The sequence below is a fragment of the Serratia sp. HRI genome, from assembly GCF_010119335.3.
In the GTDB taxonomy this organism is placed as follows: domain Bacteria; phylum Pseudomonadota; class Gammaproteobacteria; order Enterobacterales; family Enterobacteriaceae; genus Serratia; species Serratia nevei.
In genome coordinates, this window is the sequence record NZ_CP083690.1 from 3318616 (window position 1) to 3374051 (window position 55436).

Annotated in this window: 53 protein-coding genes, 1 tRNA gene, 1 other RNA gene and 2 pseudogenes (1 of these 57 running past the window's edge); 25 read left to right on the top strand and 32 right to left on the bottom strand. The window is 61.2% G+C overall.

What is annotated here, in order from left to right; all coding sequences use genetic code 11:
- Window positions 1–4: 4 nt before the first annotated feature.
- Both elbB and mtgA read left to right on the top strand, forming a co-directional pair.
- Entirely contained in the window at window positions 5–658 is a 654-nt protein-coding gene (elbB, locus tag GF111_RS15915) for an isoprenoid biosynthesis glyoxalase ElbB (RefSeq protein WP_080490552.1), read from the top strand.
- A complete protein-coding gene (mtgA, locus tag GF111_RS15920) occupies window positions 655–1386 on the top strand; it encodes a monofunctional biosynthetic peptidoglycan transglycosylase (protein WP_047729794.1) in 732 nt (243 codons plus the stop codon). The genes elbB and mtgA overlap by 4 nt, the downstream gene beginning before the upstream one ends.
- Window positions 1387–1426: 40 nt before the next feature.
- Here the strand turns inward: mtgA and dolP are convergent, their stop codons facing one another.
- The 4 genes from dolP to GF111_RS15940 are packed head-to-tail and all read right to left on the bottom strand — an operon-like array spanning window position 1427 to window position 5043.
- Window positions 1427–2002 (bottom strand): division/outer membrane stress-associated lipid-binding lipoprotein, encoded by a 576-nt coding sequence (gene dolP, locus GF111_RS15925; protein ID WP_004937101.1) that lies wholly within the window; start codon window positions 2000–2002, stop codon window positions 1427–1429.
- A 9-nt stretch (window positions 2003–2011) separates the two neighbouring features.
- Window positions 2012–2602 carry a DnaA initiator-associating protein DiaA gene (gene diaA, locus GF111_RS15930; protein WP_004937103.1) on the bottom strand — a complete coding sequence of 197 codons (591 nt, stop codon included), beginning with the start codon at window positions 2600–2602 and terminating at the stop codon, window positions 2012–2014.
- Window positions 2603–2653: 51 nt separating this feature from the next.
- On the bottom strand, window positions 2654–3007 hold the full coding sequence (locus GF111_RS15935) for a YraN family protein (RefSeq protein ID WP_094300729.1): 354 nt from the start codon (window positions 3005–3007) through the stop codon (window positions 2654–2656).
- Complete coding sequence (locus GF111_RS15940; protein WP_094460792.1) at window positions 3004–5043, bottom strand: penicillin-binding protein activator; 2040 nt, start codon at window positions 5041–5043, stop codon at window positions 3004–3006. Before GF111_RS15940 ends, GF111_RS15935 begins: the two co-directional genes overlap by 4 nt.
- 62 nt (window positions 5044–5105) lie before the next feature.
- Here GF111_RS15940 and rsmI point away from each other — a divergent pair, with 62 nt between their 5' ends.
- The 3 genes from rsmI to tnpA all read left to right on the top strand — a co-directional run bounded on the left by rsmI (window position 5106) and on the right by tnpA (window position 6991).
- Entirely contained in the window at window positions 5106–5969 is an 864-nt protein-coding gene (rsmI, locus tag GF111_RS15945) for a 16S rRNA (cytidine(1402)-2'-O)-methyltransferase (protein ID WP_004937108.1), read from the top strand.
- A gap of 41 nt (window positions 5970–6010) precedes the next feature.
- Window positions 6011–6388: RNase P RNA component class A (gene rnpB, locus GF111_RS15950), an RNA gene on the top strand.
- A gap of 165 nt (window positions 6389–6553) precedes the next feature.
- Window positions 6554–6991 carry an IS200/IS605 family transposase gene (gene tnpA, locus GF111_RS15955; protein WP_038874510.1) on the top strand — a complete coding sequence of 146 codons (438 nt, stop codon included), beginning with the start codon at window positions 6554–6556 and terminating at the stop codon, window positions 6989–6991.
- Between the two features lie 77 nt (window positions 6992–7068).
- On the opposite strand, the gene GF111_RS15960 is transcribed toward tnpA, so the two are convergent.
- Window positions 7069–7770: a pirin family protein gene (locus tag GF111_RS15960; RefSeq protein WP_038879596.1), complete on the bottom strand. Its 702-nt coding sequence runs from the start codon at window positions 7768–7770 to the stop codon at window positions 7069–7071.
- A gap of 107 nt (window positions 7771–7877) precedes the next feature.
- On the opposite strand from GF111_RS15960, the gene GF111_RS15965 reads away from it, so the two are divergent.
- Entirely contained in the window at window positions 7878–8774 is an 897-nt protein-coding gene (locus GF111_RS15965) for a LysR family transcriptional regulator (protein WP_004937113.1), read from the top strand.
- A 50-nt stretch (window positions 8775–8824) separates the two neighbouring features.
- On the opposite strand, the gene GF111_RS15970 is transcribed toward GF111_RS15965, so the two are convergent.
- From GF111_RS15970 to GF111_RS16020, 11 genes are all read right to left on the bottom strand, one after another.
- The gene (locus GF111_RS15970; protein WP_038879591.1) at window positions 8825–9811 is read right to left on the bottom strand and encodes a glutathione S-transferase family protein; all 987 of its coding nucleotides are present in this window, start codon (window positions 9809–9811) and stop codon (window positions 8825–8827) included.
- Window positions 9812–9881: 70 nt separating this feature from the next.
- Window positions 9882–10277: a DoxX family protein gene (locus GF111_RS15975; protein ID WP_004937119.1), complete on the bottom strand. Its 396-nt coding sequence runs from the start codon at window positions 10275–10277 to the stop codon at window positions 9882–9884.
- Window positions 10278–10571: 294 nt separating this feature from the next.
- Window positions 10572–10859 carry a YqjK-like family protein gene (locus GF111_RS15980; protein ID WP_004937121.1) on the bottom strand — a complete coding sequence of 96 codons (288 nt, stop codon included), beginning with the start codon at window positions 10857–10859 and terminating at the stop codon, window positions 10572–10574.
- On the bottom strand, window positions 10856–11257 hold the full coding sequence (locus tag GF111_RS15985) for a phage holin family protein (protein WP_038879587.1): 402 nt from the start codon (window positions 11255–11257) through the stop codon (window positions 10856–10858). The genes GF111_RS15980 and GF111_RS15985 overlap by 4 nt, the downstream gene beginning before the upstream one ends.
- Before the next feature lie 2 nt (window positions 11258–11259).
- Window positions 11260–11565 (bottom strand): YqjD family protein, encoded by a 306-nt coding sequence (locus GF111_RS15990; RefSeq protein WP_004937125.1) that lies wholly within the window; start codon window positions 11563–11565, stop codon window positions 11260–11262.
- Between the two features lie 165 nt (window positions 11566–11730).
- On the bottom strand, window positions 11731–12102 hold the full coding sequence (locus GF111_RS15995; protein ID WP_038879584.1) for a DUF1090 domain-containing protein: 372 nt from the start codon (window positions 12100–12102) through the stop codon (window positions 11731–11733).
- 242 nt (window positions 12103–12344) lie between these two features.
- Window positions 12345–12719, bottom strand: a complete 375-nt coding sequence (gene mzrA, locus GF111_RS16000; protein ID WP_004937130.1) for an EnvZ/OmpR regulon moderator MzrA — start codon at window positions 12717–12719, stop codon at window positions 12345–12347.
- The gene (locus GF111_RS16005; RefSeq protein WP_033644523.1) at window positions 12716–13396 is read right to left on the bottom strand and encodes a DedA family protein; all 681 of its coding nucleotides are present in this window, start codon (window positions 13394–13396) and stop codon (window positions 12716–12718) included. Before GF111_RS16005 ends, mzrA begins: the two co-directional genes overlap by 4 nt.
- A gap of 135 nt (window positions 13397–13531) precedes the next feature.
- Window positions 13532–13978, bottom strand: a complete 447-nt coding sequence (locus tag GF111_RS16010; RefSeq protein WP_048234919.1) for a hypothetical protein — start codon at window positions 13976–13978, stop codon at window positions 13532–13534.
- Window positions 13979–14164: 186 nt separating this feature from the next.
- The gene (gene exuR, locus GF111_RS16015) at window positions 14165–14941 is read right to left on the bottom strand and encodes a transcriptional regulator ExuR (protein WP_038879576.1); all 777 of its coding nucleotides are present in this window, start codon (window positions 14939–14941) and stop codon (window positions 14165–14167) included.
- 119 nt (window positions 14942–15060) lie between these two features.
- On the bottom strand, window positions 15061–16359 hold the full coding sequence (locus GF111_RS16020) for an MFS transporter (protein WP_038879573.1): 1299 nt from the start codon (window positions 16357–16359) through the stop codon (window positions 15061–15063).
- A gap of 77 nt (window positions 16360–16436) precedes the next feature.
- Between GF111_RS16020 and GF111_RS16025 the strand changes: the two genes are divergently transcribed.
- Genes GF111_RS16025 through GF111_RS16035 form a run of 3 tightly spaced genes read left to right on the top strand, consistent with a single transcriptional unit; the run spans window position 16437 to window position 19580 of the window.
- Window positions 16437–16604 carry a hypothetical protein gene (locus tag GF111_RS16025; RefSeq protein ID WP_162419975.1) on the top strand — a complete coding sequence of 56 codons (168 nt, stop codon included), beginning with the start codon at window positions 16437–16439 and terminating at the stop codon, window positions 16602–16604.
- Between the two features lie 55 nt (window positions 16605–16659).
- Entirely contained in the window at window positions 16660–18072 is a 1413-nt protein-coding gene (gene uxaC, locus GF111_RS16030; RefSeq protein WP_060433607.1) for a glucuronate isomerase, read from the top strand.
- 20 nt (window positions 18073–18092) lie between these two features.
- Window positions 18093–19580, top strand: coding sequence for a UxaA family hydrolase (locus GF111_RS16035; protein ID WP_147190167.1), 1488 nt, complete (start codon window positions 18093–18095; stop codon window positions 19578–19580).
- Between the two features lie 52 nt (window positions 19581–19632).
- On the opposite strand, the gene sstT is transcribed toward GF111_RS16035, so the two are convergent.
- The 5 genes from sstT to GF111_RS16060 all read right to left on the bottom strand — a co-directional run bounded on the left by sstT (window position 19633) and on the right by GF111_RS16060 (window position 24622).
- Complete coding sequence (sstT, locus tag GF111_RS16040; RefSeq protein ID WP_038879565.1) at window positions 19633–20868, bottom strand: serine/threonine transporter SstT; 1236 nt, start codon at window positions 20866–20868, stop codon at window positions 19633–19635.
- Between the two features lie 262 nt (window positions 20869–21130).
- Window positions 21131–22099 (bottom strand): TerC family protein, encoded by a 969-nt coding sequence (locus GF111_RS16045; protein ID WP_038879562.1) that lies wholly within the window; start codon window positions 22097–22099, stop codon window positions 21131–21133.
- Window positions 22100–22351: 252 nt separating this feature from the next.
- The gene (locus GF111_RS16050; protein ID WP_038879559.1) at window positions 22352–23083 is read right to left on the bottom strand and encodes a glutamine amidotransferase; all 732 of its coding nucleotides are present in this window, start codon (window positions 23081–23083) and stop codon (window positions 22352–22354) included.
- Between the two features lies 1 nt (window position 23084).
- The gene (locus GF111_RS16055) at window positions 23085–24065 is read right to left on the bottom strand and encodes a Gfo/Idh/MocA family protein (protein ID WP_047729802.1); all 981 of its coding nucleotides are present in this window, start codon (window positions 24063–24065) and stop codon (window positions 23085–23087) included.
- A 50-nt stretch (window positions 24066–24115) separates the two neighbouring features.
- Complete coding sequence (locus tag GF111_RS16060; protein WP_004937154.1) at window positions 24116–24622, bottom strand: M48 family metallopeptidase; 507 nt, start codon at window positions 24620–24622, stop codon at window positions 24116–24118.
- A gap of 149 nt (window positions 24623–24771) precedes the next feature.
- On the opposite strand from GF111_RS16060, the gene rlmG reads away from it, so the two are divergent.
- Complete coding sequence (gene rlmG, locus GF111_RS16065) at window positions 24772–25911, top strand: 23S rRNA (guanine(1835)-N(2))-methyltransferase RlmG (RefSeq protein WP_048234925.1); 1140 nt, start codon at window positions 24772–24774, stop codon at window positions 25909–25911.
- A gap of 34 nt (window positions 25912–25945) precedes the next feature.
- On the opposite strand, the gene GF111_RS16070 is transcribed toward rlmG, so the two are convergent.
- Window positions 25946–27967 (bottom strand): FAD-dependent oxidoreductase, encoded by a 2022-nt coding sequence (locus GF111_RS16070; RefSeq protein WP_147190165.1) that lies wholly within the window; start codon window positions 27965–27967, stop codon window positions 25946–25948.
- Window positions 27968–28391: 424 nt separating this feature from the next.
- On the opposite strand from GF111_RS16070, the gene GF111_RS16075 reads away from it, so the two are divergent.
- Entirely contained in the window at window positions 28392–30011 is a 1620-nt protein-coding gene (locus GF111_RS16075; protein WP_038879548.1) for an ABC-F family ATP-binding cassette domain-containing protein, read from the top strand.
- A gap of 32 nt (window positions 30012–30043) precedes the next feature.
- Here GF111_RS16075 and GF111_RS16080 read toward each other — a convergent pair whose 3' ends face one another.
- Window positions 30044–31516 carry a PLP-dependent aminotransferase family protein gene (locus GF111_RS16080; RefSeq protein ID WP_110611937.1) on the bottom strand — a complete coding sequence of 491 codons (1473 nt, stop codon included), beginning with the start codon at window positions 31514–31516 and terminating at the stop codon, window positions 30044–30046.
- Window positions 31517–31637: 121 nt separating this feature from the next.
- On the opposite strand from GF111_RS16080, the gene GF111_RS16085 reads away from it, so the two are divergent.
- The 3 genes from GF111_RS16085 to GF111_RS16095 are packed head-to-tail and all read left to right on the top strand — an operon-like array spanning window position 31638 to window position 35670.
- Entirely contained in the window at window positions 31638–32903 is a 1266-nt protein-coding gene (locus GF111_RS16085; RefSeq protein ID WP_048234933.1) for a 4-aminobutyrate--2-oxoglutarate transaminase, read from the top strand.
- 12 nt (window positions 32904–32915) lie between these two features.
- Complete coding sequence (locus GF111_RS16090) at window positions 32916–34370, top strand: NAD-dependent succinate-semialdehyde dehydrogenase (RefSeq protein ID WP_038879538.1); 1455 nt, start codon at window positions 32916–32918, stop codon at window positions 34368–34370.
- Window positions 34371–34428: 58 nt separating this feature from the next.
- The gene (locus GF111_RS16095) at window positions 34429–35670 is read left to right on the top strand and encodes an amino acid permease (protein WP_033639324.1); all 1242 of its coding nucleotides are present in this window, start codon (window positions 34429–34431) and stop codon (window positions 35668–35670) included.
- A gap of 73 nt (window positions 35671–35743) precedes the next feature.
- On the opposite strand, the gene yfcF is transcribed toward GF111_RS16095, so the two are convergent.
- Window positions 35744–36379 carry a glutathione transferase gene (yfcF, locus tag GF111_RS16100; RefSeq protein ID WP_004937171.1) on the bottom strand — a complete coding sequence of 212 codons (636 nt, stop codon included), beginning with the start codon at window positions 36377–36379 and terminating at the stop codon, window positions 35744–35746.
- Window positions 36380–36549: 170 nt separating this feature from the next.
- On the opposite strand from yfcF, the gene GF111_RS16105 reads away from it, so the two are divergent.
- Window positions 36550–37266 (top strand): HPP family protein, encoded by a 717-nt coding sequence (locus GF111_RS16105; RefSeq protein WP_038879532.1) that lies wholly within the window; start codon window positions 36550–36552, stop codon window positions 37264–37266.
- Here GF111_RS16105 and aac(6') read toward each other — a convergent pair whose 3' ends face one another.
- Window positions 37267–37707 carry an aminoglycoside 6'-N-acetyltransferase gene (gene aac(6') / locus GF111_RS16110; protein ID WP_047729810.1) on the bottom strand — a complete coding sequence of 147 codons (441 nt, stop codon included), beginning with the start codon at window positions 37705–37707 and terminating at the stop codon, window positions 37267–37269.
- A 377-nt stretch (window positions 37708–38084) separates the two neighbouring features.
- Here aac(6') and GF111_RS16115 point away from each other — a divergent pair, with 377 nt between their 5' ends.
- Together GF111_RS16115 and GF111_RS16120 are read left to right on the top strand one after the other, a co-directional pair.
- Entirely contained in the window at window positions 38085–38516 is a 432-nt protein-coding gene (locus tag GF111_RS16115) for a hypothetical protein (RefSeq protein WP_080491005.1), read from the top strand.
- Between the two features lie 265 nt (window positions 38517–38781).
- Complete coding sequence (locus tag GF111_RS16120) at window positions 38782–39003, top strand: hypothetical protein (RefSeq protein WP_033651283.1); 222 nt, start codon at window positions 38782–38784, stop codon at window positions 39001–39003.
- 107 nt (window positions 39004–39110) lie between these two features.
- Here the strand turns inward: GF111_RS16120 and GF111_RS16125 are convergent.
- Window positions 39111–39186: transfer RNA gene (locus GF111_RS16125), tRNA-Ile, on the bottom strand.
- A gap of 146 nt (window positions 39187–39332) precedes the next feature.
- On the opposite strand from GF111_RS16125, the pseudogene mug reads away from it, so the two are divergent.
- Both mug and GF111_RS16135 read left to right on the top strand, forming a co-directional pair.
- A pseudogene (mug, locus tag GF111_RS16130) lies at window positions 39333–39826 on the top strand (G/U mismatch-specific DNA glycosylase).
- Window positions 39777–40358, top strand: a pseudogene (locus GF111_RS16135) (transposase); the annotation flags it as partial. The pseudogenes mug and GF111_RS16135, both read left to right, overlap by 50 nt.
- A gap of 40 nt (window positions 40359–40398) precedes the next feature.
- Here GF111_RS16135 and rpoD read toward each other — a convergent pair.
- The 3 genes from rpoD to rpsU form a co-directional block, all read right to left on the bottom strand.
- On the bottom strand, window positions 40399–42240 hold the full coding sequence (gene rpoD, locus GF111_RS16140; protein WP_038879518.1) for an RNA polymerase sigma factor RpoD: 1842 nt from the start codon (window positions 42238–42240) through the stop codon (window positions 40399–40401).
- A 157-nt stretch (window positions 42241–42397) separates the two neighbouring features.
- On the bottom strand, window positions 42398–44146 hold the full coding sequence (dnaG, locus tag GF111_RS16145; RefSeq protein ID WP_025304325.1) for a DNA primase: 1749 nt from the start codon (window positions 44144–44146) through the stop codon (window positions 42398–42400).
- 136 nt (window positions 44147–44282) lie between these two features.
- Complete coding sequence (gene rpsU / locus GF111_RS16150; RefSeq protein WP_001144069.1) at window positions 44283–44498, bottom strand: 30S ribosomal protein S21; 216 nt, start codon at window positions 44496–44498, stop codon at window positions 44283–44285.
- A 325-nt stretch (window positions 44499–44823) separates the two neighbouring features.
- Here rpsU and tsaD point away from each other — a divergent pair, with 325 nt between their 5' ends.
- The gene (gene tsaD / locus GF111_RS16155) at window positions 44824–45837 is read left to right on the top strand and encodes a tRNA (adenosine(37)-N6)-threonylcarbamoyltransferase complex transferase subunit TsaD (RefSeq protein WP_038879514.1); all 1014 of its coding nucleotides are present in this window, start codon (window positions 44824–44826) and stop codon (window positions 45835–45837) included.
- Between the two features lie 30 nt (window positions 45838–45867).
- Here tsaD and plsY read toward each other — a convergent pair whose 3' ends face one another.
- Window positions 45868–46512: a glycerol-3-phosphate 1-O-acyltransferase PlsY gene (gene plsY, locus GF111_RS16160; protein ID WP_047729813.1), complete on the bottom strand. Its 645-nt coding sequence runs from the start codon at window positions 46510–46512 to the stop codon at window positions 45868–45870.
- 107 nt (window positions 46513–46619) lie between these two features.
- Here plsY and folB point away from each other — a divergent pair, with 107 nt between their 5' ends.
- Window positions 46620–46979, top strand: coding sequence for a bifunctional dihydroneopterin aldolase/7,8-dihydroneopterin epimerase (folB, locus tag GF111_RS16165; RefSeq protein ID WP_102779485.1), 360 nt, complete (start codon window positions 46620–46622; stop codon window positions 46977–46979).
- A 132-nt stretch (window positions 46980–47111) separates the two neighbouring features.
- Window positions 47112–47936 (top strand): undecaprenyl-diphosphate phosphatase, encoded by an 825-nt coding sequence (gene bacA / locus GF111_RS16170; protein ID WP_025160107.1) that lies wholly within the window; start codon window positions 47112–47114, stop codon window positions 47934–47936.
- A 39-nt stretch (window positions 47937–47975) separates the two neighbouring features.
- Here the strand turns inward: bacA and GF111_RS16175 are convergent, their stop codons facing one another.
- Complete coding sequence (locus GF111_RS16175) at window positions 47976–49220, bottom strand: multifunctional CCA addition/repair protein (RefSeq protein ID WP_038879508.1); 1245 nt, start codon at window positions 49218–49220, stop codon at window positions 47976–47978.
- 122 nt (window positions 49221–49342) lie between these two features.
- Entirely contained in the window at window positions 49343–49963 is a 621-nt protein-coding gene (locus GF111_RS16180; RefSeq protein ID WP_147190163.1) for a TIGR04211 family SH3 domain-containing protein, read from the bottom strand.
- A gap of 278 nt (window positions 49964–50241) precedes the next feature.
- Between GF111_RS16180 and GF111_RS16185 the strand changes: the two genes are divergently transcribed.
- The 3 genes from GF111_RS16185 to hldE form a co-directional block, all read left to right on the top strand.
- Complete coding sequence (locus tag GF111_RS16185) at window positions 50242–51549, top strand: inorganic triphosphatase (protein ID WP_048234941.1); 1308 nt, start codon at window positions 50242–50244, stop codon at window positions 51547–51549.
- A 45-nt stretch (window positions 51550–51594) separates the two neighbouring features.
- Window positions 51595–54432: a bifunctional [glutamate--ammonia ligase]-adenylyl-L-tyrosine phosphorylase/[glutamate--ammonia-ligase] adenylyltransferase gene (gene glnE, locus GF111_RS16190; protein ID WP_038879501.1), complete on the top strand. Its 2838-nt coding sequence runs from the start codon at window positions 51595–51597 to the stop codon at window positions 54430–54432.
- A 77-nt stretch (window positions 54433–54509) separates the two neighbouring features.
- Window positions 54510–55436, top strand: partial view of a bifunctional D-glycero-beta-D-manno-heptose-7-phosphate kinase/D-glycero-beta-D-manno-heptose 1-phosphate adenylyltransferase HldE gene (hldE, locus tag GF111_RS16195; protein ID WP_047729816.1) — the 5' portion only. It continues 504 nt past the right edge of the window; 927 of the gene's 1431 nt are visible here — the first part of the coding sequence; it begins with the start codon at window positions 54510–54512; its stop codon lies off the right edge, out of view.

Sequence of the window (55436 nt, forward strand, 5' to 3'; positions counted from 1 at the left end):
AGTGATGAAAAAGGTGGGTGTCGTCCTCAGCGGCAGCGGCGTTTATGACGGTACGGAGATCCATGAAGCGGTGCTGACGCTGCTGGCGTTGGACCGTGCCGGCGCGCAGGCGGTGTGCTTTGCGCCCGATAAACCACAATGCCATGTTATTAATCACTTATCAGGTGAGGAGATGGCGGAGTCGCGCAATGTTCTGATTGAGTCGGCGCGCATTGCCCGCGGCGCGGTGCAGCCGCTGGCGCTGGCGGACGCCGCGCAGCTGGATGCGCTGATCGTGCCCGGCGGCTTCGGCGCCGCCAAGAACCTCAGCAATTTCGCCGAAGCCGGCGCGGAATGTTGGGTCGATGAAGATTTGGCGCGTCTGACGCGCGAGATGCATAAGGCCGGCAAACCAATTGGCCTGATGTGCATCGCGCCGGCGCTGTTGCCGAAATTGCTGAATCAACAAGCGCGGCTGACCATTGGCAACGATCCGGACCTGGGAGAAGTGATTGACGCCATGGGCGGCGAGCCGGTGATTTGTCCGGTGGACGATATCGTGGTGGACAGCGAACACAAAGTCGTGACCACGCCGGCCTATATGCTGGCGCCGTCGATCGCGCAGGCGGCCCTCGGCATCGATAAGCTGGTGGCGCGGGTGCTGGAACTGGCTGAATGAGAAAATCGCTCGGCGGATGGCGGCGACTGCGCCCAGGGTATTGGCTGAAGCGCGGAGTCATCGCGATTCTCGGCCTGTGGGTGTTGGGCATTGCGGCCTTTGCCTTCCTGCCGGTGCCGTTTTCCGCCGTGATGGTGGAGCGGCAAGTCAGCGCCTGGCTGAGCGGCGACTTCGGCTACGTCGCCCATTCGGACTGGGTGTCGATGGACGACATCTCGCCGCAAATGGCGCTGGCGGTGATGGCGGCGGAGGATCAGAAGTTTCCAGACCATTGGGGCTTCGACGTGGCGGCCATTGAAAAGGCGCTCAGCCACAACGAGAAGCGCCCGACGCGCATCCGCGGCGCGTCCACGCTGTCGCAGCAAACCGCCAAGAACCTGTTTCTGTGGGATGGCCGCAGCTGGCTGCGCAAAGGGCTGGAGGCCGGATTGACGTCGGGCATCGAGCTGGTGTGGACCAAGCGGCGCATTCTGACGGTGTACCTGAACATCGTCGAGTTCGGCGACGGGGTGTTTGGCGTAGAGGAGGCATCACAACGCTTTTTCCATAAGCCGGCCAAACGGCTGACCGCGGCCGAAGCGGCGCTGCTGGCGGCGGTATTGCCGAATCCGCATCGCTTCAGGGCCGATGCGCCGTCCGGTTATGTGATACAGCGACAGCAGTGGATCATGCGCCAGATGCGGCAGCTGGGCGGGGAAGCGTTTTTAAGCGAGAACAAGCTGGATTAAACGGGCGGGAACGGCACGGCGCCGCTCCCGCCAGAACGGATTACTTCACATAGGTAAAGGCGGTGGTGACGTGCTTCACGCCGCTGACCTGGCTGGCGATCTGCGCCGCCGACTGTCCTTCCTGTTGGGTGACCAGGCCCAGCAAGAACACTTCGCCATTTTCGGTGGTGACCTTCACGTTGGACGATTTCACCGTATCGCTGGTGAGCAGCTGCGAACGCACCTTGGTGGTGATCCAGGTGTCGGAGGACGCGGTGCTCAGGCTGACCGGCGTGCCCTGACGGATTTCGTTATACACTTCGGTCGTGCCTTCCACGCCCATGGCGATCTGCTTGGCGCGCGCGGTGAGATCGGCGTTAGGCGACTGGCCGGTCAACAGCACTTTGCCCTGATAGGCGGTGGCGACCACCCGGGCGTCTTTCTTCAACTGCTGGTCTTTGCTCAGAGCGCTTTCGACCCTGGCTTCCAGCGTGCCGTCATCCACCTGGGTCCCGACGCTGCGCGGGTCGGTGGCGGTTTTGGTCGCGACGGCCGCACTGCCGACGACGACGCCGGCGATACAGCCTTGCAACAGCAGGGCGCTGGACAGCACTGCAAATGTGGCTTTTAGCTTCATCTCAGTTCCTTAATCGTCCTGGTGGGGGAATAACGTATTGTCTATCAGATCGCACAGGCAGTTTACGGTCAGCATATGCATTTCCTGAATGCGCGAGCTGCGGTGCGACGGGATGCGGATCTCGACATCCTGCTGGCCGAGCAGCCCGGCCAGCTCGCCGCCGTCGTAGCCGGTGAGCGCGACGATGGTCATATCGCGCGTGACGGCCGCCTCGACCGCTTTCACAATATCACGGCTGTTGCCGCGGGTGGAAATCGCCAGCAGCACGTCGCCGGTGTGCCCGAGCGCGCGCACCTGCTTGGCGTACACTTCGTCGTGCAGCCGATCGTTGCTGATCGCCGTCAGCACCACGTTGTCGGCGTTGAGGGCGATGGCCGGCAGGCTGGGGCGCTCGGTTTCAAAACGGTTGATCATGCTGGCGGCGAAGTGCTGCGCGTTGGCCGCCGAGGTGCCGTTGCCGCAGCACAGGATTTTGTTGCCGTTGAGTAAGGATTGAACCAGCGTCATCGCAGCGCGGGAAATGGCGTCCGGCAATGCTTCCGCCGCCGCGATCTGGGTTTGGATGCTTTCGGTAAAACAGACTTTAATTCTATCCAGCACGTTGTATTAATCCACTAAGTCAAAGGGCCGGTCTGCGCCGCAAAACCCCGATTAATCCGCATTGAAGGCGTTGGGTATCCATTCTAACTGGCTACCGGTAATGGCCAAAACATCAAAACGGCAAGATGATGTGTCAAAACTGGCTCCGCGCCCCGCCAGCCAGACGGCGGCGGCATGCAGCAACCGCTGTTGTTTGCGAAAGGTGACGCTGGCGGCCGCGCCGCCGAAGGCGTCGTTGCGGCGGTAGCGCACTTCGACGAACACCCAGGTGGCGCCGTCGCGCATGATGAGGTCGAGCTCACCGCCGCGTACCGCGACGTTGGCGGCGCAGAAGGTGAGCCCGGCGTGTTCCAGGTGACGGCGGGCCAGTAACTCATAGCCCGCCCCTGAGGCGCGTGGGTTCAAGAGACCGGAACGACCGTACCCTGACGGTATTGCAGCCAAGGCAGTTTGCGGTTGATCACGCAGTTCGGCGACGCGCTCAGCGTACCGGTGGTGCCGGAAACCTGGAAGCCCGGCAGCTGGCGCATTTCAGCAAAGTGGTTGGCCAATGTCCAGGCATCCATCCCCATCGCGTACAGGCGCACCAGCGAGTAGTCGTTACGGAAGCGCGCGCTGGCCTGCTGCAACAGCTGAGGATTTGAGCCGGCCAGCAGCGGGATGTCGCTGAACTGCAGGCCTTCCATTTCCAGGCGGAAGTCCGGGCCCGCACCGGCCTGATAGCTGCGCGAGCTGGCGTACATCGCCGGCTTGCCGCGCGAGCTGGTGGCCATGTCGATCATCGGTTTGATCAGCGTCAGCTGAGACTGGGTGGCGACGATATACACCGCGTCGACGCTGCCGTCGGTCGCAGCGGGCACGTCGCTCGGCGGTGCAGGAATGGTCAATCCGGCGATGGTCACGCTCTGCGGCGCCGGGGCGCTCGATATCGGCGTGCCGGTCATGCGGATGCCGCCGCTGTTGACCATCTGGCGCAGTTCGCCGGCGGAGCCGATGTCCTGACGCAGCACGGTTTGCCCGCCTTGCTTCTGCCATTCCTGGTTAAAGGCCTTGGCGACGCGATCGCCGAAGGCGCCGCGCGGCACCAGCAGCAGCGGTTGACGCTTCTGCTGTTCCCAGATGTGGCGTGCGGCGTCGCGCGCTTCATCTTCCGGCGATAGGGCAAAGTAACAGATGTTCAGGTTGTCCTTCGGCGTTTCCGGCTGGTTGAGCGCCAGCACGTTCAGCGTGGTGGTGCTGGCGGACAGCTGATCGACGTTCTCTTTCAGCAGCGGGCCGACCACCAGGGTGGCGCCATCCTGCTGCGCCTGGCTCAGCAAGGCGGCCAGCGGCTGGCTGGTGGTGTCGTACACTTTGACCTGTGCGTTAGCGGCCTGCAGCGGCGTTACCGGCGCACTGGACGGCGCCGCCGGTTGCGCGGCGGTCACCGCAGGCTGGCTCTCTTGCGCCGAAGGGCTGACCGCGCCGTTGGCGTTGATGTCACCCGCGGCGGCCTGGTCGGCCGGCGCCGTTGGGGCCGGCACGCTGGCTGGTTGCGCGGCTTGAGGCTGCGGCGCCGGCATGGAACCGCCGTTTTTCGCCGCTTCGAAGCCTTGTTGGATGGCGTCGGCGAACACTTTCGCCTGGCCGTTCAACGGCAGCAGCAGGGCGATTTTCGAGGTAGAGGCCTGGGTGAAGTTCAGCACCTGGTTCAGGCGAGCGGGCAGCGTTTTGGCCGCCGGGTTTTTCGGATAACGGTTCTGCCAGTCTTTGATGCCGGCCTTCAGCAGATCGGGATCCTGCTTGTTGTCCTGATAGACGCGCAGCAGATCCAGCCAGCCTTGCAGCACGTTCTCGTCGGCGTTGATCACCAGGCTGTTCATCTCCTGCGGCGTCAGCTGCAGCAGCGCCTGCCAGGTCTGATCCAGGTTTTCCTGGTGCGGTTTGCCGGTCAGCAACGGCTCTTGAGCGATATAGGCGCGGATCAAGGGCAGCGACGCTTTGCCCTGATTGGCGGCGATCTGCGCCTGGTAGTAGCGCACCTTCTGATTCGGCGACAGCGAAGCGCTGTCCAGATGGCCCAGCGTGCTGCGGGCGCTGACGTAGCTCTTGTTGGCGATCTGCAGTTCGGCGGTCAGCAACTGGCGTTCAGTCTGCTGCGCGCCGCTGAGATTTTTCGGCAGCTGATTCAACTGGTCGCCGGCCTGAGGCAGTTTTCCTTCACGCAGCAAGGCGCGAATAGCAAGTAATTGCCAGTCAGCCTTGTTATCATCGCTGCTTTGCTGCAACTGCTGCAGGTAGTAATCGGAGCTGGCGCTCGCTTCGTCCTGTATATTGGCGGGCGGCGTTTGCGGGGCCCGACTTGGACAGCCTGCCAGGAAAAGGGCGGCCGCGATGACTGCGGTAAGTCGGACAGGCTTGGAACGCCCTGCTTTGGTACGAACGAATGTTGAGGAAAGCATACTGTATCCAGTGATGTTTTTTTCAAGATGCTCAATATTAAATCGGCAACCCGGATGAAACAATGAATCAACACCAACAATCAGTCATTTCTGCATCAACGCTGTATGTGGTGCCCACCCCCATCGGCAATCTGGGCGATATCACTCACCGTGCGTTAGAGGTACTGAAAAGCGTTGATCTGATCGCGGCGGAAGACACGCGCCATACCGGATTGCTGCTGCAACACTTCGCGATCAACGCGCGTCTGTTCGCGCTGCATGACCACAACGAACAGCAAAAAGCCGATCAGCTGCTGGCGAAACTGCAGGAAGGCCAGAGCATCGCGCTGGTGTCCGACGCCGGCACGCCGCTGATCAACGATCCCGGTTATCACCTGGTGCGCCGCTGCCGCGAGGCCGGCATTCGCGTGGTGCCGCTGCCGGGCGCCTGCGCCGCCACCACCGCGCTGTGCGCTGCGGGCGTCGCTTCCGACCGCTTCTGCTACGAAGGCTTCCTGCCGGCGAAAACCAAGGGGCGCAAGGATACGCTGATGGCGCTGGCGGAGGAACCGCGCACGCTGATTTTCTACGAATCCACTCACCGTCTGCTGGAAAGCCTGCAGGACATGGTCACCGTCTGGGGCCCGCAGCGCTATGTGGTGCTGGCGCGCGAGCTGACCAAAACCTGGGAATCTATCCACGGCGCACCGGTGGGCGAACTGCTGGCGTGGGTGCAGGAAGATGAAGTGCGCCGCCGCGGCGAGATGGTGCTGATCGTCGAAGGCCACAAGGCGCAGGAGGATGCGCTGCCGCTCGAGGCGCTGCGCACGCTGGCGCTCCTGCAAAAAGAGCTGCCGCTGAAAAAGGCGGCGGCGCTGGCGGCCGAAATCCACGGCGTGAAGAAAAATGCGCTGTATAAGCACGCGCTGGAGCAACAACAGCCGTAAAGCGGTTGACCTGCCGCCGCCGCGACGCTACTATCCGCGCCGGAGTTGACCAGACAGTCGCCGCTTCATTGCCGTCCTCTTCGGGGAGACAGATGGAGGGGAGGAAAGTCCGGGCTCCATAGGGCAGGGTGCCAGGTAACGCCTGGGAGGCGCAAGCCTACGACTAGTGCAACAGAGAGCAAACCGCCGATGGCCCGCGCAAGCGGGATCAGGTAAGGGTGAAAGGGTGCGGTAAGAGCGCACCGCGCGGCTGGCAACAGTTCGTGGCACGGTAAACTCCACCCGGAGCAAGGCCAAATAGGGGTTCACATGGTACGGCCCGTACTGAACCCGGGTAGGCTGCTTGAGCCAGTGAGCGATTGCTGGCCTAGAGGAATGACTGTCCACGACAGAACCCGGCTTACCGGTCAACTCCCTCGACAAAAGAAAACCCCGCGCAACGTCAGTTGCGTGGGGTTTTTCGTTGTAAGCCTTAAACCACCTCCTAAGGAGGTGGTGATTGAACCTGTGAGGCTCTAGCCTGAAGGAAACCCATGCCGGAATATTCCAGCTTACTCACCACAAGTAAGAAGGAAATCACCAACATGGGTTTATACAGGAGTTCATCACATGTGTTCTGGCGTTGCAAATACCACCTGGTGTGGACGCCGAAGTATCGATTTAAAATCCTCCGCGACAAGGTGGGTAAAGAGCTCTACCGAACAATTTATATCCTCTGCAACATGAAGGACTGTGAAGTCCTTGAGCTAAATATTCAGCCAGATCATGTGCATCTGGTCGTGATAGTCCCCCCGAAGCTATCGATTTCGACGTTGATGGGCGTCCTGAAAGGACGCAGTGCAATCCGGCTTTACAATCGTTTTCCACATATACGAAAGAAGTTGTGGGGCAATCATTTTTGGGCAAGGGGATACTTTGTCGATACGGTAGGAGTAAACGAAGAAATTATCAGGCGATACGTGAGGCATCAGGATAAGAAGGACCAAGAGATCGAACAGCAGATGGAGTTGTTGCAGGATTAACTCGAAAATGGCCCCCTTTTAGGGGGCGTCGTGTAAAGCCACCTCCTCAGGAGGTGGTCTTTTACTTTCCGGCCGGTTTACACCGGCAGGTCAATCAGCAGCGCGCGCAGCGGCGTTTCGGCGCGGATCGTCAGGCGATTCTCCTCGCGCACGAAGGCGCCGTCGCCGCAGGTCAGGCGCTGCACTTCGTGGCGTTCGCCGGTGGCGGCGATGGTGCCGTGAATCGACTGCAAATAGGCGCGCGGCCCGTTAATCGTCAGCGTTTGCTCTTCGCCCGGCTGCAGATCGAGATGGTGGATCCAGACCTGCTGGCGCAGCTGCAGGCTGCCCTGCGCGCCGTCCGGTGAGGCCAGCAGCAGGTTGCCCGCCGCCGGCAGCGTCAGGCGCTGCACCCGCTCGTTGCTGCGTTCCGGGCAGGCGTCCAGCCACAGCTGCAGGCGGGTCAGCGGCGTATCGCTGCTGACGTTCTGTTCGCTGTAGCTCAGGCCCGGCTGGGTGGCCAGCAGCAGCGCTTCGCCAGCTTTGGCGCGCGCGGCGTTGCCGTCGCTGTCGCGGTATTCCGCCTCGCCCTGCAGGATCAGGTTCAGGATATCCACGCTGGGATAGGTGCGCGGCTGGAACGACGCGCCCGGCGCCAGCACTTCCTGATTCAGCACCCGCAGCGACGCATAGCCCATCAGTTTGGGATCGAAGTAGTGACCAAAGGAAAAGGTGTAGCGAGCCTGCAGCCAACCAAAGTCAGCTTGCCCGCATTGTTGTGCTGTTCTGCATGTAATCATGGCAATCGGCTCTCTAAATTCATTATCCAAATGGTAAGCATCTGGACGTCGGATTGTTAGCCAGTTAATCTGGTCGGCATATTCAAATTTCCTGACAGAGGGATGTGATGGCCAGAGATCGGGCACTCACGCTTGAGGCGCTGAGAGTGATGGACGCGATCGACCGGCGCGGCAGCTTCGCCGCGGCCGCCGACGAATTGGGCCGGGTGCCGTCGGCGCTCAGCTACACCATGCAAAAATTGGAAGAAGAATTGGACGTGGTGCTGTTCGACCGCTCGGGCCACCGCACCAAGTTCACCAACGTGGGGCGCATGTTGCTGGAGCGCGGGCGGGTGCTGCTGGAAGCGGCTGACAAGCTGACCACCGACGCCGAGGCGCTGGCGCGCGGTTGGGAAACCCACCTGACCATCGTCAGCGAAGCGCTGTCACCGCCGAGCCTGCTGTTTCCGCTGGTGGACAAGCTGGCGCTGAAGGCCAACACCCAGGTGTCGATTTTCACCGAAGTGCTGGCGGGCGCCTGGGAGCGGCTGGAACAGGGGCGCGCCGACATCGTGATCGCGCCGGACATGCATTTTCGCGCGTCGTCGGAGATCAACACCCGCAAACTGTACAAGGTGATGAGCGTCTACGTCGCCGCGCCGGATCATCCTATCCACCAGGAGCCGGAGCCGTTGTCCGAGGTGACCCGCGTGAAGTACCGCGGCATCGCGGTGGCGGATACCGCCCGCGAGCGCCCGGTGTTGACCGTGCAGCTGCTGGATAAGCAGCAGCGTCTGACGGTGAGCACCATCGAAGACAAGCGTCTGGCGCTGCTGGCCGGATTGGGGGTGGCGACCATGCCGTACCCGATGGTGGAAAAAGATATCGAGGCCGGACGGCTTCGCGTGGTAGGGCCGGAATACAGCCGAGAAGCCGACATCATCATGGCCTGGCGGCGCGACAGCATGGGGGAGGCGAAAGCCTGGTTCCTGCGCGAAATTCCGCGCCTGTTCGCGCAGCGCTAACGTCGGTGGCATGAGATCCCCTTGCCGGGCGGCAAGGGGATTTTTTTGCCTTAGCCGAAGAACCGATCGCGGTCGTGCGGCTCGTCCAGATCCTGCGCCGGCCCGATGGAAATGATGCCGTGCGGGTTGATGGTGGCGTGGCTGCGGTAGTAGTGGTTGCGAATGTGCGGCAGGCTGACCGTGTCGGCGATGCCCGGCATCTGGTAGATGTCGCGCAGGAAACCGTACAGGTTCAGGTAGTCGCTGATGCGGTGTTTATCGCACTTGAAGTGGGTGACGTACACCGGATCGAAGCGCACCAGCGTGGTCCACAGGCGCAGGTCGGCTTCGGTCAGCCGATCGCCGGTCAGGTAGCGGTGCTGCCCCAGGATTTGCTCCAGGCGCTCCAGCGCGTTGAAGACCCCGTTGACCGCTTCGTCATAGGCTTCCTGGCTGGTGGCGAAACCGGCCTTGTACACGCCGTTGTTCACTTGATCGTAAATCCAACCGTTCAGCTCATCGATTTTGCCGCGCAGCTCGGCCGGGTAGTAATCGCCCGCGCGGGCGCCCACGCCGTCAAACGCGCTGTTGAACATGCGGATGATGTCGGCGGATTCGTTGCTGACGATGGTTTGCCGCTGTTTATCCCACAGCACCGGCACGGTCACGCGCCCGCTGTAGTGCGGATCGGCCTGCAGGTAGATCTGATACAGGAAGTCGGCGTGATACAGCGGATCGCCGGTGGTTTCAGGAAAATCCTGGCCGAAGGTCCAGCCGTTTTCCAGCATCAGCGGGTGCACCACCGAGACCGGAATGATCTGCTCCAGCCCTTTCAGTTTGCGCATCAGCAGCGTGCGGTGCGCCCAGGGGCAGGCGAGAGAAACGTACAGGTGATAACGGCCGGCTTCGGCCTGGAAGCCGCCCACGCCGTGTTCGCCCGGCTGACCGTCGGCGGTCACCCAATTGCGAAACTGAGCGGTTGAACGTTTGAAACGGCCGCCGGTAGACTTCGTGTCATACCAGATGTCTTGCCAAACGCCATCGACGAGTTGTCCCATGGGAATCTCCTTGGTGTCCGAGTGAAAAGCGACAGGGCCCGGCATGCCGGGCCCTGAATGACAGTTTAGATTACCATTTCTTGTTCAGAAGACGGTCGATGCTGAAGCCGCCCGGGCCTGCAACCGCCAACACGATGAAGCCACCGGCGATGGTCAGGTTTTTCATGAACATCAGCTGGTTTACGCCTTCCGCAAAGTCAGTGTGGAACAGCAGCGCGGTCAGAATGGTGAAGCCGGCAGTGAACAGCGCTACGGTGCGGGTCAGGAAACCGAACAGGATCGCCAGACCGCCGCCAAATTCCAGCAGGATGGTCAGCGGCAGCAAGAAGCCAGGCACGCCCATCGATTGCATGTACTGTTGGGTACCGGCATAAGCGTCACCCATTTTGCCGTAGCCTGCCACGATAAACAGGATTGGCATCAGAATACGAGCAACCAGCAAACCTGTATCTTCTAATTTTTTCATCATCTACTCCAAAGTGTTTTTGTGCGCCTGTTCGGCGGTAGTCATATCAACGGGCGGTATATCGGGTCTCTCACCCTGTCCGGCCCATATCGTATTGATGGAGTGAATGTTAAGCGGGAAGTGCTCAGGTTGTTAGCAAGTAAAACTGTCGTAATTTTTCAAAAAATCTGAATCTTTAGCGTGCTAATAAACTGACGCTGGTCAGCAGGTTGCCCGGCCCTCGGGATAAGCAGCGCTGTTTTAGGGGGAAAACGAGGGCGGAGCAACAGGATGTTTGAAGGAAAAATGTGGGGCTTACTTGGCGGAGAAGGTCTTTTTAAACAGGCGGATAGCGCTCCAGGCACCGAACGCGCGGCGCGACCAGCGGATCATCTTGCTGGGGTGGCGGATACCGTACAGCGCCATGACGCTGGAACCGAGCACCAGATAGCGGCGCAGGCCAAACACCGTTTGCCAGCCGCGGTCGATGCGTTCGGTCTTCTCCAGCCACAGAGACTTGTGTTCGGCCAGATCCAGGCGTTGCTGCTGGATCTGGCGAATCAGCCTCTCTTTTTTCCATTCCAGGTAGCGGCGGCGGCTCATGGCTCGCGCTCCAGTTCGGCGCGGTCGAGTTCCAGCTGCTTGCGCGTGGCGCCGAGCAGCGTGGTGCGACGGGCCTTGACCAGCGTCCAGATGGTGCCGACCACGGCCAGGAACAGCAGCACGCCGGTCGTGGCGCCCAGCGCCACCAGCCGGTAGACCGGATCGATGGCCCAGAAGATCAGGATCAGCAGGCTCATCAAACCGAAGGCGGTGAACAGCAGCGTCATGCCGGCCATGATCAGCAGCTGAATGAGATTGACTTTCTCCTCTTCCAGCTCGACCACCGCCAGCCGGACACGGGTTTCCACCATGCCGACCAGGATCGTGATGATGCGCTGACCGATATCCAGGACCCCTTTAGCGGGGCCCTGCGCGCGCACTTGCGGTTGTTCAGCCATGATTAACGACGCGCGAGCAGCACGCCCAGCACGACGCCGACCGCCGCGCCGATACCGATGCCGGTCCACGGGTTGTCGCGCACGTAATCGTCGGCCTGACCGGCGATCTGTTTGGTTTGCGAAGCCAGCTTGTCACCGGCGTCGCTCAGGCGAGCGCGGGTCTCTTTCAGCGCGCCTTCCGCTTTCGAACGCAGCTTCTCCAGCTCGGCTTTCGGCTTGTCGGTGGAGGAGTTCAGCACTTCCTCGAGCGTATCGGCTAAGGACTTCAGTTCAGCGCGTAAGTTTTCTGCATTTGAATCATGTGCCATGTGATTATTCCTTAACGTTTATTTCGACAGACTTTTAACATAGCGGATTTTTTCGCCGGAGCAAAGGGGTGATGGCCAGCAGATAACACCAGACATCAATTCCATATGCTTAAGAAATCCCGTGTGATGGGGCTCTCATCGATAAATCCGCTGGTGTAAAAAAAATTATTCCGCCTGGGCGCGTTTCAACTCAGCCTGCGCTTCCGCCAGCTTTTGCTGCTTCTTGGCGACCTTGTCCAGCTTGCCGGTTTGCTGCGCTTCTTTCAGCTCCTGTCGGCGCTCGTCGACCTTACGCTGCTTTTCCGCGATATTTTTCTGGCGTTCGGCCTGCAGGCCGGCTTCGGTACAGTGAGTCTGCACTTCGCTCAGCGCTTTTTTCAGCCCGTCCACGCGGTGGGTGTTGCCGTGTTGGGTGGCGTAGTCGATTTGCTGCTGGATGTCTTGCGCTTTGGCGGCGCAGCCGCCCTCAGCGGCCGAAGCGAACGCCGGCAGCGTGCAGAGTGGCAACAGCAGTAACAGTGAGTGGCGTAATTTCATCTTTCAGTTCCTTTTCATGGGATGCCTGAACAGGCATCCGCTTTCCTGACTGCCGAAGGCAGCAGCGCGAGAGGAGGGCGTTCATCGCCGGCTGAAGTTACCCTTCAGCATAGTCATGAAACCGGCGTGCCCCCAAAGAATCAGCCGTGACTCGGTGCCGACTGATTAATTCTTGAGCTAATCGATGCGAATGAAAATGAAGATAATGGCAATGAAAGGAAACCCCTTCATATGAAGGGGGATTATCCCAGGTTGAGTGGGGAACGCGCAAATTCGCGTACCCAATGCGACGGCACGGGGGACTCGCTCAACGCGATGTGGTAACCGGGCGGTAGGATGGTTTGCAGCGCTTCGCGCGCCAGCAATTGCTGCTCCGGCGAATCCAGACGGATGACCAGGCCATCGCCTTCCGGCGTAATGCTTTTGATGCGGATGCCGCGCTCATCCAGGCGCTGGTAGACGTAAAAACCGTCGGGCAGCGACAGCCCTTGCTGGCTGGCGCGAATGCGCAGCTCGCTCTCGGTACGCACCATGCAGGGCACCAACAGCGTCGCCAACGCCAGCAGGGCGAGCGCGATCATCAAGACGTATTGCCAGCGCGGGCGCTTTGCTGTCACGCCCCTTTCCCCGGGTTCTGGCCGCTGGCGCGTTTCTTGCGCCACAGCACGATCAGCGAGCCGACCAGCCCGACCACCAGCAACACCAGCGGCAACATCATCAGGCAGAACATCAGCTGATCTTCATACTTGCGGAACACCGGGGTTTTTCCGAGGGCGAAGCCCAGCGTCGTCAGGATCAAGACCCACAGCAGGCCGCTCATCCAGTTGAAGAACTGGAAGCGTGCGTTGCTCAGGCCGGACAGGCCGGCGATGGTTGGCAGCAGGGTGCGCACGAAGGCCAGGAAGCGGCCGACCAACAGGGCGGAAAGCCCGTGGCGGTGGAACAGGTTGTGAGCGCGCTGATGGTAGTGGGCCGGCAGGTGCGAAAGCCAGCCTTGCACCGTTCGCGTATTGCCGAGCCATCGGCCCTGTATGTAACTGACCCAGCACCCCAGGCTGGCGGCGACGGTCAGGATAACGATGGTCAGCGGGAAGCCCATGGTGCCTTTGGCGATCAGTACGCCGACCAGGATCAGCAGGCTGTCGCCCGGCAGGAAAGCGGCCGGCAGCAGGCCGTTTTCCAAAAACAGGATCATGAACAGCAGGATGTAGAGGGTCCACACCAACGAAGGGTTCGCCAGCGTCTCAAAATCCTGCTGCCATAAGGCATGTATCAGTTCTTTAATGATGTCCATCCGGTGTTCCTAAAACGTCATTGTTTATTTTTATCTCAGCGGCGGAGCGGGCGTGGGCTGAAAGCGCGCGGCGATCCTAATGCTGATAACGATGAAACGGCGTTGCTTTAAGGTTTCTAAGCGGTGCGACACCGGTCATAGGTGGTAAGTCAGCGTGCCACGGTACTGCATATTGCTTTCTTTCCAGCCGGCCTGCCGGCTCTGTTGCCTGGAGGCGTCCAGCATCCAGTCGACCTGGGCAAGCCGGTTGGGGGCCGGGGTGTCCTGGCGGGGGAAACGAATTCGGTAGCCCGGCTCTGCGGCCAGGGTATAGACCGGTGCCGTCAGGGAGGACGCGAGCAGCGAACCGGGGAAAGAGTGCGCTCTGGGCAGCAGCAGCGGCAACTTGCCGGGGGCTTTGCGGCGCGCTTCGGCCGGTGCCCGATACACATGATCATAGGGGGAAAGCGCCGGCTCCGCCAGCAGCGGCAGGCTGCTCAGCGCGCTGGGAGTTGGCTTGGGTAACGCCACGCATAGCTGTTGGCCGGAGACCGAACCGGTCCAGCAGAAAACAGCAATCAGCATGGCAAACAACCAGCGCATTTATTCGCGTCCCGCCCCCGCAGCAATGGGTAAAAAAGTGGGCTAACTCTACCAAAATAGCACGATTGGCAACAGGGAAATCTACGTTGCCGACGGTGAAATAGTACACGGCAAACGGCGGTTCCGGCATCGATTCAGCGGATTTTACATTACCTGACATAAGCCGACGGTTTTTGACCGCTTGGGCTATTTCGGCTCGTGGCTCATGCCATCCAGATGCACCACCGGATTCTCGGCGAACAGGTAGCGGTCGGCGTTGTATTCGAAGTCGTCGCTGGTGGCGTTAAACAGCATCTGCTTGGTGTTTTCCAGGTGCTGCCACATCGCCAGTTTGGCGGCGTAAGGATCTTTGCGCATCAGCGCCTTGAGGATCTGATCGTGATCGTCGCACCAGCTGGCGATCGAACGTTCGTCGATATGCTCGTGCAGTTTTTTCCAGTAAGGGTTGTTGACCCGCTGCACCCACATTTTTTCTACGATGGTGGCCATGGCGGTGTTCTGGGTGGCCAGCGCCACCTGCACGTGGAACTTCAGATCCCACTGCGAGTCGCGGAAGCGATCCTCTTTGCGGGCGTGCTCCTGGATCTCCATCAGCTGCACGATATCTTGTTTGGTCACCTGGGTGGCAGCGAATTCGGCGATGTTGCTTTCGATCAGCTGGCGCGCCTGCAGCAGCTCAAACGGACCGGCGGTGGCGAACTCGATGCTGTCGCCCGGCACCACCAGGTGTTTTTGCTGGTTGGACACCACGTGGATCCCGGATCCCTTGCGCACGTCCACATAGCCTTCCACTTCCAGCATGATGATCGCTTCGCGCACCACGGTGCGGCTGACATTCATCTCTTCGGCGATGTATCGCTCGGCCGGCAGCTTGTCGCCTACCGGGTAGCGGCCGCTTTCGATACGTTGCTTAAGCTCGGCGGCCAGTTGCTGATACAGGCGTCTGGTTTCGGTGAATTCCATAGTGAATGCTCTATACGGTGCGGTGGGAGGGGGCGCGTGGCCATCGGATTTGTTATACCACTTATTCGGCACCGCTGCCAGAGGAGCAAAAGGCCCGGCGCGGCGGCCGGGCGGCGGGATCAGCTGCGCGCCGGGGCCGGCTGCAGCGTGGCAGGCAGCGCTTCGGCGGCCGGGCGGTTTTGCAGCACCGTCCAGATGACGATGGCGCCGAGAATGTCGAAGACCGACAGCGCGGCGAACAACGGGCTGAAGCCGAGGGTGTCCGCCAGGGCGCCGACCACCAGGGCGAACAGCGTGCTGGCGGTCCAGGCCGCCATGCCGGTCAGGCCGTTGGCGGTCGCCACCTCATTGCGGCCGAACACGTCGGAAGAGAGGGTGATCAGCGCGCCGGACAGCGCCTGATGGGCGAAGCCGCCGACGCACAGTAGCGCGATAGCCGCGTAAGGGCTGGTGAACAGGCCGATCATGCCGGGGCCGATCATCAGCACCGCCCCCATCGTCACCACCAGCTTGCGCGAGACGATCAGATTGACCTTGAAATATTTCTGGAACAGCGGCGGCAGGTAGCCGCCGACGATGCAGCCGAGATCGGCGAACAGCATCGGCATCCAGGCGAACATGGCGATCTCTTTCAGATTAAAGCCGTAGGCCTTGAACATGAACAGTGGGATCCAGGCGTTGAAGGTGCCCCAGGCCGGTTCCGCCAGAAAGCGCGGCAGCGCGATGCCCCAGAACTGGCGGTTGCGCACGATCTGCCAGGCGGACATCTTTTTGGCGTTTGAGGTCTGGTGCTGCGCTTCCTGGCCTTCGAGGATGTAACGGCGCTCTTCCTGGCTCAGTTTCTTCTGATCTTTCGGGTGCTTGTAGAACAGCAGCCAGCAGATGGCCCAGATCAGGCTCAGCACGCCGGTGATGATGAACGCCATCTCCCAGCTGTGCGCCACGATGGCCCATACCACCAGCGGCGGGGCGAGCATGCCGCCGATCGACGAACCGACGTTGAAATAGCCGACGGCGATCGAACGCTCTTTGGCCGGAAACCACTCGCTGCTGGCCTTCAGCCCGGCGGGGATCATCGCCGCCTCGGCCATGCCGACCGCGCCGCGCGCCAGCGCCAGCCCGCCCCAGCTGTTGGCCAGCGCGGTGCCCATACAGAACACCGCCCAAAGAATGGCGAACATGGCGTAACCGACCTTGGTGCCGAGCACGTCCAACACATAGCCCGCCACCGGCTGCATCACGGTGTAGCAGGCGGAATAGGCGGCGACGATATAGGAATACTGCTGGGTGGTGATGTGCAGCGTATCTTCCAGCGTCGGCGCCGCCACGGCGATGGCGTTGCGGGTCAGGTAACCCAGCACGGTGCCGATGGTCACCAGCCCGATCATGTACCAGCGTAACCCTTTAATTTTACGCATCCGAAATGTCTCCCCGTTTGAAGGTATGGCCGGCGATGCGGCTGGCGAGACAATAACCTGTCATACAGGTTTAAAAGTTGAGTGATATCACAAAAGGAATTATTCGCCTGAGCGATACTGTCGCCGGTGAAATAGGGCGTTTATGCCGCACATTTGCCGTAAAAACGAGCAAAAAAGGGATTGGAGGGCAGCAAAACGGCAGATGGCGGGAAAAATTTGCTGGACGATCGCTAAAATTGGTGTGATAACTTTTGTGATTCGATCCCTGTGCCCCACGGCAAGTAAGGTAAGGAGCCCGAGATGGCGACGTTTTTGAGCGAAGATTTCCTGCTGGACAGCGAATTTGCCCGGCGTTTGTACCATGACTACGCGGCACAGCAGCCGATTTTCGATTACCACTGCCATTTGCCGCCGCAGCAGATCGCGGAGAATACCCGCTTCAGCAACCTGTACGATATCTGGCTGCGGGGCGATCACTATAAATGGCGGGCGATGCGCACCAACGGCGTGGCGGAGCGGCTGTGCACCGGCGATGCGGGCGATCGCGAGAAATTCGACGCCTGGGCCGCCACGGTGCCGCACACCATTGGTAACCCGCTCTATCACTGGACGCATCTGGAGCTGCGCCGGCCGTTCGGCATCACCGGAACGCTGCTGTCGCCGAGCACGGCGGATGAGATCTGGCAGCGCGGCAATGCGCTGCTGGCGCAGGATGAGTTTCGCGCGCGCGGCATCATGCGGCAGATGAACGTGAAAATGGTCGGTACCACCGACGATCCGATTGACGACCTGCGCCACCATCGGGCGATCGCCGACGATCATAGCTTCGATATCAAGGTGTTGCCGAGCTGGCGGCCGGACAAGGCCTTCACCATCGATGCGCCCGGCTTCAATGACTATCTGCGGCAGCTGGAGGCGGCGGCGGACATCGCCATCGGTCGCTTCAGCACGCTGTGCGACGCCCTGTACAAGCGTATGGATCACTTCGCCGCCCACGGCTGCAAGGTGGCCGACCATGCGCTGGACGTGGTGGTGTTCGGCGAAGCCGATGAAGCGACGCTGGATGCGATCCTGCTGCGTCGCCTGAACGGCGAGCTACCGACGCCGGAACAGAGCGCGCAGTTCAAAAGCGCGGTGCTGCTGTTCCTGGCCGGCGAATACCGGCGCCGCGGCTGGGTGCAGCAATATCACATCGGCGCGCTGCGCAATAACAACAGCCGCATGTTGGCCGCCGTCGGGCCGGATATCGGCTTCGACTCGATCAACGATCGGCCGCTGGCGGAGCCGCTGTCGCGGCTGCTGGATGCCCAGGCGCGGCAGGGCGGCCTGCCGAAAACCATTCTCTATTGCCTCAACCCGCGCGATAACGAAGTGATCGGCACCATGATCGGCAATTTTCAGGGGGAAGGCACGCCGGGCAAGATGCAGTTCGGCTCCGGCTGGTGGTTCAACGATCAGAAGGACGGCATGCAGCGCCAAATGACGCAGCTGGCCCAGCTCGGGCTGCTGAGCCGCTTCGTCGGCATGCTGACCGACAGTCGCAGCTTCCTGTCGTATACGCGCCATGAGTACTTCCGTCGCATCCTTTGCCAGATGATCGGCCGCTGGGTGACGGACGGCGAAGCGCCGGCGGATATCGCGCTGCTGGGCGAGATGGTGAAAAACATCTGCTTCGACAACGCCAAAAACTATTTCGCCATAGAACTGGCGTAGCCGTTATCCGGGACCGGTTTATGCAAAGTACGATAAAGATTCACGAGCAGGATAACGTGGCGGTGGCGCTGCGCGATCTGGCTGCCGGAGAAACGGTTGAGCTGGCAGGCGTAGCCTTTCCGCTGGCGCAGCCGGTGGCGCGCGGGCACAAGTTTGCGCTCGGCCCGATCGCCGAGGGCGAGGACATCATCAAATATGGCCAGCCGATCGGCCACGCGCTCGTGGCTATCGGGCCCGGGGAGCATATTCATTCGCAAAACGCCAAAACCAACCTGAGCGATCTGGACAGCTACCGTTACCAGCCGCAGTTCCCGGCGTTGCCGCCGCAGGCGGCGGATCGCGAGGTGCAGCTGTACCGCCGGGCCGGCGGCGGCGTGGGGATCCGCAACGAACTGTGGATCGTGCCGACCGTCGGCTGCGTCAACGGCATCGCCCGCCAGATCCAGCAGCGCTTTTTGCAGCAAACGCAGGCGGAGGGGATCGACGGCGTGCATCTGTTCAGCCATCCGTTCGGCTGCTCGCAGCTGGGGCAGGATCATGCCAACACCCGCATCATGCTGCAGAACATGGCGCGCCATCCCAACGCCGGCGCGGTGCTGGTGATCGGGCTGGGGTGCGAGAACAATCAGGTGGATGCCTTTCGCGCCACGCTGGGGATGGCGGACGAGCGGCGGCTGCGCTTTATGGTGTGCCAACAGCAGGACGACGAGGTGGAGGCCGGGCTGGCGCTGTTGCACGAGCTGTACCGGGAGATGCGCCACGATCGCCGCGAACCGGGCCGCCTGAGCGAGCTGAAGTTCGGCCTGGAGTGCGGCGGTTCGGACGGATTGTCGGGTATCACCGCCAACCCGTTGCTGGGGCGCTTTTCCGATTATGTGATCGCCAACGGCGGCACCACGGTGCTGACCGAAGTGCCGGAGATGTTCGGCGCCGAGCGCATTCTGATGAGCCGCTGCCGCGATGGGGAGACCTTCGACAAAACCGTCGACATGATCAACGATTTCAAACGCTATTTTATCGCCCATCAACAGCCGATATACGAGAACCCGTCGCCGGGCAATAAGGCCGGCGGCATTACCACGCTGGAAGAGAAATCGCTCGGCTGCACCCAAAAAGCGGGCCTGAGCCTGGTGGTGGACGTGCTGAAGTACGGTGAGCGGCTGCGCGTGCCGGGGCTGAATCTGCTCAGCGCGCCGGGCAACGATGCGGTGGCGACCAGCGCGCTGGCCGGTGCCGGCTGCCATATGGTGCTGTTCAGCACCGGGCGCGGCACGCCGTACGGCGGCTTTGTGCCGACGGTGAAGCTGGCGACCAACAGCGAGCTGGCGGCGAAGAAACCGCACTGGATCGATTTCGACGCCGGCAGCCTGATCCACGGCGTAGCGATGGAGACGTTGCTCAGCCGCTTCATCGATCTGATTGTCGAGATTGCCAACGGGCGTCCGGCGCGTAATGAAACCAACGACTTTCGCGAGCTGGCGATCTTTAAAAGCGGGGTGACGCTGTAAAGCTGACAAAAAAGGCGCTCGAGGGAGCGCCTTTTTATGAAGCAACGCGCGATTAACGCACCTTCAGCGGGTCTTCGTTCGCCAGCCGCTGGTCTTCCGCCTGGCAGGCGGCGGCGGTGAACAGCACGTCGGTGGAGGAGTTGAGGGCGGTTTCCGCCGAATCCTGCAGCACGCCGATGATAAAGCCGACCGCCACCACCTGCATCGCCACGTCGTTCGGAATGCCGAACATGTTGCACGCCAACGGGATCAGCAGCAGCGAGCCGCCGGCCACGCCGGAGGCGCCGCAGGCGCACAGGGCGGCCACCACGCTCAGCAGCAGAGCGGTCGGGACGTCCACCGCGATGCCCAGCGTGTTCACCGCCGCCAGCGTCAGCACGGTGATGGTGATCGCCGCGCCGGCCATGTTGATGGTGGCGCCCAGCGGGATGGAAACCGAGTAGGTGTCCTCATTCAGGTTCAGCTTCTTGCACAGCTCCATGTTCACCGGGATGTTGGCGGCGGAGCTGCGGGTGAAGAAGGCGGTCACGCCGCTCTCGCGCAGGCAGGCGAACACCAGCGGATACGGGTTGCGGCGGATTTTCCAGTAAACGATCAGCGGGTTGAGCACCAGCGCCACCAACAGCATGCAGCCGAGCAGTACCATCAGCAGCTGGGCGTAGCCCCACAGCACGCCGAAGCCGGTTTCCGCCAGCGTGGAAGCCACCAGGCCGAAGATGCCAAGCGGCGCACAGCGGATCACCGCGCGCACCACCAGCGTAACCGCATGGGACATGTCGTTGATCAGCCCCTTGGTGGTTTCGGAAGCGTGGCGCAGCGCCAGCCCCAGCCCGACGGCCCACGCCAGAATACCAATGTAGTTGGCGTTAATCAGCGCATGGAACGGGTTGGCCACCACGCTCATCAACAGACCTTTCATCACCTCCACAATGCCGCCCGGCGGGGTAATGTCCGTCGCGCCGGTGGTCAGCGCCAGCGTAGAAGGGAAGATAAAGCTGACGACGACCGCCACCAGCGCGGCGGCAAAGGTGCCCAGCAGGTAGAGGAACAGGATCGGGCGAATGTTGGTCTTCTGCCCCTGTTTATGGTTGGCGATCGAGGCCATCACCAGAATCAGCACCAGCACCGGCGCTACCGCTTTCAGCGCGCCGACGAACAGGGTGCCGAGCAGGCCGACGGCGGCCGCGGCTGCCGGCGAAACCAGCGCCACCAGAATGCCGGCCACCAGGCCGACCATGATTTGTTTGACCAGGCTACCCTGCGTGATCCTTTGTAATAGTTTTTGCATAGTGCTTTCTTCCTGATGTTATCTGGCCGCCGCGGCGGGAACGACGCCGGGTAGCTTTATATGATTCTGTAACTAAGTGTGTTTGCCGAATCAGTATTCAGCAATCGAATGATGTTGGAAAGAGGCGGGGATGAAATTCTGAGCGCGGATCAACACTTGATAACATACTGGTTACATTTGTGTGATCGCAATAACGTTTGGCGTTTTGGGGGAATTGCCAAACAATCGCGGGGCGACTAGCGCCCCGGATAACAGATTGTGGTTATTTATTCGCCAGGCGATCGTTGCGGCGATTGACCCAGGCGTTGATCAGCAAGGTAAGCGTCAGGATGCTTGCCACCACGCCGAGCGACACGCCGATCGGGATGTGGAAGAAGTCGATAATCAGCATCTTGATGCCGATAAACACCAGGATCACCGACAGGCCATATTTCAGCATCGAGAAACGCTCCGCTACGTTGGCCAGCAGGAAGTACATGGCGCGCAGACCCATGATGGCGAACAGGTTGGAGGTCAGGACGATGAACGGATCGGTAGTCACGGCGAAGATCGCCGGAATGCTGTCCACTGCGAAGATCACGTCGCTCAGTTCGACCAGGATCAGCACCAGCACCAGCGGGGTGGCGAACAGGATGCCGTTGCGGCGCACGAAAAAGCGCTCGCCTTCCAGGCTGTCGGTCATGCGCAGGTGGCTGCGCAGCCATTTCACCAGCGGCTTGTCGCCGATCGCCGAGTCATCTTCCTTCGCCAGCGCCATCTTGATACCGGTGAACAGCAGGAAGGCGCCGAACAGATACAGCAGCCACTGGAACTGGCTGACCAGCCAGCTGCCGGCGAAGATCATGATGGTACGCAGCACGATCGCCCCTAGCACACCGTAGATCAGCACCCGCCGCTGCAGGTTGGCCGGCACGGCGAAGTAGCTGAACAGCATCAGCCAGACGAACACGTTATCCACCGCCAACGCTTTTTCGATCAGGTAGCCGGTCAGGAAGGCCAGCGCTTGGGTATCGGCGACGGCGCGCCCGGCGGTTTCATTCAGGTAGTACCAGAAACCGAAATTGAACAGCAGGGAGAGGCTGACCCACACCAGCGACCAGCTGGCGGCCTGCTTCAGGGTCATGGTGTGCGCGCCTTTACGGCCCTGCAACAGGAGGTCGATTGCGAGCATCACGACGATGACGGCGGCGAAGCTGCCCCATAACCACGGTGTGCCAACGGAATTCATCATCAGAGGTATCCTTCAAAAACAAAAACGGCCAACGTCGGAAGACGCCAGCCGCTCTGTGAACGCTGCAAGCAAACCTCGCCTTCCGGCAAGGTCTCACTTACAACGTTGATGAAGGTGGTTACACCTTTGACATCAGGTTGCCCGGTAACCGGATGCTTGCGCATCGTAATGACGATTGACCGGCAATGAAGTTACTCCCCTTTGCAGAGCAGAAAGTAATGCAAAATGTGTCGGCGGTCAACGTGAATCGCGTTAGCCGGCCATCGCTTTTTGCGCGCCGAGGCTGACGACGAATCCCTGCAGCAGCAGACGGCTGAACGGCGTGTCGCTAACCTGTTGTTGTTGCTGTTGATAGCGGGCTTGCTGCTCGGGATGCAGTTCGCCGAGCCACTGCAGATACTGGCTCATCACCGCGCCGTTGAATTCCGGATGGAACTGGGTGGTCAGGGCGTGATCGCCATAGCGCAGGATCTGGTGCGCGTCCTGCTGCGAACGCGCCAGCGTCTGCGCGCCGGCGGGCGGCGTCAGCACGCTCTGCGAATGGATAAGGTTGGCCTTGAAACGCGGCGGCAGCAGGGTGAGCCGCCGGTCTTCGGCCGCGGCGGGCAGCAGTTCGATCTCCAGCGTACCGACCTCCATACCCTGCGGGTGATAGCCCACTTCGCCGCCGAGCGCGTAGGCCAACAGCTGGTGGCCGTAGCAGACGCCGAACAGCGGCAGTTTGAGCGCCATCGCCTGACGCAGCCATTCGGCGGCTTCCTCGCTCCACGGCAGCTGTTCGGTCACCATCGCCGGTGAGCCGGTAATGACAACGCCGCAATAGGCGGCCGGCGGCAACGGCCGTTCGCCGGCGGGCAGATGCACGATGTGCGCGCGTTCGGCGTCGATATTGCCCTGTTGCAGGAACATACCTTCAAAATTGGCCAGTTCCTGGCGAATGGCCTGTGGCGCGTCGCCGGTTTGCATCACGAGCAGCGGTTTCATCTCATTCTCCGTCGGCGGGGAAGACGACGCCGGTCTGGCGGCGGATGTCGGTCAGCAGGCGGGCGACGATCAGCGAATTCTCCAGCCCCGGGTGTTCCACCTGATGCTTCTCAATCAGCTCGGCGAAGGTCAGCGCTTCATACAGCATGGTATTGATGTGCTGTGTCTGGCTCAGATCCTGGCGGTTGCCGCCTCGCGGCGTCAGCGCCACGCCCTGACACTCGGAAATCTTGTCGATAATCAGCGTGCCTTCTTCCCCCTGGATCTCGCTGGGGATCGCCGAGTCGCTGACCTTGGAATGGGAAAGCGTGACGTCGAAATCGCCGTAGTTCAGGCAGACGGTGCCGTGGGCGTCCACGCCGGTATCCAGCAGCGTGGCGCTGGCCAGCACCGACTGCGGCGCGCCGAACAGCGCTACCGCGCTGGCCAGGCAGTAGTAGCCGATGTCCATGATCGAGCCGTTGGAGAACTGGGGGTTAAAGGTGTTGGGGTTCTCGCCGGCGAGATAGCGCGGATAGCGCGAAGAGTATTGGCAATAGTTGATAAAGGCTTTACGCAGCCGGCCGACTTTCGGCAATGCCTGCTGCAGCGCCAGGAAATTCGGCAAGTAGGCGCTTTTGAACGCTTCGAACAGCACCACCTGATTTTCCCGCGCGCAGGCTACCAGCTGTTCCGCTTCGCGCTGGTTGGAGGCCAGCGGCTTTTCGCAGATCACGTGCTTTTTATGGCGCAGGAACAGTAGCGATTGCGGGCAGTGCAGGGAATTGGGGCTGGCGATATACACCGCGTCTATGGCGTCGGACTGCGCCATCGCCTCGAGCGAGTCGAAAAACTGCGTGACCTGATAGTTGGCGCCAAACGCCTGCGCCTGTTCCAGCGAGCGTGAGTACACGGCGCTCAGCTTGAGTTTGCCGCTTTCATGGGCGGCATCAATAAAACGTTCCGTAATCCAGTTGGTGCCGACGACGGCAAAACGAATCATGGCGAGCTCCGGTCCAGGCTTAAAACCGCAGATTATCACGGCCTCACTCGCTATGCATACAGCTCGCCGAACAGCGAAAGGTGCGTCAGATACAGCCGGGTATCGAACTCCAGCTGGTGGTAATCCGGCTCCATATGGCAGCACAGGCTGTAGAACGCCTTGTTGTGATCTTTCTCTTTCAGGTGCGCCAGCTCATGCACCACGATCATCCGCAGGAAGGGTTCGGGCGCGACCTTGAACACCGTCGCCACGCGGATTTCCGCCTTGGCCTTCAGCTTGCCGCCCTGCACGCGCGAGATGGCGGTGTGCAGGCCCAGCGCGTGCTTCATGACGTGGATCTTGCTGTCGTAGGCCACCTTGCTCAGCGGCTGGGCGTTGCGCAGATACTGGTTTTTCAGATCGACGGTAAACTGATACAGCGACTTGTCGGTAGTACAGTCGTGCACCTGCGGATAGCGCTGCAGCAGCACGTCTCCCAGCCGGTTCTGATGGATCAGTTGCTGCACCTGGCTTTGCAGATGCGTTGGGTAGCCTTGCAGGTAGGTCAATTCAGACATTCTTGTTCCGTATCAACGGCCATTCAGCCGGTCATTCTATGCTGTTTTTTCGCCCAAATCCTGGCATACGCAATTTATCCGAAAAAACATTTTACTGACGGGCGTTTTTAGGGGATAAACAGCCCAAATTTTATCAGTCAGGAGGGGCAATGAGCCAACTCGATCTGGGAACACAGCAACTTGAGCTGGAGCGTTATCCCCAACAGGAAGAATCCACCCAACTGCAGGCGTGGGAAGCAGCGGACGAATATCTGCTGCAACAGCTTGAAAACGTAGATATCGGCGGCCGTCCGGTGCTGATTTTCAACGATAACTTCGGCACCCTGGCCTGTGCGCTGCACGCGCATCGCCCTTACAGCGTCAGCGACTCGTACATGAGCCAGCTGGCGACGCGCCACAACCTGAAGCTCAACGGTCTGGATCCCGAGCAGGTCACGCTGTTGGACAGCCTGGCCGAGCTGCCGGCGGCGCCGGCGGTGGTGTTGATTCGCGTACCGAAAGCGCTGGCGCTGCTGGAACAGCAGCTGCGCGCGCTGCGCCACGTTGTGACCGAAGACACGCTGATCGTCGCCGGCGCCAAAGCGCGCGACGTGCATACCTCGACGATGCAGCTGTTTGAAAAGGTACTGGGCCCGACGCGCACCAGCCTGGCGTGGAAGAAAGCGCGCCTGATCTTCTGTCAGGCGGCGGACATCGTCCCACCGGCGGCAGCGGAAACCACCGACTGGACGCTGGACGGCACCGATTGGCTTATCCATAACCACGCCAACGTCTTCTCGCGCGGCAGCCTGGATATCGGCGCGCGCCTGTTTATGGATCATCTGCCGCGTGGCCTGAACGGCCATATCGTCGATCTGGGCTGCGGCAACGGCGTGATTGGCCTGACGGCGCTGGCGCAAAACCCGGAAGCGCAGGTGACCTTCGTCGATGAATCTTACATGGCGGTGGCCTCCAGCGAGCTGAACGTGGAGCACAACCTGCCGCAAGAGCTGGATCGTTGCCAGTTTGAGGTGAACAACGCGCTGGCGGGCATCGAGCGCGAAAGCGTGCAGGCGGTGCTGTGTAACCCGCCGTTCCACCAGCAGCACGCCATTACCGATCACACCGCCTGGCAGATGTTCTGCGACGCCAAGCGCTGCCTACAGGTGGGCGGCGAGTTACGCATCGTCGGCAACCGCCACCTCGACTATCACCAGAAGCTCAAGCGTCTGTTCGGCAACTGCACGCTGGTAGCCTCGAACAAGAAGTTCGTGATCTTGAGAGCGGTGAAATCCGGCGCGCGCCGCTGAGCGTGATGACCAAGGGGCGCTGTGCGCCCCTTTTTTACAGCGCCATCGCCAGCCGCGTACCCTGATCGATCGCGCGGCGAGCGTCCAGCTCGGCGGCCACGTCGGCGCCGCCGATCAGATGCACGGTTTTCCCCATCGCCAGCAGCGGCTGCTGCAGCTCGCGGCGCGGTTCCTGCCCGGCGCAGATGACCACCGTGTCTACCGGCAGACAGCTGTCCTGCTCGGCGCGGGTGATGTGCAGTCCTTCGTCGTCGATCAGCCGATAGCTGACGCTGTTGAGCATTTTCACGCCGCGCATCGTCAGGCTGGCGCGGTGGATCCAACCGGTGGTTTTCCCCAGGCCTTCGCCCACCTTGCTGGTTTTGCGCTGTAACAGATAGATTTGCCGCGCGGCGCGCGGTGCCTGCGGCCCTTGCGCCGCCAGCCCGCCGCGCAGCTCAAGGCGGCCGTCGATGCCCCATTCGCGGTTGAATTCCGCCTGATCCAGGCTGCTGGACACGCCGTGCTGGCTGAGGTACTCGGCGGTGTCGAAGCCGATGCCGCCGGCGCCGACGATCGCCACCCGCTGGCCGACCGGTTTTTTATCGCGCAGCACGTCCAGATAGCTCAGCACCTTGGCGTGGCCGATGCCGGGGATGTCCGGGGTACGCGGCACGATGCCGCAGGCGAGGATCACTTCGTCGAATTCGCTTAAATCCGCCGCCTCGACCTTGACGCCCAGCCTGACCGTCACTTCGCGCAGCGCCAGCTGGCGGCGGAAGTAACGCAGGGTTTCATGGAATTCTTCCTTGCCGGGGATCTGCTTGGCGATGTTGAATTGGCCGCCGATCTGATCGGCGGCGTCGAACAGCGTCACCTGATGGCCGCGGCTGGCGGCGGTGGTGGCAAAGGCCAGCCCGGCGGGGCCGGCGCCGATCACCGCCAGCTTTTTCGGTTTCTCCGCCATGGTCAACGGCATTTCGGTTTCGCGGCAGGCGCGCGGGTTGACCAGGCAAGACGTCAGCTTGCCTTCAAAAATCTGGTCGAGACAGGCCTGGTTGCAACCGATACAGGTATTGATCTCGTCGGCGCGTCCCTCGGCGGCTTTCTGCACAAAGGCGGCGTCGGCGAGGAACGGGCGCGCCATCGACACCATGTCGGCGCAGCCGTCCGCCAGCACCTGCTCGGCCACCGCCGGATCGTTGATGCGGTTGGTGGTGATCAGCGGAATACCCACCTTGCCCATCAGCTTGCGGGTCACCCAGCTGAACCCGGCGCGCGGCACCATGGTGGCGATGGTCGGGATGCGTGCCTCGTGCCAGCCGATGCCGGTATTGATGATCGTGGCGCCCGCCTGTTCGACCGCCAGCGCCAGCTGTTCAATCTCCTGCCAGCTGGAGCCGTCTTCCACCAGATCGAGCATCGACAGCCGGTAGATCAGAATGAATTCTGCGCCTACCGCCTGGCGTACCGCCCGTACGATCTCGACGGCGAAGCGCATGCGGTTGGTGAAGCTGCCGCCCCAGCGATCGTCGCGCTGGTTGGTGCGCGCCGCCAAAAATTGGTTGATCAGGTAGCCTTCGGAACCCATCACCTCAACGCCGTCGTAGCCGGCCTGTTGCGCCAGCGCCGCGCAGCGGGCGAAGTCGGCGATGGTCTGCTCGATCTCCGCTTCACTCAGCGCGCTTGGTGCGAAGGGATTGATCGGCGCCTGCAGCGCGGAAGGGCCCACCGGGTGTGGCTGATAGCTGTAGCGGCCGGCATGCAGGATCTGCAGCGCTATCTTGCCGCCCGCGCGATGAACGGCCTCGGTGACCGGCCGATGGTGAGGCAGCTGCGCCTCGCTGTTAAGGGTGGAACCGCCGCGATACACCACGCCTTTGTCGTTGGGCGCGATGCCGCCGGTGACGATCAGGGCCACGCCGGCGGCGGCGCGCTCGGCATAGAACGCGGCCAGGCGTTGCGGGCCGTCAGGCAGCTCTTCCAGGCCGGTATGCATCGATCCCATCAGCACCCGGTTTTTCAGGGTGGTGAAGCCGAGATCCAGCGGCGCCAGCAGGTGAGGATAATTGCTCATTGCACTCTCCATCGTTCATCCCCCGCCTCTTTCAACCTGCAGCGTTGTTGCCTGCGTTCGCTCGCCCCAGTCACTTACTTGAGTAAGCTCCTGGGAACGCCCGAACTTGCCGCCTAGCTGCAGGTTGAAAGCGATTGGGGATGAGCATCTGTTATTATTATGTGAACACAAGTGGTCGGATGAGATAAATCTAGCCGTTGTCGCGCCGCTTGGGAATCTGCGTTGTGCCGAATGTGATAGACGTCATGAATCTCAGGCACCGTTTGCATAACGAACAAAAGATCGGTTAACCTTTGCGCGTTGTAAATTCCTTCTCTCTGCGGAGCCATAACCGAAAATGAACAACCACACCTGTTGATATCGGGTCCCACGCTGTGCGCTCCCGCGCCCTGTGGGGATGTTTTGATCTCATTCAGGAGTGCTTATGGCTCATTTTGCGCAGTCCCCTTATTTCGTTTTACATCAACTGACCTGCCAATTTGCTGACGGCGAAACGCTGTTCGGCCCGCTGGATCTCGCTTTCGATCGGTCGCGCTGTGGCCTGGTGGGGCGCAACGGCGTCGGCAAAACCCAGCTGTTGCGCCTGATCGCCGGGCGGGATCGGCCGGGCATCGGGCACGTCGAATCCCATGCCGTATTGGCTTACGTTGCGCAGCAGCCGGAGAGCGCGGTGAACACCACGCTGGCGCAGCTGCTGGGCTACGGCGAGGTCTTCGCCGCGCTGGCGCGCATCGAGCAGGGGCGGCCGTTGGCGGACGACATCGAACGTCTGGAAGGGCGCTGGGATCTCAACGATCGCCTGCAAAGCGCCTTTGCCGCCGCCGGGTTGCCGGCCTTCGAGCCGCTGCGAGTCGCAAGCTCACTGAGCGGCGGCGAACGGATGCGTGCGGCGCTGTGCGGCGCTTTTCTGGGGGAGGCGGATTATCTGCTGCTGGACGAACCGACCAACCACCTCGACAGCGCCGGGCGCGCCTGGCTGTATCAGCAGCTGGATCAGTGGCACGGCGGGCTGCTGATCGCCAGCCATGACCGGCAGCTGCTGGGGCGTATGGAGCGCATCGTCGAACTGACGCCCGGCGCGCTGCGCAGCTACGGCGGCAACTACGACGACTACCGGCGCCAGCGCGACACGGAGCTGCAGGCGGCGCGCGCCGATCTGGAACATGCGCGCGAGGAGCGCCGCCGCACCCGGGCCCGTCAGCAGAAAGAGCACGACATGAGCCAGCGGCGCTCGGCGCAAACGCTGCGCGTCGTCGATACGCTGAACATCGCCTCCTTCGAACGGGTGGCCTACAAATCGGCGGCGAAGGAGAGCCTCGGCACGCTGCGCAAACAGCATCAGGATCAGCGCGCCAGCCTCGATGCGGCGGTGCGCGAGGCCTATCAGAGGGTGGAGGACGAGCAACCGGTGTTGCTGGCACTGCCGGGCAGCGAAGTGAGCGCGAACAAGCAGGTGCTGGTGCTCGAGCAGCTGCAGCTGCCGTTCGTCAGCGCGCCGCCGCTGGATCTGCGTATCGACGGCCCGATGCGCGTGGCGTTGACCGGCCCCAACGGCTGCGGCAAATCCACCTTGCTGAAAACCGTTCTCGGTCAGCTGACGGCGCTTTCCGGCCATTGTCATTGCCCGCTGTCGACGGCCTACCTCGATCAAACTCTGTCGCAGCTCGACCCGAGCCTATCGGTGATGGACCATCTGGGGCTGCAGGATTCGCCGCTGGCGGAAGGCGCGTTGCGCACCCGGCTGGCGCAGCTGCAGCTTGGCGCGGATCGCATCGCGCTGCCGCTGGGCTCGCTGAGCGGCGGCGAACGGCTCAAGGCGGCGCTGGCCTGCGCGCTGTGGCGGCGACAACCGGCGCAGCTGCTGTTGCTGGACGAACCGACCAACCACCTGGATCTGGCGTCGTCGCTGGCGATCGAAACTGCCCTGGCGGATTTCCCCGGCGCGATGCTGGTGGTATCGCACGACGAAGACTTCCTGCAGGCGCTGCGGCCGACGCACCGCCTGAACCGGCAGGCGGACGGCTGGCGGCTTCAGGCCTGGTAACGCGCAAAGGCGGCCCTAGGGGGCCGCCTTTTTCATCTAGGGGCGTTAATGCAGGCCAACAGTTGGGTGAAGGCTGCGGCCATCTGCTCTTCCGGTACGCAGGCAAACCCCATCAGCAGGCCGCGCCGGCGGTTGGGCAGCATGTAGTAGCGCGACAGCGGCCTCACCAGCACCCCCTGCGCGCCGGCGGCGGCGGCGATCGCCACGTCGTCGGCCTCGTCCGGCAGGTTGAGGATCAGGTGCAATCCGGCGTTGCTGTTGAATTCGCTGAGCGCCTGTTTGCCGAGGTGCTGTTCGATCAATCCGGTCAGGAAGGCGCGCCGCCGGGCGTACAGCAACCGCATGCGGCGGATATGCGCGGTGTAGTGTCCTGCCTGAATAAACTCCGCCAGCGCGCTCTGGATCAGCAGGTGCCCGCCGCGGTACAGCTCGGCGTGGGCGGTTTTCAGCGCCTGCACCAGCGGCGGCGGCAACACCACATAGCCGAGGCGCAGCGCCGGGTAGAGCGTTTTGCTGAAGGTGCCGATGTAAATCACCGGCGCGTCGGCCTCCAGCCCTTGCAGCGCCGGGATCGGTTGGCCGGAAAAGCGGAATTCGCTGTCGTAGTCGTCCTCGACGATCCAGCCGCCGGCGTTGCGCGCCAGCGCCAGCAGCCGTTGGCGGCGCGCCAGGCTCATCACCGAGCCGAGCGGATACTGGTGCGACGGGGTCACGAAGATCAGCCGCGGTGGGTTGGTCGGCTGCTCCGGCGGTACCAGCCCGGCTTCGTCCACCGCCAGCGGGCAGATGTTCAGCGCATTGATGCGCAGGATATTGCGGATCCCCCAATAGCCCGGCTCTTCGATCCAGGCGTCATCCCCCGGATTGCACAACATGCGCGTCACCAGATCGATCGCCTGATGGATGCCTTCGGTGATCAGGATCTGTTCCGGCGAGCAGTGCACCGAGCGCGCCACCCGTAAATACTCCACCAACGCATGCTGCAGCTCCGGGCTACCGCCCTGATTGCTGTAGGTCAGCCGTTGCGGCACCGGACGGCGGCTGAGCCTCGCCTGGATCTTGCTGAACAGCTGATGGGGAAAGGCGTTGACGTCGGGCACGCCGGGAATGAATGCCCCCCACTGTTTGGGGCTGGCACTGGCGTGGTGCAGCAGCGTGGCGCCGCGCTCCGACAGTTCGACGCGGTGCGGTTGCCCACTGCCGTCCGCCGGGGCGCCGCCGGTGGAGAGGCAGCTGTCCGGCACCGTGTCGGCGACGAAGGTGCCGCTGCCGGCGCGCGCCGACACGTAACCTTCCGCCAGCAGTTGTTCATAAACGGTTAACACAGTGTTGCGGGATAGGCTGAGCTCCTGCGCCAGATCGCGCGAGGCGGGCAGGCGGCTGGAGGGCGGCAGGCTGCCGTCGAGAATGCTGGTGCGGATCGCGTTGTAAAGCCGCTTGTGCAGCTTGTCATCGGGTTGCTCGCCGAGGCGCTGCAGCAACAGATCACCACTCAATGAGCGCAATTGGATCCCTCAATTATTCGTAACTGGCACTCGATTATAGGGCCACATCCTGTGTAAATAAACGGCATTGTTTCACGAATGTGAACGAAACGTGTAACTGGCACCGACCGGAGAGAACAGCATGAAAAACGCAGAATTGAATCAACGCCGTCAGGACGCCACCCCGCGCGGAGTGGGCGTGATGTGTGGTTTTTACGCCGAGCGCGCAGAGAACGCCACGCTGTGGGATGTGGAAGGCAAAGAAGTGATCGATTTCGCCTCGGGGATCGCCGTGCTGAACACCGGCCACCGCCACCCGAAGGTGATCGCCGCGATTGAAAAGCAGCTGCAGGCCTTCACCCACACCGCCTATCAGATCGTTCCTTACGAAAGCTATGTTTCGTTGGCGGAGCGAATCAACCAGCGCGCGCCGATCGCCGGCCCGTGTAAAACCGCCTTCTTCACCACCGGCGCGGAAGCGGTGGAAAACGCGGTGAAGATCGCCCGCGCTTACACCGGCCGCCCGGGGTTGATCACCTTCGGCGGCGGTTTCCACGGCCGCACCTATATGACCATGGCGCTGACCGGCAAAGTGGCGCCTTACAAACTGGGCTTTGGCCCATTCCCCGGCTCGGTGTTCCACGGCCAGTACCCGAATGCGCTGTACGGCGTGACCACCGAAGACGCGATGAACAGCCTGGATCGCCTGTTTAAAGCGGATATCGATCCCAAGCAGGTGGCGGCGATCGTGCTGGAGCCGGTGCAGGGCGAAGGCGGCTTCAACGTGGCGCCGGCCGAGTTCATGCAGGCGCTGCGCGCGCTGTGCGACCAGCATGGCATCCTGCTGATCGCCGACGAAGTGCAGACCGGCTTCGCCCGTACCGGCAAGCTGTTCGCCATGGAGCACTACAGCGTTAAACCGGATCTGATCACCATGGCGAAAAGCCTGGCGGGCGGCATGCCGCTGTCGGCGGTGGCGGGCCGCGCCGAGGTAATGGACGCGCCGGCGCCGGGCGGGCTGGGCGGTACCTATGCCGGTAACCCGCTGGCGGTGGCTGCGGCGCATGCGGTGCTGGACGTGATCGACGAAGAGCAGCTGTGCCAGCGCGCCCAGCGTTTGGGGCAGCACCTGGTGGAAGTGTTGCAGCAGGCGCGCAAAACCAGCCCGGCGATCGCCGATGTGCGCGCGCAAGGCTCGATGGTGGCGGTGGAGTTCAACGATCCGGCCACCGGCAAACCATCTGCCGATATCACCCGTCAGGTGCAGCAGAAGGCGATGGAAGAAGGGCTGCTGCTGCTGAGCTGCGGCGTGAACGGCAACGTGATTCGCTTCCTGTACCCGCTGACCATCCCGGACGATCAGTTCACCAAGGCGATGGGCATCCTGTCTCGCGCGCTGGCCCACTAAGGAGCGAACGGCATGAAATTGAACAATCCCGAGCTGCTGCGCAGCCAGTGTCTGATCAACGGTGAATGGTGCGATGCCCTGAGCGGCAAGCGCGAAGCGGTGATCAACCCGGCCACCGGCGCCGAACTGGCCAGCATTCCGCTGGTCAGCGAAGAGGAAACCCAGCAGGCGATCGCGGCGGCGCAGCGGGCGCAAAACGAGTGGAAACAGCTGACCGCCAAGCAGCGTTCCGCGCTGCTGTTGGCCTGGGCCGACAAGGTGCTGGCCGCGCAGGAAGATCTGGCGCAGCTGATGACCGCCGAGCAGGGCAAATCGCTGGCGGAAGCGCGCGGCGAAGTGGCGTACGCCGCGTCGTTCATCACCTGGTTCGCCGAAGAGGCCAAGCGGGTGGACGGTGCGGTATTGCAGGCGCCGCAGGCTTCGCAGCGCCTGGTGGTGGTGAAGCAGCCGATCGGCGTGTGCGCGGCCATCACCCCGTGGAATTTCCCGGCGGCGATGATCACCCGCAAGGTGGCGCCGGCGCTGGCGGCGGGTTGCGCCATCATCGTCAAACCGGCTGAGCAAACGCCGTTGACCGCGTTGGCGCTGGCCAAACTGGCGCAGGACGCCGGTATTCCCGCCGGCGTTTTGCAGGTGGTGACCGGGGAAGCGGCGCAGGTGGGCAAGGTGCTGTGCGACAGCCCAGTGGTGCGCAAGCTGAGCTTTACCGGTTCGACCGAGGTCGGCCGCATCCTGATGGCGCAGTGCGCGCCGAGCATCAAGAAACTGTCGCTGGAGCTGGGCGGTAACGCGCCGGTCATCGTGTTCGACGACGCCAATCTGGACGCGGCGGTGGCGGGCATCATGGCCTCCAAGTTCCGCAACAGCGGCCAGACCTGCGTGTGCGCTAACCGCATCTACGTGCAGGACGGCATTTACGAGCGGCTGGCGGAAAAGCTGGTGGCGGCGGTCGAGCAGTTGAAAGTCGGCGACGGCAGCCAAGAAGGCACCACCCAGGGGCCGCTGATCGACAGCGATGCGGTGGCGAAGGTGCAGAGCCATATCGACGACGCGTTGATCAAAGGGGCGCAGATCGCCACCGGTGGCCAGCCGCACGCGCTGGGCGGCACTTTCTTCCAGCCGACGGTGGTGACCGGCGTAACGCAGAAGATGCGCTTTGCCAAAGAAGAGACCTTCGGGCCGGTGGCGCCGCTGTTCCGCTTCCATGACGAGGCGGAGGCCATCGCCATGGCCAACGACACCGAATTCGGCCTGGCCGCCTACCTGTTCACGCAGAACGCCGCGCGCCAGTGGCGGGTGCCGGAGGCGCTGGAGTACGGCATGGTCGGCATCAACACCGGGCTGATTTCCAACGAAGTGGCGCCGTTCGGCGGCGTGAAGCAGTCAGGGCTCGGGCGTGAAGGATCGCGCTACGGGATAGAAGAATATCTGGAGCTGAAATACCTGTGTATCGATGTGAGCTGTTGAGCGTCAGGACGTTAACCCATCCCGGCGGCCAGCGTCGCCGGGCGATAAAGGATGATGCATGTCTGATAATATCTCTGTTTCTCCGGCGCTTGCCGCCGGGGTGCGAGCACCTGCACCCGCCAAATCGTTAAGCTTCCTCGAAGGGGTGGCGATGATCGTCGGCACCAACATCGGCGCCGGGGTGCTCTCCATCGCCTACGCCTCCAGCAAGGCCGGTTTCCTGCCGCTGCTGTTCTGGCTGGTGCTGGTGGGGAGCCTGACCACCATCACTATGCTGTACGTCGCCGAATCCACGCTGCGCACTCGCGCGCATCTGCAGCTGAGCGGGCTGGCGAAGCGCTACGTCGGCGGCCTGGGCGCCTGGCTGATGTTCGCTTCGGTGTGCGTCAACAGCGTCGGGGCGCTTACCGCCTACATGACCGGCAGCGGCAAGCTGCTGCAATCGCTGTTCGGCATCTCGCCGGCGCTGGGCAGCTTGCTGTTCTTCGTGCCCGCCGCCGGCGTGCTGTACCTCGGTTTGAAAGCGATCGGCCGCGGCGAGAAGTTCATCAGCATCGGCATGGTGGTGATGTTGACCGCGCTGGTGGCGGCAACGCTGCTGAAAGACACCACCCAGATGCGCAACCTGCTGGACGGTGACTGGCGCTATATGGTGCCGGTGTTCAACGTGGTGGTGTTCTGCTTCTCGGCGCAGTACATCGTGCCGGAAATGGCGCGCGGCTTTGCCGACAAGCCGGAGCAACTGCCGAAGGCGATCATCGTCGGTATGGTGGTGACCTTCATTTTGCTGGCGGCGGTGCCGATGTCGGTGATCGCGCTCAGCGGGCTGGATGACATCTCCGACGTGGCCACCATCTCCTGGGGCCAGGCGCTGGGGCAGTGGGCGTTCTTCTCCGCCAACATCTTCGCGCTGTGTGCGATGCTGACCTCGTACTGGGGATTGGGCGGCAGCTTCCTGACCAATATTTTCGACAAGTTTCGGCTGGGCAACGACGAGCTGCCGCTGCGCCGCTTCGGTGTGCTGCTGCTGGTGGTAGTGCCGCCGTTCGTGCTGGCCTACAGCGGGCTGGTGTCGTTCGTCAACGCGCTCTACTTCGCCGGGGTGTTCAGCGGGGTGATCCTGTCGATCATGCCGATGCTGATCCTGCGCGGCGCGCGGAAACATGGCGACCAGACCCCGCGCTGGCAGTGCAACTGGATCACGCACCCGCTGCTGCAGGTCAGCATTGTGCTGCTGTACCTGGCCAGCGCGGTGTACGCCATCGCTTCATTGTTAGGCTATCTGCCCTCTGGATGGTGATTTGCCTTCCCTCAAGCAGTGATGTTGTTTCTCGGCATTGAGAACGGCGGCGTCGTGGCCGCCGATTTTTTTCTCAGGCGCGCCGTTTTTCCGATAACGCCAGCCACGCCTGTACCGACGGACGCTGCCACTGCTTGTGCGCATAGTGGCGCACGCGCTCCGGCACCGGATCGCCGTGCATCACCAGCCGGTTGAGCATCAGCGCCAGATCGGTGTCGGCGATGCACCACTCCCTGAACAGATTGTCCTGCCCGTGGCTCAGCAGTTTTTCCACGGCGGCGATCAGCTTGCGCGCGGCCTCCTGCGCGGCTTCGGACAGCGGCGGGAACTTGCCGTTGTTGAACACCACTTCGGTCGAGCGCTCGGCGCGGATCGGCAGCAGATCGCTGCGCAGCCAGGCCTGGATCTCGCGCGCCTTGGCGCGCAGCTTCACGTCGCGCGGATAAACGGCGTGGGCCGGGTGGATGTCTTCCAGGTATTCGGCGATCGCCGAAGACTCCGAGAGCTGAAACTCGCCGATCGCCAGCGTCGGCACCCGGCGGGTGAGCGACAGCGCCGCGTAGGCCGCCTCTTTGTTCTCTTCTTTCGCCAGATCCACCGGCTTCACGGTGAACGGAATGCCTTTTTCCGTCAGCACGACAAAGGCGGACATGGCGTACGGGCTGAAAAATTCACTGTCGGTATAAAGCTCGGTGATCGGTTGAGACATCGGCGGTTCCTCGGGGTTAAGGGGGGAACATTCATCATTGTCGAGGGGAGGCTAAAAATCAATCTGTTAGCAAAAAGTTCTTGGGCGGCGCGGTTTCCGGTGCCGTGAGCTCCTTCAGGATGATGTGATATATTTGTTGCCAACACGTGAATTGAGCCGTATTGGGTAACATGAAGACGCAGTGGATAGAACGAGTAAAAGTGGGATGCGCGCGCCTGTGGCCGCACCCGCTGGCGGTGGGCAAGCGAGAGATGCTGATTTCCAGCGTCGGCGCCGGTTTGGGGCTGATGCTCGCCGGCTGGATCAGCCACTTTATTTTGGGCGAGGTGAACCTGTGGTTTATCGCGCCGATGGGCGCCTCGGCGGTGCTGCTGTTCGGCGTGCCCAACAGCCCGCTGGCGCAGCCCTGGTCGATCGTCGGCGGCAATGCGCTGGCGGCGACGGTGGGTGTCTGCGCCGGTCTGCTGATCCCCGATCCGGGCCTGGCCTGCGGCGTTGCGGCGGCGGTGGCCATCGGCCTGATGTTCAAGCTGCGCTGCCTGCATCCCCCGGGTGGCGCGGTGGCGCTGACCGCCATCCTCGGCGGCCCCGGCATTCACCAGATGGGCTACCACTTCGTGCTGTACCCGGTGCTGCTGAACTCGGTGCTGCTGGCGGCGCTGGCCATTCTGTTCAATAACCTGGCCGGGCGACGCTACCCGCACGCGCTGGCGCCGGCGGAGGCCAAACCGGCCAATCTGCCGATCGATGCCGTTTCCATCACCCGCGCCGATCTGCACGAGGCGCTGATGGAGGGGGATCTGTTCGATATTGACGAGGACGATCTGCAGGAGATCCTGCTGCGCGCCGAGCAGCTGGCGCATCAGCGGCAAAGCAAGACCGCCTGATCAGCCCAGCGTTTTGCGGTAAAACACCACCCGCTCCGTTTCGGCAAAGCCCAGCGCCGCATGCAGGCGCTGGGAGTCCAGATTGGCGATGTCGGTATCCGACGCCAGCTCGCTGCACCCCTGCTGCTTCGCCCACTCCTGCACCTGTGCGATTAAGCGCGCGGCCCAGCCCTGGCGGCGGGCGCCCTCGACGGTATAAATCCCTTCCAAAAACGCCACCGGCGACGATTCGCAGCCGTTGACGTAATCGTAGCGCAGCGCGACCTCGGCAAAGCCAACGAAAGCGCCGTCCAGCCCCCGCGCCATAAACGCGGAGTGGTGCGGTGAAGCCAGTATCTCGCGCATTTCCGCGCGGTGATCTTCAGGCGAGCTGGAGGGCCACAGCGCGGTGCGCAGCGCCAGCCAGGCGTCGAGGTTGTCGTGGTCGCAGATGACGATCATGCGGGGCCCTTATGAGTCGGAATAAATCAGGAATGCCGAAAGAGAAGTGTGGCACGGCGGCGGGAAACAAAAAAGTCATTATGGCGGGACTTTCTAAGAGGATGAAAGAGATGTGTTGATATTTTAGGCGAAGTTGGTATAGGGTACGGCCAGCGTGCTTATAAGGGATTGTTATGGATGCGAAAGCCGTAGCTCAAGGAATTCTTGAGGGAATAGAGTCTTTACCAAGGGGCATTGCCTATAGTGCTCGTAGGACATGGCAGGGAGCAGGGCTCGGCGGCCGAGAGCTTAAGCACCGCAATTAAATTGAAACGGAACGATTTATTAAGGTCGTTCGTGCTGGCTATGGTATCGAAACCCCGCTGCGTGAGCTGATAGTGGTGATTATCCGTGACTGCTATCAGCGAATGGATCTGCAAACACAAATTGCGCTAAGCCAAAAATTAAACCATGCAGAGGGTTATCTTACAGGACGTATGGGGACGCAGTTCATTCTGGTTCAGCAAATCACACACCATATTTTGAAAAAGGTTATCGGCAGCACACTTTTCAAATGGGTATTCAAAGGTGTCACCATTGCTGGGCTAAACATCATTATTTTACAAGGAATTATTGAACAGGCCGCCGTTTCTTCGCGTCGTTTGCGGGAACAATATCCCTCAACGTACCATAAGCTCACGCCACGAAATTTGGACATGATCTACTTTCTGGCGGAGGAGTATCTTGAACCCTTTGTTGCCTATACCAGCAAATCGAAAATGTTCTGTGAAGGTGTGAATCATGAGCTATCTAAAGTCTTGGGGCAGTAAGCTCGGTAAAGGATTGTCGCACCTTGTGGAAGCGATTTTGGGCGGGATATTTTCTGTCGCTGCGTTTGGCTCACTGTTCTGGTTCGACGAATGGTGGCAACGAATTCTGAGCGCGGTAATATTCCTGTTGCTGGTGTTTGTCACTATTGCTTTGTGTAGCCTTGTGAGAGGCGAGCGATAGCGGATAGATCAATCAAAAGCCAGCGGTTGGATTTTAACTAATGATCAAGTGATGATGACTTCCTATCGTTAAGTAATAAAATCAATGAACTGGCTAAAATCCTTTCTTGTGAAGTTCGTTAAATTTGTTGGCCGGCAAACTGCTGACTTGGCTGAGTCCATAGTCATTGGCCTGTTCTCTATAGCGGCATTTGTTGCCTTGTTCTGGTTTGATGAGTGGTGGAAATCTATCGCTGCGGCTGTCGCGATCTTCTTTGCCGGCTTCCTGGTGAGCCTGGCTATAGGCTGGTTAAGAGGGGAAAGATAACTGATAGTGCCGGCATTACCGCCGCCATTTTGCCGCCACTGCGAGCAAAAAATAAAAAAGCCACTTCGAGGGAAGTGGCTTTTTTATATGATTTTAAAGCTAAAATTTGGTGGCCCCTGTTGGGTTTGAACCAACGACCAAGCGATTATGAGTCGCCTGCTCTAACCACTGAGCTAAGGGGCCAAGCCGCGAGATTATAGGGAATCCTTAAGCGGCGGTCTACAGTTACCCGCCCGTATGTTGCTTTTCTGCACAGTTCTAGCCTGTTGTAATTGCTGGCGGATTTTGCGATAACCGCAGTAAATCCCTGCAATGGACTCACAATACTCATGGAACTTCTGGCGCCTGGCCTGCGGGTGGTGTTTTGCGGCATCAACCCCGGCCTTTCTTCCGCCCATCAGGGCTACCCTTTCGCCAACGGCAGCAACCGCTTCTGGAAGGTGATCCATCAGGCCGGCTTTACCGAGAGCCAGTTGGCACCGGAGCAGTGGCAGCAGCTGAAGGATAACGGCTGCGGCATTACCGCGCTGGTGGCGCGCCCGACGGTGGCGGCCAGCGAGCTGTCGCGCGACGAGCTGCGCAGCGGTGGCGAGGTGCTGCAAGAGAAAATCCTGCGCTATCAGCCGCGCGCGCTGGCGATTTTGGGCAAGCAGGCGTTCGCCACCGCCTTCGGGGTGAAAAACGCGCCCTGGGGCAAGCAGGCGCTGACGCTGGGGTGGGGGAAACCGAGGTGTGGGTATTGCCTAACCCCAGCGGATTGAACCGCGCCACGCTGGAGCAGCTTACCGCCAGCTATCGCGAGCTGTTCCTGGCGTTGCAATGATGTGGCGGGGCGTATTCAGAGCTGGTTGCCTGAACGCCAGAGATATACCACGACGCTATCCGTATGGGTTGAGTCATTGACCCGTTTACTGCCGATTAAGCACGTTGCACAACTCACCGGCCTGCACTGGCATACGGTCAAGAATATCGACTACCGGCGTCTGCTGCGGGAACGAACAGAGCCGCAGCGCCATACCCTCCGCCGTCTGGTGATGGATGAGTTCGCCCTGTTCAAAGGACATCGCTATGCCACCGTGGTGATGGATGCGGATACGCAACAGGTGTTGTGGGTGGGCGAAGGCCGCAGCAGAGCGGCCTTCCGCCCCTTCTTCGTCTGGCTGGGCGCTGAAGGCTGTGCTGCTATCCAGTCTGTCGCCATGGATATGAATACGGCGTTAGACCTGGAGGTCAGGCATCACTGCCCGCAGGCGGAAGTGGTCTATGACTTGTTCCATGTGGTGGCAAAGTATGGCCGGGAGGTTATCGACCGGGTCCGCGTCGACCAGGCCAATCAACTCCGCATAAAAAAACCCCGGCAGGCCGGGGTTTTTGTTTTTGGTGCGGCAGCCGGACTTAGTCGTCCAGGAAGCTGCGCAGCACTTCGGAGCGGCTTGGGTGACGCAGCTTACGCAGCGCCTTGGCTTCGATCTGACGAATACGCTCACGGGTAACGTCAAACTGCTTGCCTACCTCTTCCAGCGTGTGATCGGTGTTCATGTCGATGCCGAAACGCATGCGCAGCACTTTCGCTTCGCGCGCGGTCAGGCCGGCCAGCACATCGTGGGTGGCGGAACGCAGGCTTTCCGAGGTCGCGGAGTCCAGCGGCAGCTCGAGGGTGGTATCCTCGATGAAGTCGCCCAGATGCGAATCTTCGTCGTCGCCGATCGGCGTTTCCATCGAGATTGGCTCTTTGGCGATCTTCAGCACCTTGCGGATCTTGTCTTCCGGCATCAGCATGCGCTCGGCCAGCTCTTCCGGCGTCGGCTCGCGGCCCATCTCTTGCAGCATCTGGCGCGAAATACGGTTGAGCTTGTTGATGGTCTCAATCATATGCACCGGAATACGGATGGTGCGCGCCTGGTCGGCGATGGAGCGGGTGATAGCCTGACGGATCCACCAGGTGGCGTACGTCGAGAACTTGTAGCCGCGGCGGTATTCGAACTTGTCTACCGCTTTCATCAGGCCGATGTTGCCTTCCTGGATCAGATCCAGGAACTGCAGGCCGCGGTTGGTGTATTTCTTGGCGATAGAAATAACCAGACGCAGGTTGGCCTCAACCATCTCTTTCTTCGCGCGGCGGGCTTTCGCTTCACCGATCGACATGCGACGGTTGATGTCTTTGACCTGCTCAATGGTCAGGCCGGTTTCTTCTTCGATCTGACGCAGTTTCTGCAGGCTGCGCTGCACGTCTTCAGCCACGTCTTTCAGCTTTTCCGACCATGGCTTGGCCATCGCCAGCGCGGCTTCGAACCAGGAATCGCTGGTTTCGTTGCCGGCGAACAGGGTGACGAAGTTTTTCTTCGGCATTTTGCACTGTTCAACGCACAGCTTCATGATGATGCGTTCCTGGGTGCGAACGCGGTCCATCATGGTGCGCATGCTGTTGACCAGGAAGTCGAACTGCTTCGGCACCAGGCGGAACTGCTTGAACACTTCAGACAGCTTCAGGATCTCGTCCGCAGCGCTGGCGTGGCTGCGGCCGTTCTTCTTGATCACCAGACGCGTCGCTTCATACTGATCGCGCAGCTCGGCGAACTTCTGACGCGCCAGCTCAGGATCGATGCTGTTGTCGTCTTCGGTATCGTCGTCTTCAGCATCCTCATCTTCGTCGTCGTCGTCTTGCTCTTCGCTCGACAGTTCAGAACCGATGTGGGTGGCGGTTGGGGCGATGTCCTCTTCCGCGTTAGGATCGACGAAGCCGGTGATCAGATCGGACAGGCGCGCTTCGCCCGCTTCGACGCGATCGTACTGCTCAAGCAGGTAGGTAATGGCTTCCGGGTATTCGGCAACCGAGCACTGAACCTGGTTGATGCCGTCTTCGATGCGCTTGGCGATGTCGATTTCACCTTCGCGCGTCAGCAGTTCGACGGTACCCATTTCGCGCATGTACATGCGCACCGGGTCGGTGGTGCGGCCGATTTCGGATTCCACGCTGGACAGAACCTGTGCGGCGGCTTCTTCCGCATCTTCGTCCGTGCTGTTCGAGTTTTCGGCGAGCAGCAGGTCATCGGCGTCCGGTGCTTCTTCCATCACCTGGATGCCCATGTCGTTAATCATCTGGATGATGTCTTCGATCTGATCGGAGTCGACGATATCTTCCGGCAGATGGTCATTGACCTCAGCATAGGTCAGATAGCCTTGCTCCTTACCACGGGTGACAAGTAGCTTCAGCTGTGACTGCGGGTTTTGCTCCATAAGACGGTATCCACACTTCAGAGTATTTAGGTTGGTGTCGGTCGGCGAAACCGCCAACAATAGCATTTGGGGCGTTTTCGTTATCGCCGCGGCCCACTATGGCGGCACTGTGCAGGGCTCTGCCCTCGCAATTATCGGCACTTAAGCCGTTTGGTATTCAGTTTTTCTTCGCTAAAACCTGGTTGAGAGAACGGACTTCTTCACGTTCCTCCGGGCTCAGGCCGCGCGTTCTGGCCTGGGCGATCAGCGTTTCCAGCCGTTGCTCGAGCACCGAGTCGTACAGGCTGGCCAACGTATCCAAAAAGGTCTGTTCGACCATGTCCTCAACGATCATATGGTTCCATGTCGCCAAGGTTTCAAGCTGCTGGCTGAATTTGTTGTCGCGATACAGCTCCAGCAATTGCCCGGTTGTCAGGCCCGGCTGCGCCAAACAGGTCTGCACCAGTTCGACGAACAGCGGCAATCCCGCCTGTTTGGTCTGCTCCAGCCCTTCAAGCGAAGGGATAAGTGTAGCCAACTGCGGATTTTGCACCAGTAACCCTATCAGTATACGCATGGTTGTGCGTTTTAGCTGGGGCGCCTGATAAGGATTCGCATTTTCCGCCTGCTTGGGCATCAGCTTGTCGAGCTGGCTGTCGTCCAGCAGCCCCAGCTTGTTGCCGAGCTCCTGGCGCAGGTACAAGCGCAACGTTTCGCCCGGCACCTGAGTAATCAGCGGCAGCGCCAGCGTGCTCAGCTTGGCGCGCCCGTCCGGGCTGCTCAGATCCACCTGCGGCAGCAGGCTTTCGAACAGGAACGTGGACAGCGGCTGCGCCTGCTCCATTCGCTGTTCGAAGGCTTCTTTGCCTTCTTTGCGCACCAGGGTGTCCGGATCTTCGCCGTCGGGCAAAAACATGAACCGCAGCTGGCGCCCGTCGTTCAGGTACGGCAGCGCGGTTTCCAGCGCCCGCCATGCCGCCTCGCGGCCGGCGCGGTCGCCGTCGTAACAGCAGACGACGTTGTCGGTGGCGCGGAACAGCAGCTGAATGTGTTCAGCCGTCGTCGAGGTTCCGAGCGAGGCGACGGCATAATCGATGCCGAATTGCGCCAACGCCACCACGTCCATATACCCTTCCACCACCAGCAGCCGCTGGAGGGTAGGGTGATTCTGCTGTGCTTCATACAGACCGTACAGCTGGCGGCCCTTATGGAAAACTTCGGTTTCCGGCGAGTTCAGGTACTTCGGCATACCGTCACCCAATACGCGGCCGCCGAAGGCGATCACGCGCCCACGCTTGTCGCGGATGGGGAACATCACCCGTTCGCGGAAACGGTCGTACGAACGCCCCTGATCGTTAGTCACCAGCATGCCGGCATCGTTCAATGCGCGGCGCGAGTCGGCATCGCGGCCGAAACGCTTCAGGGCGTTGTCCCATCCCGCCGGCGCGAAGCCGATGGCGAAATGGCGAATAACGTCGTCACTTAATCCGCGCTGCTGCAAATAGCTGCGCGCCGGCGCTCCGGAGGACTGCTGCAGTGACTGTTGATAGAACGCGCTGAGCTGCTCCATCAGTTGGTACAGGCTCTGGCGCTGATGGCGTTCGATCTGGGTTGGCCCGGTGCCCGCTTCGTAAGGCACTTCCAGCCCGTGCATGGTCGCCAGCTCTTCGATGGTTTCGACAAACTCGAGTCGGTCGTAATTCATCAAAAAATCGACGGCGTTGCCGTGCGCACCACACCCAAAACAGTGATAAAACTGCTTTTCGCCATTAACGGTAAAGGAAGGCGTCTTTTCGTGGTGGAACGGACAGCACGCGTGGTAGTTCTTGCCTTGCTTCTTGAGCTTCACGCGAGCGTCGATCAGGTCGACGATGTCGGTGCGAGCCAGCAAGTCATTGATAAATACGCGCGGAATTCGTCCAGCCATAAGCCCTTACTTCATTAGCCTATAAACGAGAACAAGCCGCGCATTCCTTTCGGAAAGCACGGCCTTCGTATGCAACTACTCGGTCTGCGCGATTTTGAAAATCAGAAATTCACGCGGTGGGGTTGCCCCCGAAGAATTAATACAGACGAGTGCGGCGTGCGTTTTCGCGAGCCAGTTTCTTCGCGTGACGTTTCACAGCAGAAGCTTTAGCGCGTTTACGTTCGGTAGTTGGTTTTTCATAAAACTCACGACGACGAACTTCAGCTAAAACACCCGCTTTTTCGCAAGAGCGTTTGAAACGACGCAGAGCAACGTCAAATGGCTCGTTTTCACGTACTTTAATTACCGGCATGTGCCTCTCACCTCAATAAAATTCGGTTTGTTGCTGGCCAAGCGCCAGCCTTTTCAAAATGGTGCGGAATTTTACTCCAATGGATGCTGCTTTGTAAAGCATCACCGCAAATTGAAACCCGCGTCGCTCTGCCGCAACGTGCGCAATTTTGCACCGGGCGCTGATTATAGACTAATCAGAAAAAAATGCTCGTGTTTAATCGCCCGGGCATTTTCTGGATGAATCATCGACATAGGTGCGAGCCGGTGACAAGATGCGCGGCACCGGCGGTAAATGCGGCGGAATGTGGTAGACTGGCGGCCGCACGTGAATGATGGGAAATGTAATGCGAGTACTGGGTATAGAAACGTCCTGCGATGAAACCGGAATTGCAGTGTATGACGATCAAACCGGTTTGTTGGCCAACCAATTATACAGCCAGGTGAAGCTGCACGCCGACTACGGCGGCGTGGTGCCGGAACTGGCCTCCCGCGATCACGTGCGCAAAACCGTGCCGCTGATTCAGGCGGCGCTGAAAGAGGCCAACCTGACCCCGGCCGACATCGACGGCGTGGCCTACACCGCCGGGCCGGGCCTGGTGGGGGCGCTGCTGGTCGGCGCTACCGTGGGGCGCGCGCTGGCGTTCGCCTGGAACGTGCCGGCGGTGCCGGTGCACCATATGGAAGGCCACCTGCTGGCGCCGATGCTGGAAGACAACCCGCCGGCGTTCCCGTTCGTCGCGCTGCTGGTCTCCGGCGGCCATACTCAGCTGATTAGCGTCACCGGCATCGGTGAGTATGAACTGCTGGGCGAATCGATCGATGATGCCGCCGGCGAAGCGTTCGACAAAACCGCCAAGCTGCTCGGCCTGGATTACCCCGGCGGGCCGATGCTGTCGAAGATGGCGCAGCAGGGCACGGAGGGGCGTTTCACCTTCCCGCGGCCGATGACCGATCGTCCGGGCCTGGACTTCAGCTTCTCCGGGCTGAAAACCTTCGCCGCCAACACCATTCGCTCCAACGGCAACGACGATCAGACGCGTGCCGACATCGCCCGCGCCTTCGAGGATGCGGTGGTGGATACGCTGGCAATCAAGTGCAAACGCGCGTTGGAGCAGACCGGTTTTAAACGCCTGGTGATGGCCGGCGGCGTGAGCGCCAACCGCACGTTGCGCGCCAAGCTGGCGGAGATGATGCACAAGCGCGGTGGGGAAGTATTCTATGCCCGCCCGGAATTTTGCACCGACAACGGCGCGATGATCGCCTATGCCGGCATGGTGCGCCTGAAGAGCGGCGCCAACCCGGAGCTGAGCGTTTCGGTGCGGCCGCGCTGGCCGCTGGCGGAACTGCCTGCGGTATAAAGCAAAGGGCCGGATAATCCGGCCCTTCTGTTATTCGTCTTTCGGCTGGTCGCCGTTATCCGCATCCGCCTGGTTTTTCTTCTTGCGGAACTTGCCCCAGATCTTACCTTCCTGGCCGCGCCACAGGCGCTGAATATTGTCGTGATGCCGCATCAGGATCAGGCATGAGAGCATCGCCACCGGGAAGGTGAACTGCGGTTTGAACCACCAGACGTAGAACGGGGCGATCAGCGCGCTGACGATGGCGCCGAGCGAAGAGTAGCCGCTGAGCAGCACCGTCAGCAGCCAGGTGCCGGTCATCAGGCCGGTCAGATCCCAGCCAATAGGTGCGATGGCGCCAAACGCCGTCGCTACGCCCTTACCGCCGCGGAAGTGGAAGAACACCGGATAGATGTGCCCCAGGCAGGCGGCGATCGCCGTCAGGCCGAGGTACAGCGGCGGCACATCGAGTTTGTAGGCCAGCCAGACCGGCAACATCCCTTTCAGAATATCGAATACCAGCACCGCCGCTGCCGCCAGCCGGCCGCCGATGCGCAGGACGTTGGTCGCCCCGGGATTTCCTGAGCCATGTTCACGCGGATCCGGCAGCCTGGCGATCCGGCAAACCAGGATCGCGCTGGAAATCGAGCCGCACAGATACGCGAAGATAATCATGCCAAGCGCGGTAGCACTCATAACGCGGTTCCGTTTAATAATGGTCGTTTTACTCGCAACATCTATGGATAATACGCACATTCCGCTGGAAGTGGTATCCGGCAAGGCCAAAAACAGAGAATGACGTGATGGATATCGTATTTATTGAAGAGCTTACCGTAATTACCACCATTGGCGTTTATGAGTGGGAACAGGGCATTCGTCAGAAGCTGGTGTTCGATATCGAAATGGGCTGGAATAACCGGCCGGCCGCCGCCAGCGACGACGTAACTGACTGTCTGAGCTATGCCGACGTCAGCGACGCCGTGATCCAGCACGTGGAGTCGAACCGTTTTGCGCTGGTGGAGCGAGTGGCAGAGGAAATATCCGAAATTTTGCTTCAGCGCTTCAATTCCCCCTGGGTCCGTATTAAGGTCAGCAAACCGGGCGCTGTAGCACATGCCAGTCGGGTCGGCGTGATCATTGAGCGCGGCACTCGTCCCGCATGATTTTATGTCATCTGCTTGCAACGAAAGACCGTTAAGCTGGTCTTGATCCTGAGAATTGTTTTAGCGGCACTGTCTTTAAGCATTGCCGCTTTTTTATGTGATAGCCGTTTTTTTATGGGGTGAGCGAAGCACATGGCAGACATGCATTCACTGTTTATTGCGTTTGTTCTTGGGGTTGTTGAGGGATTAACCGAATTTCTGCCGGTTTCTTCCACCGGGCATATGATCATCGTCGGCGAGTGGCTGGGCTTTACCGGCGACAAAGCCAAAACCTTTGAAGTCATTATCCAGCTGGGGTCGATCCTGGCCGTCGTCGTGATGTTCTGGCGCCGGCTGTTCGGCCTGATCGGCATCCATTTCGGCGGCAAGCCGGTGGAGCACGAGGGCAAAACCAGTGGCCAGCTGAAGCTGGGGCACATCCTGTTGGCGATGATCCCGGCGGTGGTGCTGGGCCTGGCCTTCCATGATTTCATCAAGTCGCTGTTCGCGCCGAAAAACGTGATGTACGCGTTGGTGGTCGGCGGCCTGCTGCTGTTGGCGGCGGAATGGCTAAAGCCGAAGAAACCGAGCGCGGAAGGGCTGGATGACATCACCTACCGCCAGGCGTTCATGATCGGCTGCTTCCAGTGCCTGGCGCTGTGGCCGGGCTTCTCCCGTTCGGGTTCCACTATCGCCGGCGGTATGCTGGTGGGCGTGAACCGCTATGCGGCGTCCGAGTTCTCCTTCATCCTGGCGGTGCCGATGATGATTGGCGCCAGCGGCCTGGATCTGTACAAGAGCCTGCACTTCCTGACCTGGGGCGATCTGCCGATGTTTGCCGTCGGTTTCATTACGGCCTTCGTGGTGGCGCTGATTGCGATCAAGACCTTCCTGTCGCTGATCAAACGCATCTCGTTCGTGCCGTTCGCCATCTACCGCTTTATCGTGGCAGCCGTGGTTTACATGGTATTCCTGTAAGCCCGACGCCAAGAAAAAACCCCGCTCTGCGGGGTTTTTTTATGCCTGATCGTTGATAATCGTTTGGCTGAGTTTCCAGTCGGCCAGCGCCTGCTGGCGGCGGCGTTTGAGCTCGTCGCGGATCGCGGTGCCCTGCAGCCCGCTGGCCACCACTTCTTTGATAGATACCGCGTTCGCCACCTGATACGCCTGGCGCAGATAGTCGCCCTGCGGATAAGGGTTCTCCTCAAAGCCGGTGCGGCCGCGCGCGTCCGCTTCGCTGGTCAGGATCATTTGCTCCAGCCTTTGGGGCTTGCGCCAGACGTCGATGGCGTCGAACAGCTTCAGCAGGGTTTCCGGGCGCAGCTTGTCCACGGTGTGGATCAGGTCATGGTACTCGGCCACCAGCTTGCTCAGATCGCGCACCGGGTTGGGCACCCGCAGCCGCTGGCACAGGGCTTCGACCAGCCGCACGCCCGCCGGGCCGTGGCCGTGGTGATGCGGCCAGAATTCTTTCGGCGTCAATCCTTTGCCGAGGTCATGGCACAGGGTGGCGAAGCGCACGTCCACCTCCGGCGTGAGGCGGGCGGCAATCGCCAGCGCCATCAGCGTGTGCACGCCGGTGTCGATCTCCGGGTGCCACTTGGCGGGGGCCGGTACGCCGAACAGCGCGTCGATTTCCGGGAACAGCACCGCCAGCGCATCGCAGTCGCGCAACACCTGAAAATAGACCTGCGGGCTCTGGCTTTGCAGCGCCTTTTCGGTTTCCTTCCAGACGCGTTCGGCGGTCAGCGCAGCCAGTTCACCGCCGTGCGCCATTTGGCGCATCAGCGCGAGCGTTTCGTCGGCGATGTGAAAACCCAGGTGGGCGAAGCGGGCAGCGAAGCGGGCCACGCGCAGCACGCGCAGCGGATCTTCGCCGAACGCGTCTGAAACGTGGCGCAGCACGCGCGCTTGCAGATCGGCTACGCCGCCGTAAGGATCAATCAGTTCCCCTTCGGCGGAGCGGGCGATGGCGTTGATGGTCAGATCGCGCCGCAGCAGATCTTCTTCCAGCGTCACGTCCGGCGCGGCATAGCAGGTAAAACCGGTGTACCCCTGGCCGGATTTGCGCTCGGTGCGCGCCAGCGCGTACTCCTCATGAGAATCGGGGTTGAGGAACACCGGGAAATCTTTGCCGACCTGCTGATAGCCCAATGCCAGCAGCTCCGCCGGCGTGGCGCCCACCACCACCCAATCATGATCGACCACCGGAATGTCGAGCAGGCTGTCGCGAACGGCGCCGCCGACCAGATAAATCTGCACTGTTGACTCCTGAATATCGTGTAAGGCTCTGTCTATCAGATTACATGAATTGGCCGCGGGATGTCGGCACCAATGAAAAGGGCGCCCGCAGGCGCCCACACTCAAACTGAACGATACTGAGATCAGTTCATCCAGCGGTTATTGTTCTTGCGGCGCGGGATCAGGTGCGGCAACAGCAGACCCAGCAGCAAACCGACGCCGGCGACGCCGCCGCCGTACATGAACCACTGCAGGATAATGGTGCGCTGCTTGTCGTCGAGCTGCAGGTTAACGGCGTTGACCTTCTTCTGCGCGACCACCAGCTGGTTTTTCAGATCCTGGTTTTCCTTCTGCAGGCTGCTGATGGTGCTGTCGCTGCCCGCGACTTTCTCCTGCATTTCCGAGGTGCGCTGGTTCCAGGTGTTGTCGATGTTGGCCAGCTTGTCGGTCAGGGTTTTCACCTGCTGTTCCAGCTCGGGCACGCGAGTGCGCAGGCTTGGCGTCTGGCTGAGCTGGTCGAGCGGGATCCAGGTGGTGCGGCCTTTCGGATCGCGGATCTGGCCGTAGTTGGTGCTGTCGTTGACGCCCAGCAGGGTGACTTCTTCACCGGCGTTCAGAGTGCCGACAATACGGTACTGATTACCTGGGCCGCTATGGACGTAAGTGCTTAACTCATCGGAGATATAGCGTTTATCTTCGGCATGTGCGGCCCAAGTGATGCTGAAGCTCAGCGCGGCAAGGCAAATCAGGCGTAATTTCTGCATTAGTTCATCGTTTCTGGGTGAATTTATGGAACGATAGTAGAGCGTTCAGTCTGACGACGCAACGCCAAAACCGGAATGAGAACTATCTTACTGTGGCTGATTCTGTGAGTTGCGCAGCGTTTTATAACGTAACAGGTTTTTTCTACAGTTAGCAGGGTTAAGGCGCCGGGAATCGCGGTAAGATAATGGCAACTGTGCGTCATTGGGCAGCATACGGCGGGCCGAACGCGCCGCGCTGAAACCGACGCGAATGCGTAACTTATTGGTGTTAAAGAATTATGACCGTTGAAATTGAACTGAAATTCATCGCCGCGCCGCAAGCGGTGGCCGCTCTGCCACAATGGCTCGCCGCCTGGCCGCATCAGCATTCCGCGCCGCAAAAGCTGACCAACATTTACTTCGAAACGGCCGACAACGTCCTGCGCCGTCACGACATGGGGCTGCGGATTCGCGGTTTCGACGATCGCTATGAGATGACCATCAAAACCGCCGGTAAAGTGGTGGGCGGCCTGCACCAGCGCCCGGAATACAATGTCGCTATCGCCGAACCGCAGCTGGCGTTGGCGCAGTTCCCTGCCGACATCTGGCCGCAGGATTGCGATATCGCGGCGCTGCAGCAGGCGTTGCAGCCGCTGTTCCGTACCGATTTCGTGCGAGAGAAGTGGGTGGTTACTTACGGCCAAAGCGAGATCGAGATTGGTCTGGACCAAGGCGAGGTGCGTGCCGGTGACCTCAGCGAAGCCCTGAGCGAGATAGAGCTGGAGCTGCTGAACGGCAATACTGCCGATCTGCTGGCGTTGGCCGGTGAGCTGGCGGCGCACGGCGGGCTGCGTCAGGGCAGCCTGAGCAAGGCGGCGCGCGGTTACCACCTGGCACAGGGCAATCCGCCGCGCCAGGTGCGCCCGCTACGGGTGTTGAAGCCGGCGGCGAAGGCGACCGTGGAGCAGGGGATGATCGCCGCCTTCGAGCTGGCGCTGAGCCACTGGCAGTACCACGAAGAGCTGTGGCTGCGCGGTGACGCGCAGGCGCGCGCTTCGGTGATTGAGGCGGTCGGAACGATCCGCCAGGCGCTGGTGATCTTCGGCGGTTTGGTGCCGCGCAAGGCCAGCGCCGATCTGCGCGCCCGCTTGACCGAGCTCGAGCCGCTGTTGGCGGACAAAGCCGCGCAACCAGATACCCTGTGCTACAGCACGGCCTATCTGCAATGTAAGTTGGCGCTCACATCATGGCTGGTGAGCGGCGCCTGGCGGCCGTTTATCGATGCCAAAGCGCAGGCCAAGCTGGACGGTTCTTTCAAACGCTTCAGCGACATCATGCTGGGGCGCAGCGGTGCGGAGCTGAAAGAAGCCTTCAGCCGTACGCTGAACGAAGATGAATATCAGGAACAATTGCCGCGCCTGACGCGTCAGATTTCGGCGCTGGTCCTGCTGTCGGGCGCCTACCCCGACGAGCAGACCGGGCCTTATATCGAGGCCTGGCGCGAGCTGCAGGCAGCGCTGAGCGAGCGCCGCCAGGGTTGGTATGAAGCCAGCCGCAAACAGGCCTTATCGCATGCGCCATTCTGGTTAAACGGCGCGCTTCGTTAATCCAGCCGGCCCGCCAGCCGTGGGCCGCAGAACGGGTCATACACTATGTCGCCACTTTCAGCCGCGTTGCAGGCTCAGGCACAGCAGGTTGTGCAGCGTTTTCAGGAAGTTCACGGCGCGGACTGCGCCTTTAGCGAACAGGAGCAGTGGGTGCTGGCGTCGAGCGACTTCGTCAGCGACGCGCTGCTTGCCCAGCCGGCCTGGCTGGCGACGCTGCGCGAACAGCCGCCGGCGCCCGGCGAGTGGCAACACTATGCCGCCTGGTTGCAGGACGAGCTGGAAGAGGTGCGCGATGAGGCGCAGCTGATGCGCACGCTGCGTCTGTTCCGCCGTGAAACGCTGGTGCGCATTGCCTGGGCGCAGGCTCAGGGGCTGTGTTCGACCGAAGAAACGCTGCTGCAGCTGAGCGGATTGGCGGAAACGCTGATCGTCAGCGCGCGCGACTGGCTGTACCAAACCTGCTGCCGTGAGTGGGGCACGCCGTGCAACGCCGCCGGTGAACCGCAGCCGCTGCTGATCCTCGGCATGGGTAAGCTGGGCGGCGGCGAGCTGAATTTCTCGTCGGATATCGATCTGATCTTCGCCTACCCGGAAAACGGCCAGACCCAGGGCGGGCGGCGCGAGCTGGACAATGCCCAGTTCTTCACCCGCCTCGGCCAGCGGCTGATCAAGGCGCTGGATCAGCAGACCATTGACGGCTTCGTCTATCGCGTCGACATGCGGCTGCGGCCGTTCGGCGACAGCGGCCCATTGGTGATGAGCTTTGCGGCGCTGGAAGATTACTATCAGGAGCAGGGGCGCGACTGGGAACGTTATGCGATGGTGAAGGCGCGCCTGATGGGCGGCGCGGAAGACGCCTACAGCCAGGAGCTGCGCAAAACGCTGCGGCCATTCGTGTTCCGCCGCTATATCGATTTCAGCGTCATCCAGTCGCTGCGCAACATGAAGGGCATGATCGCCCGTGAAGTGCGGCGTCGCGGCCTGAAGGACAACATCAAGCTGGGTGCCGGCGGCATTCGCGAAATCGAATTCATCACCCAGGTATTCCAGCTGATCCGCGGCGGCCGCGAGCCGGCGCTGCAGGGGCGTTCGCTGCTGCCGACGCTGCAGGCGGTGGGTGAACTGGGGCTGCTGGAGGCCGAGCAGGTGCGGGCGCTGAGCGCCGCTTACCTGTTCCTGCGGCGGCTGGAGAATCTGCTGCAGGCGATCGGCGATCAGCAAACCCAGACGCTGCCGCAGGATGCGCTCGATCAGGCGCGGCTGGCCTACGGCATGGGGCTGGCGGATTGGCCGGCGCTGATGGCGACGCTGGACGTGCACATGCAGGCGGTGCGGGCGGTGTTCGATGACCTGATCGGCGACGATAGCCCGGATGTCGGTGAAGATCCCGACTACCAACACTACCACAGCCTGTGGCAGGACGCGCTGGAGGAAAACGAGCTGGCGCCGCTGACGCCGCACCTGGACGAAGAGGGGCGCCGACAGATGCTGCGCACCATCGCCGATTTCCGCCACGACGTCGACAAACGCACCATCGGCCCGCGCGGCCGCGACGTGCTCGATCAGCTGATGCCGCGCCTGCTGGCGGAGGTATGCCCGCGCCAGGACGCGCCGACCGCGCTGGTGCGGCTGGCGCAGCTGCTGCTCAGCATCGTCACCCGTACCACCTACCTCGAACTGTTGGTGGAGTATCACGCGGCGCTCAGCCATCTGATCCGCCTGTGCGCCGCGTCGCCGATGGTCGCCAACCAGCTGTCGCGCTACCCGCTGTTGCTGGACGAACTGCTGGATCCGGCCACGCTGTATCAGCCGGTGGCGCTGGACGCCTACCGCAGCGAGCTGCGCCAGTACCTGCTGCGGGTGCCGGAAGACGACGAAGAGCAAAAGCTGGAGGCGCTGCGCCAGTTCAAGCAGGCGCAGCAGCTGCGCATCGCCGCGGCGGATATCGCCGGCGCGCTGCCGGTGATGAAAGTGAGCGACCACCTGACTTATCTGGCGGAGGCGATCATCGACGCGGTGGTGCAGCAGGCCTGGAGCGACATGGTGGCGCGCTACGGCCAACCGACCCATCTGCAGGAGCGCGACGGGCGCGGCTTTGCGGTGATCGGCTACGGCAAGCTGGGCGGCTGGGAGCTGGGTTACAGTTCCGATCTCGATCTGGTATTCCTGCTGGATTGCCCGCCGGAGGTGATGACCGACGGCGATCGCTGCATCGACGGCCGGCAGTTCTACCTGCGGTTGGCGCAGCGGGTGATGCATCTGTTCAGCACCCGCACCTCCTCCGGCATTCTGTATGAGGTGGACGCCCGCCTGCGGCCTTCCGGCGCTGCGGGAATGCTGGTCAGCACCGTTGAGGCGTTCGCCGATTACCAGCAAAACGAAGCCTGGACCTGGGAACATCAGGCCCTGGTGCGCGCGCGCATCGTGCATGGCGACCCGGCGCTGCATCAGCAGTTCGATGCGATCCGGCGCGAGATCCTGTGCAAAACGCGCGATGCGGAGATCCTGAAGCGCGAAGTGCGCGAGATGCGCGAAAAGATGCGCAACCATCTCGGTAACAAGCAGCGCGATCTGTTTGATATCAAAACCGATGAGGGCGGCATTACCGACATCGAATTTATCGCCCAATATCTGGTCTTACGCTATGCGCCGGGTGAACCGCGGCTGACGCGTTGGTCGGACAACGTGCGCATCTTCGAGCTGATGGCCAATTACGACATCATGCCGGAAGAGGAGGCGCGCGCGCTGACCCAGGCCTATGTCACCATGCGCGATGAGATCCACCATCTGGCGTTGCAGGAGCATTCCGGCAAGGTCGGCAGCGGGCTGTTCGTCGCCGAGCGCGAGCAGGTGCGCACCAGCTGGGCCAAATGGCTGGATTAATACCTTTTTGCGGGTATTCCGGCGGTCTGTGGTAATATCTGCGCCACTAAAATTTTGTACTTTTTTGGAGTTATCGGATGAAAGTTACGCTGCCTGATTTTCGCCGCGCCGGTGTGCTGGTGGTCGGTGACGTCATGTTGGATCGCTATTGGTATGGGCCGACCAGCCGCATTTCACCGGAAGCCCCGGTGCCGGTGGTCAAGGTCGATACCATCGAAGAGCGTCCCGGCGGCGCGGCTAACGTGGCGATGAACATTGCTTCGCTGGGGGCCACTTCCCGTCTGGTGGGCCTGACCGGCATCGACGATGCGGCGCGGGCGCTGAGCGCCAAGCTGAATGAAGTCAACGTGCGCTGCGACTTCGTCTCGGTGCCGACCCATCCGACCATCACCAAGCTGCGCGTGCTGTCGCGCAACCAGCAGCTGATCCGTCTCGATTTCGAAGAAGGCTTCTCCAACGTCGATCCGCAGCCGATGCTGGAGCGCATTCAGCAGGCGCTGCCGCAGATCGGCGCGCTGGTGCTGTCCGATTACGCCAAGGGCGCGCTCAGCCAGGTGCAGGGGATGATCCAACTGGCGCGCGCCGCCAGGGTGCCGGTGCTGATCGATCCGAAAGGCTCTGACTTCGAGCGCTATCGCGGCGCGACGCTGCTGACGCCAAACCTGTCCGAGTTCGAAGCGGTGGTGGGCCACTGCAAGGATGAGGCGGAACTGGTGGAACGCGGCATGAAGCTGGTGGCGGATTTTGAGCTGTCAGCGCTGCTGGTTACCCGTTCCGAACACGGCATGACGCTGCTGCAGCCGGGCGTTGAACCGCTGCATTTACCGACCCAGGCGCAGGAAGTGTTCGATGTGACCGGCGCAGGTGACACTGTGATCGGCGTGCTGGCCGCCTCGCTGGCCGCCGGTAACTCGCTGGAAGAGTCCTGCTTCCTGGCCAACGCCGCCGCTGGCGTGGTGGTGGGCAAGCTTGGCACCTCTACCGTGTCGCCCATCGAGCTGGAA

What these genes read in the sequence shown, in the direction of transcription:
- elbB (WP_080490552.1), top strand. Translation starts at nt 5, where the DNA reads ATGAAAAAGGTGGGTGTCGTCCTCAGCGGCAGCGGCGTTTATGACGGT.
- mtgA (WP_047729794.1), top strand. Translation starts at nt 655, where the DNA reads ATGAGAAAATCGCTCGGCGGATGGCGGCGACTGCGCCCAGGGTATTGG.
- dolP (WP_004937101.1), bottom strand. Translation starts at nt 2,002, where the DNA reads ATGAAGCTAAAAGCCACATTTGCAGTGCTGTCCAGCGCCCTGCTGTTG.
- GF111_RS15940 (WP_094460792.1), bottom strand. Translation starts at nt 5,043, where the DNA reads ATGCTTTCCTCAACATTCGTTCGTACCAAAGCAGGGCGTTCCAAGCCT.
- rsmI (WP_004937108.1), top strand. Translation starts at nt 5,106, where the DNA reads ATGAATCAACACCAACAATCAGTCATTTCTGCATCAACGCTGTATGTG.
- tnpA (WP_038874510.1), top strand. Translation starts at nt 6,554, where the DNA reads ATGGGTTTATACAGGAGTTCATCACATGTGTTCTGGCGTTGCAAATAC.
- GF111_RS15960 (WP_038879596.1), bottom strand. Translation starts at nt 7,770, where the DNA reads ATGATTACATGCAGAACAGCACAACAATGCGGGCAAGCTGACTTTGGT.
- GF111_RS15965 (WP_004937113.1), top strand. Translation starts at nt 7,878, where the DNA reads ATGGCCAGAGATCGGGCACTCACGCTTGAGGCGCTGAGAGTGATGGAC.
- GF111_RS15970 (WP_038879591.1), bottom strand. Translation starts at nt 9,811, where the DNA reads ATGGGACAACTCGTCGATGGCGTTTGGCAAGACATCTGGTATGACACG.
- GF111_RS15975 (WP_004937119.1), bottom strand. Translation starts at nt 10,277, where the DNA reads ATGAAAAAATTAGAAGATACAGGTTTGCTGGTTGCTCGTATTCTGATG.
- GF111_RS15980 (WP_004937121.1), bottom strand. Translation starts at nt 10,859, where the DNA reads ATGAGCCGCCGCCGCTACCTGGAATGGAAAAAAGAGAGGCTGATTCGC.
- GF111_RS15985 (WP_038879587.1), bottom strand. Translation starts at nt 11,257, where the DNA reads ATGGCTGAACAACCGCAAGTGCGCGCGCAGGGCCCCGCTAAAGGGGTC.
- GF111_RS15990 (WP_004937125.1), bottom strand. Translation starts at nt 11,565, where the DNA reads ATGGCACATGATTCAAATGCAGAAAACTTACGCGCTGAACTGAAGTCC.
- GF111_RS15995 (WP_038879584.1), bottom strand. Translation starts at nt 12,102, where the DNA reads ATGAAATTACGCCACTCACTGTTACTGCTGTTGCCACTCTGCACGCTG.
- GF111_RS16005 (WP_033644523.1), bottom strand. Translation starts at nt 13,396, where the DNA reads ATGGACATCATTAAAGAACTGATACATGCCTTATGGCAGCAGGATTTT.
- GF111_RS16010 (WP_048234919.1), bottom strand. Translation starts at nt 13,978, where the DNA reads ATGCGCTGGTTGTTTGCCATGCTGATTGCTGTTTTCTGCTGGACCGGT.
- exuR (WP_038879576.1), bottom strand. Translation starts at nt 14,941, where the DNA reads ATGGAATTCACCGAAACCAGACGCCTGTATCAGCAACTGGCCGCCGAG.
- GF111_RS16020 (WP_038879573.1), bottom strand. Translation starts at nt 16,359, where the DNA reads ATGCGTAAAATTAAAGGGTTACGCTGGTACATGATCGGGCTGGTGACC.
- uxaC (WP_060433607.1), top strand. Translation starts at nt 16,660, where the DNA reads ATGGCGACGTTTTTGAGCGAAGATTTCCTGCTGGACAGCGAATTTGCC.
- GF111_RS16035 (WP_147190167.1), top strand. Translation starts at nt 18,093, where the DNA reads ATGCAAAGTACGATAAAGATTCACGAGCAGGATAACGTGGCGGTGGCG.
- sstT (WP_038879565.1), bottom strand. Translation starts at nt 20,868, where the DNA reads ATGCAAAAACTATTACAAAGGATCACGCAGGGTAGCCTGGTCAAACAA.
- GF111_RS16045 (WP_038879562.1), bottom strand. Translation starts at nt 22,099, where the DNA reads ATGATGAATTCCGTTGGCACACCGTGGTTATGGGGCAGCTTCGCCGCC.
- GF111_RS16050 (WP_038879559.1), bottom strand. Translation starts at nt 23,083, where the DNA reads ATGAAACCGCTGCTCGTGATGCAAACCGGCGACGCGCCACAGGCCATT.
- GF111_RS16055 (WP_047729802.1), bottom strand. Translation starts at nt 24,065, where the DNA reads ATGATTCGTTTTGCCGTCGTCGGCACCAACTGGATTACGGAACGTTTT.
- GF111_RS16060 (WP_004937154.1), bottom strand. Translation starts at nt 24,622, where the DNA reads ATGTCTGAATTGACCTACCTGCAAGGCTACCCAACGCATCTGCAAAGC.
- rlmG (WP_048234925.1), top strand. Translation starts at nt 24,772, where the DNA reads ATGAGCCAACTCGATCTGGGAACACAGCAACTTGAGCTGGAGCGTTAT.
- GF111_RS16070 (WP_147190165.1), bottom strand. Translation starts at nt 27,967, where the DNA reads ATGAGCAATTATCCTCACCTGCTGGCGCCGCTGGATCTCGGCTTCACC.
- GF111_RS16075 (WP_038879548.1), top strand. Translation starts at nt 28,392, where the DNA reads ATGGCTCATTTTGCGCAGTCCCCTTATTTCGTTTTACATCAACTGACC.
- GF111_RS16085 (WP_048234933.1), top strand. Translation starts at nt 31,638, where the DNA reads ATGAAAAACGCAGAATTGAATCAACGCCGTCAGGACGCCACCCCGCGC.
- GF111_RS16090 (WP_038879538.1), top strand. Translation starts at nt 32,916, where the DNA reads ATGAAATTGAACAATCCCGAGCTGCTGCGCAGCCAGTGTCTGATCAAC.
- GF111_RS16095 (WP_033639324.1), top strand. Translation starts at nt 34,429, where the DNA reads ATGTCTGATAATATCTCTGTTTCTCCGGCGCTTGCCGCCGGGGTGCGA.
- yfcF (WP_004937171.1), bottom strand. Translation starts at nt 36,379, where the DNA reads ATGTCTCAACCGATCACCGAGCTTTATACCGACAGTGAATTTTTCAGC.
- GF111_RS16105 (WP_038879532.1), top strand. Translation starts at nt 36,550, where the DNA reads ATGAAGACGCAGTGGATAGAACGAGTAAAAGTGGGATGCGCGCGCCTG.
- GF111_RS16120 (WP_033651283.1), top strand. Translation starts at nt 38,782, where the DNA reads ATGAACTGGCTAAAATCCTTTCTTGTGAAGTTCGTTAAATTTGTTGGC.
- rpoD (WP_038879518.1), bottom strand. Translation starts at nt 42,240, where the DNA reads ATGGAGCAAAACCCGCAGTCACAGCTGAAGCTACTTGTCACCCGTGGT.
- dnaG (WP_025304325.1), bottom strand. Translation starts at nt 44,146, where the DNA reads ATGGCTGGACGAATTCCGCGCGTATTTATCAATGACTTGCTGGCTCGC.
- rpsU (WP_001144069.1), bottom strand. Translation starts at nt 44,498, where the DNA reads ATGCCGGTAATTAAAGTACGTGAAAACGAGCCATTTGACGTTGCTCTG.
- tsaD (WP_038879514.1), top strand. Translation starts at nt 44,824, where the DNA reads ATGCGAGTACTGGGTATAGAAACGTCCTGCGATGAAACCGGAATTGCA.
- plsY (WP_047729813.1), bottom strand. Translation starts at nt 46,512, where the DNA reads ATGAGTGCTACCGCGCTTGGCATGATTATCTTCGCGTATCTGTGCGGC.
- folB (WP_102779485.1), top strand. Translation starts at nt 46,620, where the DNA reads ATGGATATCGTATTTATTGAAGAGCTTACCGTAATTACCACCATTGGC.
- bacA (WP_025160107.1), top strand. Translation starts at nt 47,112, where the DNA reads ATGGCAGACATGCATTCACTGTTTATTGCGTTTGTTCTTGGGGTTGTT.
- GF111_RS16180 (WP_147190163.1), bottom strand. Translation starts at nt 49,963, where the DNA reads ATGCAGAAATTACGCCTGATTTGCCTTGCCGCGCTGAGCTTCAGCATC.
- GF111_RS16185 (WP_048234941.1), top strand. Translation starts at nt 50,242, where the DNA reads ATGACCGTTGAAATTGAACTGAAATTCATCGCCGCGCCGCAAGCGGTG.
- glnE (WP_038879501.1), top strand. Translation starts at nt 51,595, where the DNA reads ATGTCGCCACTTTCAGCCGCGTTGCAGGCTCAGGCACAGCAGGTTGTG.